The following is a 52,269-nucleotide window of genomic DNA, read 5'->3' on the forward strand; positions in this document are numbered from 1 at the left end:
TCCTCGCATGTGAGGAATCGATTTTTTATGATCTCTGACCGAGAATAGCCTCAGCTTCGGGCAACTCTTCTTTCAAAACATAGAGAGCCACACGATCATCTAAATCTTTACTGAAGCGTCGGAAAAGAAATGAGGTCTTGACACCGCGTTCCATCCGAACATGAAGTCCAGCTTGCTCCAAACGATCATGATCGCGGGTCAACTGTTTCCCTTTGTCACCAAATTCTTCACCAAGTAATACCCAACGTAGGGATTCTTTAGTCCGTAACGTCACGAGTACGATAAAATAAAGCACGAGCACGACAATTAAAATGATTCGAATCGTATTAAAGTCCATCCACTTTTCACCTCATCTTTTATGATACGTCCTTAACGGGCATAAAGTAAACGCTCAAGATAACGTGAAAAAGATTGGACCTTTAATCCTTGCTGACGATAGGCAATGTATCCATCCGGTCGAACCAAGTAAAGACCGGATTGTTTGATACCGAATTTTCGGGATAACTCGCCGCCCTGATCGACGACTCCGTCATCTTTTAGTTCCTGATGAATCGGGACAGTCTCGAATAAATCCGGATAAGAATAGGCTAATTCTTTAAAGGCTAAAAGCAACTTGGCATCAGCCTGTCGAGGAAGGAAAAGTAACAGCAAGAAATTACGATCCGCCCGTCGTAATAACAATTCATTTTTCTTGGTCCGCGGATTTACGACTTCACTGTACGGCATCGGTTCTCCGGGACGCGGAGTCAAAAGTGGAAAATGACCTTGTGTGACGAATAATCGCGAAGCGTTGTAATTACTGTTGAGTTGAGCGATTCGGTTCGTGACGTAATGATGCAATGGTGTAATCTTTAAGCTGTTGCGGATTACTTTTTCCTGAAGCGGTAGTAAAAAGGGAATATTGATCTGTAACAATTCCGTTGCTAAATTCGTTGAACGTAAAATGCCACGCGCTGCTTCACGCCGCTCGACACTGTAAGAATCGAGCAATGGGAAGCTGGCTTTAAATCGGTGGACACACCATAGCTTCCAGGCTAAATTCATGGCATCTGCAATACCGGTGTTCATTCCCTGTCCTCCAACCGGTGAATTGATGTGAGCCGCGTCACCAATCAAGTAAATCCGGTGGTGTCCAAATTTCTCGATGATTCGGTTGTGGACACGGAACATCGAGTACCAGTGAACTTTCTTTAAGGTAAAGGGTACTTTTGCCCGGTTTTCCAAAAAGTCCTCAATTGCCGCGTGATCAGTTGGGACCGCGCCATTCGTCAGGTTGCCGGTGATTCGGAATAAATTGGACTGAAGGGGAAAGGACTCGATTACCCCATGGTCGGAAAAGAAAATGTGGACTTCTTCTGAAGACAACGGCCAGTCGACTTCGATGTCGGCCAGTGCCCAGGATTCCTTAAAGGATTTTCCACTGAACGGAAGTCCGAGCTCCCGCCGAACAAAGCTGTTGGCACCATCAGCACCGATAATGAAGGAAGCATCGACGGTTTCTGTCACGTCATGTTTTCGGATGGTAGCGGACACAAATGTCGGAAATTGGGCGAAACCCGTTAATTCCGTCTCCCGTTCCACCTGATGCCCGTCTTCTTGGAGGCGGGTTTCCAAAATACGTTCCGTTTCACTTTGCGGTAACAAGGTGACGAACGGAAATGGTGTATTTAAATCGGTAAAATCCAGTTTCGCCTGCCATGCACCGTTCACATACAGGTTCCCTTGATTAATCTTGATGGCGTTCTCCATCAAGGCGTCCGCTACACCCAACCGGGCAAACAGTTCGAGTGAACGAGCCTGAATACCGATTGCTTTTGAGACGACAGATGGACCGCTTGCCCGTTCGATGATCCGAAAGGTCAGTCCATAACGAGATAAGGCAAGTGCTAATGTCAACCCGGTCGGTCCAGCACCAATGATCAATACATCTATTTTTTTCTTCACGGATAGCCCCCCTTATTTTACTTCTTAGCCGAAACTCGCTACCATTAAACTATAGACTGGACGGTGAACCGTCTGAAAGGATGAGAGCAGTGAACGAGCAATTATTTACGACAGAACGGTTGATGAGTAACTTTAGAGAATACATGCAGCAAAATGAAGCATACATGTCGAAAATCCAAGCTCTGAATGCTTATTACAAAGTGGTGGCCGGATCCATTTTGGCTGATCGAATCGCTAAAAATGCTGATTTGATCGTTCGGATGCGTCATCTAGAAGAAGCGTACCAGAAAGTGGCGCAGGAAACACGATGAAGGATGTCCAACTGGCTGATGTGAAGCGAGTGTTTGCTTCTTCGACTGAACAACTACCTAAAAATGCCGCAGCAGTATTAGTCCCTTTAATGGAACGAGATGGAGAAGTTCATCTCTTGTTTCAAGTTCGGGCGAAGACCCTTCGCTCACAACCGGGAGAAATTGCGTTTCCCGGTGGTCGGATTGATCCGGGGGAACAACCGAGAGAAGCAGCTATCCGGGAAACGAAAGAAGAATTAAATGTCACCGACTCGGACATCGAAATCATCGGTACGTTAGAACCACTCGTGACACCGAACCGTTCCATTATTTATCCGTACCTCGGCATATTGACGGCAGAAGACATCGATCCGTCGCCGATGGAAGTGGACCATATCTTTTATGTGGCTCTGGCTGACCTGCTTGCGGCGGAACCGATTCAAGGTGAAATGGAATGGCGGATTCGACCTGGTAATAAAGTACCGACGGACCGTTTGGCGAATCGTGATGCGTACGTGGACCGGACATACAAAACGGTTGAACATTTTTATGAACATGAAGAGTACTTGATTTGGGGGCTGACGGCTAAAATTTTACGGCAAATGTTACGTACGCTGACGCAATACTAGCTTTTTCATAGGTTCTTTTATATGATTAAGAATATCTGAACGTGTCAGGAGATGAAAAAGATGGAAGAAGAAGAGTTATTTGATTATATCGTCGGTGATATGGTGAAAACAAAAGAAGGATGGGTCGCAGAAGTGACGGCTGTATTGACCAATACAGTGGTCGGCGACTTGTCACATACTAAAAACTTCGAATCTCTTGGATTTGAATTCGAGAAGCAGGTCTTGATCAAGTCAGAGATTGAACTGTTAGAACGTAAAACAAAATAATCGGAAAGCCGGACAGAAGTTTCTGTCCGGTTTTTTTGAGCTTGTGAGTCATGCGTAGCAGGTTTCAGAACTGTTAAATGAGGGGAATTTTACAAAGATAATAAAGAAGACACTTTACTACATTAAGGTGCTGGAGGGATCATGTATGATTGAGTTTAAAAAAGTCGGAAAAATATATCCGGATGGTACAAAAGCAGTCCGAGACTTGAATTTCACTGTTGAACAAGGAGAGATTTTTTGTTTAATCGGACCGTCGGGATGTGGAAAAACGACGACGATGAAAATGGTCAATCGATTGATTGATCATACAGAAGGACAAATCTGGATCAATGGCGAGCCGATTATGTCAATCGATGAGCATCAATTGCGTCGTCAAATCGGTTACGTACTTCAACAAATTGCCTTATTCCCGCATATGACGATTGAAGAAAATGTCAGTGTCGTGCCTCATCTACTGAAATGGGACAAAAAGAAAGTCGAAGAACGTGTACAAACATTATTCCGGTTAACCGGATTAAATGAGAGTTTAAGAAAAAAATATCCAACAGAACTTTCAGGCGGACAGCAGCAGCGCGTGGGAGTCATGCGGGCATTGGCGGCGGAACAAGACGTGATTTTAATGGATGAACCTTTTTCAGCGTTAGATCCGATTTCGAGAGATCAGTTGCAAAATGATTTGTTGCGTTTAAATGCAGAACTCGGGAAAACCATCTTATTCGTGACGCATGACATGAATGAAGCGTTGAAACTCGGCAGTCGAATTTGTTTGATGAATGAAGGCAAGATTGTTTTGATCGGAACGAAAGAAGAGATTTTATCGAGCAATGATGAATTTGTTCAGGAATTCATGGGTAAAGTCAGGGGGACACTCTCATGACAGGCTTAGTCGAGACGTATCAAGATCGAAAAGCAGAGTTATTACAAGCACTGATTGAACATATTCAATTGTCGGTCCTTTCACTGGTGATTGCTTGTCTGATTGCCATTCCACTTGGTATTTATTTATCCCGTCATAAAAAATTCAGTGAGTGGTCAATCGGCGTCACTTCAGTCATCCAAACGATTCCATCACTTGCCCTGCTCGGTTTGATGATTCCACTTGTCGGAATCGGAACAGTTCCTTCAGTGATAGCTCTTGTTTTATATGCTCTTCTCCCCATTGTTCGGAACACGTACACCGGGTTGGCTGAAGTCGATCCATCATTGAAGGAAGCGGCACGGGCTTGCGGCATGACACCGACACAAAGTTTGCTGAAAGTAGAGCTTCCGTTAGCCTTACCCGTCATGATGGCCGGAATTCGGACGGCGATGGTCTTAATTATCGGGACAGCTACGATTGCCGCCTTGATTGGTGCTGGCGGACTCGGTTCGATCATCCTGCTTGGAATTGATCGAAATGACAACTATCTGTTGCTGTTGGGTGCGATTCCAGCCGCTTTATTGGCACTTTTGTTTGACGGATTGTTACGACAGACCGAAGTGGCAACGAAAAAACGTCAAACGGGAAGACTCGTCGTCGCGCTCGCACTAATCGCGACATTGATCATCACACCTTTCGCTCTCGGACGGACGGAACAACCGGATTTGGTGGTCGCCGGTAAGTTAGGAGTCGAACCTGAAATCCTGATGAACATGTACAAGTTAGTCATCGAAGATCAGACGGATTTAAACGTTCAAGTAAAACCGAACTTTGGTAAGACGACATTTGTCTACAAAGCATTACAATCCGGAGACATTGATTTATATCCTGAATTTACAGGAACGGTCCTTGCCAGTTTGACGAATGAAAAACCGGTTTCAAATGAAAAAGAAGCCGTTTTTAAGCAGGCACGCGATGGACTTGCTAAACAAAAGTTGGCGCTGCTTCCACCGATGAATTACAACAACACGTATGCCGTCGCTGTTCCGAAAAAAGTCGCCGACCAATACAACTTAAAAACAATTTCTGACTTACAACAAGTCGCGGATCAGTTAAAAGCTGGATTTACACTGGAGTTCAAAGATCGTCAAGACGGTTACAAAGGCATTCAAGAAACATATGGTGTTAATTTTAAAGAGGTTGTAACGATGGAACCGAAATTGCGGTATAAAGCCGTTGAGTCGGGAGACATCCAAGTCATCGATGCCTATTCGACAGATCCGGAAATCGTAAAATACAATATGGTCGTGTTAGAAGACGATCAACAGTTATTCCCGCCGTATGAAGGAGCACCTCTACTTCGACAAGAGACGTTAGAGGAGTATCCTGAAGTGGAAGAGGCATTAAAACAGTTAGACGGAAAAATTTCCGACAGTGAGATGTCGAAAATGAATGAAGCGGTCGCTTACGGTGGAAAAACCGCGAATCAAGTCGCGCGCGACTATTTACAGAAAGAAGGAATTCTTAAATGAGATTACTATTGATCAGTAACCCGACGGCAGGATCCAACCGCGGTGGTCTGTTACAAGATGTGATTGATCCACTTGCAGCTTTGTTTGATGAGATTGTTATCCGTCAAACGGCACAAGCATTGGATGCGATGCATTTTGCGGAGGAATCAGATGGATTTGACGCCCTTGTCGTCATCGGTGGGGACGGTACCGTGTTTGAGGTGATCAATGGAATAGCCAAACTGGAGACGCGTCCGATTCTCGGCATTATCCCGGGCGGTACGTGCAATGATTTTGCTCGGACGTTAGGATTGCCGATGGTGCCACGATTAGCGGCTGAAATGATTGCCACACAACAAATCGTTAAAGTGGATCTCGGACAAGTAAACGATACGTATTTCTTAAATTTCCTTGGGCTTGGTCTTGTGGCAGAAGCTTCAATCGGAATTGATACGGAAGAAAAAGCCCGTTTAGGGAAAATGGGGTATTATCTGTCGACAATCCGTTCCAGTATAGAAGCAGAACCGTTTTCGTACGATCTGGAGTTGGCGGAAGGGCAGAAAATGACCGGAGAAGCGGTCTTGATTTTGGCGGCGAACGGGGAATCGCTCGGCGGTATCGAAACCAACTTATCAGAAGGGGCTTACAATGACGGGAAGCTTGATCTTGTGATCGTCGATGAAGTGAACTTGACGACCATCCGCGACGTCATCTTGCAAAAAATGGGGCTGGCGACGGAACCTTCCTTCACACACATTCTGACGAGCGGTTTTACCTTGAAAACAGATTCTCCAAAAGTCATTGATACGGATGGAGAGAAGGCGATGCATTCGCCGATCGAGGTCAAAGTATTACCGAAGTATTTAAAAATGTACAGCGGTCGAATCGATACATTAGTATAGAATTATTTTTAACAAATCAAATTTTTTTCTGATCGAAGTCCATTATGCGGACTTCGATTTTTTAGCATAAAATTCTTTAGTTCATTACATATTCGCGGTTATGCTTTGATGCTTTAAAGAAAATGTTTGATAAAGGATGACTTCTGACTTGAATTTTTGTACAATGGAAAAGTATTTTTGAAAAGGAGGTCGAGACCATGAAAGGAAATGCATGGGCTTCGAAGGTTGGTTTTATTTTAGCAGCAGCAGGATCAGCCATCGGTTTAGGTGCGATATGGAAATTTCCGTACACAACGGGAACCAATGGGGGAGGAGCGTTTTTACTGCTCTTTTTAGCATTCACGTTATTACTTGGATTGCCGGTCTTGATTGCCGAGTTCTTGATTGGCCGGACGAGTGGGAAAACGGCTTTACAAGCATTTACGGAACTTGGTCATAAAAAATATACATTCATTGGCTGGCTCGGTGTCATCGCTTGTTTTTTACTGCTCTCATTTTACAGCGTCATCGGAGGTTGGGTCCTGATCTACATCGTTTTAGGTTTTTCGGGTAATTTAACTGCCATGAGCGGAACAGATTTAGGCGAATTATTCGCTACAGTGTCCAGTTCTCCCGGGTATGCAATTACGGGTCAGTTGATCTTCTTGATCATTACCTGTGTGATTGTCTTACGCGGAGTACAAGCCGGTATTGAAAAAATGAGTAAAATTATGATGCCGTTACTGTTTCTCTGTTTTATCATTCTTGTCATTCGTTCATTGACGCTTGAAGGCGCAGGTGCAGGTATCCGCTTCTTTATCGAACCGGATTTCTCGGCCTTGAACCGGACATCTGTCCTCAGTGCCTTGGGGCAAGCCTTCTTCTCTCTCTCATTAGGAGTATCGGCCATGCTGACATATGCTTCTTACATGAAAGAGCGGGGACAAATTAATCGGTCCGCTGCGTGGATTGTGTCACTGAACGTCGTCGTCTCTCTGCTTGCCGGCTTCGCGATTTTCCCGGCTGTATTCGCTTCAGGACTTGATCCGGCGGAAGGTCCGGCGTTATTGTTCATTGTGTTGCCGACCGTATTCAGTCAAATTCAGTTCGGTTCACTGTTTCTCGTGTTGTTTTTCCTCTTGTTTGCGTTCGCTTCCATCACATCATCGATTGCGATGCTTGAGGTTGTCGTATCCGCCATAACGGATCGAAAAGCAACAGCGACGTTTAAAGATAAAAAACGAAATACGGTAATTGCGACATTCTTGATTGCGTTGATTGGTATTCCTTCAGCACTTTCATTTGGTATAGCAAGTGAAATCACTTGGATGAACAAGACAATCTTTGATTGGATGGACTTCACTGTATCGAACATCCTGATGCCAATCGGTGCCTTATTGATTTCGTTTTTTGCCGGATTCAAGTTGGACCGGACACTAGTCGAACAGGAACTCGTCACGAGTCCTTTCATGAAGCGAATTCTTCCATTTTGGCGGTTCAGTATTTGTTATTTGAGTCCGATTGCGATTTTAATTGTCCTGATCTGGCCATTATTCGGTTCTTAATGTATTGAAAAACAAGACATAGAAAAAGCTGGTCTGTGGAATTGCAGATCAGCTTTTTTTACTTGTGAAAAATTCGGGAAATCGAACTTGAGGCGGATGTTTTCTCTTTTAGATTATGGTGAAATAAGAAATACAGAGGACTAACAATGCGCAAAAACGGGAAACTTTTTGTTATATGATTCGTAATGGTAAGATATAAGGAACCAATCGTTTAAAGGATACAGAGAATAGAATCATCAATCGAAAGAGGGGATGAGATGAAGTCGTCTACATGGTGGATAATGGGTTCCGTTGGTTTGATGTTTGTTTTTCTGCAAATTGCGGATACATTCAACTTTTCCGGTATCTTCATTGCTCTAGGTCTTTGGTTTATCTGGAGCGGATATCGTGCCAAGCCAGGAAAACGATACCGGACGGACCGGAAATCGACAGAACTTAAACGTAAAAGTGTCAAAAAGAAATTGTTATTGGATGATGAAGAGGAATTTGTCGGCAGTATCATTCTAAAACCAGAACAAGCGACACGACGGTTTGAAGAAACCGATGATTTGGAACTGCAAGTCTTACAACGGACAGTCGAAGAAGGATTCGTCAAACTTCAATCGTTTGATAAACTCATTCCTTCAATCCGCGATAGCGAAATTCGTTCCGAAATGCGCATCGTTTCCCGTGAGGCCCATATCTTATTCCAAGAATTGTTTGAAGCACCACGTGAGGTAAAAAAGGTCCGTGATTTCTTCACGTTTTACTTGGATTCTTTGTTATCGATCTCCGAGAAATTTGCGGATTTAGAGCGTCGCGGTGCACAAGTGCAAGTTGAGACGCGGGAACAATTACAATCGAATCTTAAAATGATTGCCGAGAAATTAAAGCAACAGCAATCACTTCTATTGGAAGGTGATACTGTTGATCTAGAACGTGAACTTTTAACGATTGAAAAAGTACTGGCGCAAGAAACCGAACAACGAAAACAGGAGGAGAGTTATAAACATGACCCATTCTGACAACAATAGCTGGCAACAATGGCCGGATGAAGAAACATCGACACAACCGTCGATTTCAGATCCTTCTGTCGATTTGAATCTCGCAGAAACGTCTCAGCATCGAGCAGTGCCCACCCGACCAATCGAAGAAATGATTCCAAGTGATGTTCCGACCGAACAACGGCAAAAAATCGAACGGTTGCTTCAAGTCATTGATTTAAATAAATCGGATGCTGTGATGCAATTTGGTGCACCGGTACAACGCGAGTTATCCCAATTTTCCGATCAAGTCTTAAGTGAAGTGAAAATGAAAGACGGTGGAGATGCCGGAAAACTTCTGTCGGATTTAATGCAACGTGTCCGTCAGATGGATCCGGACACATTGCAGGAAAAGAAAAGTTTTTGGTCGAATGTACCGGTCATCGGTCGTGCGAAGAAAAAAGCAGAAACGTATTTCCTGCAATATGAAAAAATGAGCGCTTACCTTGAAGAAGTCGTTCACAATCTGGACCGCTCAAAATTTGGGTTAATGAAAGATATCACGCTTTTGGATCAAATGTATCAAAAAAACAAGCGCTATTTTGAAGAATTGAACTTGTACATCGCGGCAGGTGAAACAAAGATTGCCCATGTCAGAGAACAGGAAATCGAGCCTCTTCGCATGGAAGTCGAACGGACACGTGATCAAACGCGACTTCAGGAGCTGAATGACTTGATTCAGCTGACCGATCGTTTTGAAAAGAAAATTCATGATTTAAAACTATCACGGACAATCAGTCTGCAGATGGCTCCTCAAATCCGTGTCATCCAACAGAATAATCAAATCTTGGCAGAAAAGATTGAATCAGCGGTTGTCAACACGATTCCACTTTGGAAAAACCAAGTGGTCCTCTCACTAAGTCTATCGCGGCAAAAAACAGCATTGCAGATGCAAAAAGATGTCACGAATACGACCAATCAATTGTTAGAACAAAATTCTAGACTCCTAAAAGATTCTTCAATTGAGATCGCGGAAGAAAACGAAAAGGGAATCGTTTCCGTGGAATCCTTGAAAGTAGCACATCAAAACTTAATTGAAACATTAGATGAAACGCTTCGGATTCAACAGGACGGAAAACAAAAACGACGTGATGCAGAACATGAGCTAGAACGAATGGAAAATGAGTTGAAACAAAAAGTGATTGAAGTGGCTTCTAAAAGTCGCGAATTACCAAATCGCCCTTACTAAGGAACACATTTATGTGTTCCTTAGTGGTTTATTCAAAAGGAGGTGAAGGTCGGCTTCTCCCATGACTAAAGTCACGGGTGTCCGCCGACTTAAAACTATGACAAAACAACATCAGTGGGATACGACTTGGCTTTTATTTGCTCGGATGATGGCGGATCGACACTCAAAATGTGCTTCGAAGTCTGTCGCTTGTGTCATCGTCAAAGATGAAAAACCAATTTCAATCGGAATCAACGGAACACCTAGTCAACACGTGAACTGCAATGAAATTTATTTAAAACAAGACAGTGTTCTTTATAAAGCCGCAACAGAAGGAAAACTTCATGAGCAGCCTGATGAACTGTCTGTATTACATAACGGTCAAGTGTTTCACCGATGTGATAATCAAGAAGAGCACCATGAATGGTCGAAACTGAACGAAATCCATGCTGAAATCAATGCGTTGGGAAAGCTTGCAGCAGACTCGACCAGCGCACGTCACGCGACGGCCTATGTTACGCACAGCCCATGTCATGCGTGTAGTTTAGCTTTAATTGCATCAAAAATTGATCGTGTAGTCTATTCGACTGGTTATGAATATGGTGATGGATTAAAGCTGATGCGTCAAAGTGGGATTGAAGTGCTTCATCGTCCATTAACAGAAGAATATTTTCTTGAAAGAATTTTCGATAAAGACTTGTAAACGCTTCCATCACATTGTATTATGAAATTAAGCATTGCCATGGTAATTATTCACTCTTCCATTCGGGATAACTTCAGACGAAGTTATCCCACTTTTTTTTGAAAAATGAATTGACATATTTCCAATATTCTGCAATGATGTATATAGAATATGACGAAGCGGAATGCCGCATTTTCATTAGAATAATCCATCAAGGAGCTGGAATGCCAGGTCGTTGAAAAAAAGTCCTGACTCGCTTGAGTCGGGACTTTTTGTTTTTTGTATTATCAGTGCAGAATGGCCCAAGAAGTTTGGAGGCGTTTGGCTCGAATGAGTACTTTTTGTGTAGTCGCGCCTGCTAATATGCCCATCAAACGTTGGCAGAGAATGTCTGGTTGTGTTTGATGAAGAAATAATTGTTGGATAAATCGGGAAAAGACGACATCATTGGTCGCAAGTTGCCGTTTTAATGTTGCGTGGGACATCCGATCGATTTCATCAGCGTCGAAACCCGCTCCCGGATTAAATGATGATACAATTAAAAGCTTAACAGGGATAGCGTCAAGCGATAAACCAAGTGCTTCAACTTGTCGACATGCTGAGACCATTTCTTGATAAATGAGTTGATGTAATAAACAAGGGTCCTTAAGAGCGAACGGATCATAAACGCTGACAGCTTGACGAAGTTGTTCACGTGTCACGATAGATGGTTCTGACTCTAGTTCTGAAGTTTGCACCGTATCATAACAGGTCGATAATGAAAAAATCATCCGGTAGTCCTCCTTATCATGGGAAATTTGTCTTCTCTTGTCATTTTAAATCATAAATGAAGCGCTTACAATGGATGTTTTAGCATATGCAGAAATAGAGAAGATTTGTTATCATGAAAGGCGGAGTAAATGAGAGGGGTGTTGACGATGATTCGATTATTTAAAGCCATTCCCGAGCTAGAGATGCCGGTTTACAGCGGAGAAGACTATCGACTCGAAGGAACGGAGGCGAAGACGGGATTCCTGATTTCCAACCATGTTCCTGGTGAACAGGTGGAAGAAACGTTACTCGTGGCATCAGCTGAAATTAAAACAAGCCAGACAGGTCGTGAATGGTTACAATTTACCTTCAACTCTCCGAGTGGTGCGTGTAAAGGAAAACAATGGTTGAATCAAGGAACGGCTGAAGAGGCAATGCGTCCCTATCTTGAAACAGGCATCGTTCATGTGTTTGCCAAAGTGGAAGAGTACCCGGTTGATTCAGGAAATAAATCATTGACGGTCCAGCGTGTTAAAGCCGTTCATGATCAATCTGGAACGACATTTTTACCACAAATGCCAATTGGCGAAACCGCAAGCGACTATCGGGATCAACTGATTGGGCTGATTGAAAAGATGGAGACGCCGCTCCGACAAGTAGCGCACCGCGTGTTGTCCTCGTATTGGGAAGATTTCTCGACTCGTCCGGCGGCGTTATATCATCACCATGCCTATATCGGCGGACTATTGAAGCACACGGCGTGCATGATGACGATTGGTTTTGGAATCTGTCAATCAGAACGCCCGGACTTAACACTCTTAAAATGTATTCAAGAGGCTGAGGCCGATCATAAAAATGATTTGTTTCACGCCAGTGACCGGGAAATACGACAATTTGCCTGGGATGACAGTTTTGATGCGTTGTATCAATCTGCGCGTTCGATTGCGTTGTTAAACGACCGGCCGCACCAGGATGAATTATTATTGGGCATTTTGTTGCACGATATTGGGAAAATCTTTGAATATACTCATTTGGGGGCGAGCGACGATCGTTTCTCTCGTTTGGTTCAAGCAGAAGCGGCAGATGAAAAACTGTCTGGTATTGCCTTAGATCCGAACGGTGTTCTGGTTGGACATATGCCTTACGGATGTTTTGTCCTGGAACAAGCGTTACAAAAGGAAGCCGTCCGACTGCCGGTTGATCAGTACCACCGGTTGATGCATATGATTTTATCCCATCATGGGAAAAAAGAGTGGGGATCAAGCGTTACCCCTCAGACAACAGACGCCTGGTATTTACACGCCATCGACTTACTCGATGCGCGAAAAGAAAAATGGCGGCAGTCTCAGTCAACATAAGGAGTGAACACATGTCAGCACGTATTCAAACGACCCTCGTCACCGGTTTTTTAGGGGCGGGAAAAACAACATTGTTAAACCGGATTGTGGCGAATCCGATTGAAAAAGTGGCGTTACTCGTCAACGAAGTGGGTGCGGTCAACATCGACGAAGCGCTGATTGAGCGAAGTGACGAGGAAGTCATCGAATTGACGAACGGATGTATCTGTTGTTCCATTCGAGGTGATTTGCGGGATGCTTTACTGCGAATTGCTAAAAAAAGACGCGAAGGTGAGATGGCATTTGATCGTTTAATCGTCGAAACGACAGGAATTGCAGATCCGGGTCCTATCTTACAGACATTTTACTTTGAACCGGCAGTGGAACAGCAATATCAAATATCGAGTGTCGTGACGGTCGTGGACGCCTATCAACTGGAACGACAATTGACGTTTGAAGAAAACGTCCGGCAAATCGGCTTTGCGGACACCTTGTTGTTAAACAAAACGGATTTGATTTCGGCGGACGAGGTTGCGATTGCAGCGAAACGTTTATCCGAACTGAATCCAACGGCACTGATTCTGCCGACCATCGATTCTGACACGCCGATCCAGCATTTATTCGAAACCTTTCATTTTCCGAAGCAGGAAGAAGAACGGTTGGCACGACAAACAGACGGTCTGCAGAAAGCAGCAGAGTCCTTTACAGCGTTGACGATTACAGAACAAGTTCCGCTGCACCGGCAACGCTTTGGCGCCGTGCTTCGAGAAATCCTCGAAGCATACGCGGAAGACTTATATCGTTATAAAGGAATCCTTCATTTTTCGGATACGAATCGGAAAATTATTTTGCAGGGAACAGGCATGATTTATGGAACAGCAACGCGTGGTGAATTTGAAGAACCCAAACAAACGACGTTAGTCTTCATTGGGAAGAATTTGGATGAACAAGCGATTCGAAAAGGTGTAAAGGCGGCGAGAGAACATGGTTGAACTATATTTTGACGGAGCAGTCCGTCCCTCGAATGATGATGCAGCAGTCGGGATTTTTTGCAAAAATTCCGAAGGTCAAGTCATTGAACGAACGTTTAGAATCACGGCCGAGAATAATCACGAAGCCGAATTTCAGGCATTTTTAAAAGCGGTGGAACTGGCAGAAGAACTGTTGGAGCAAGGAGAGAGTGTGTTTTCTTTCCGTACGGATTCAGAAGCTGTTTCTTTGGCGGTCGAACGCGAATTTGCCAAAAATAAACGGATTCAAATTTACTTTGATCCGGCATTTGAACGTTTTGTCCGTTTACCGCTTGCCTTCGTCAAGTGGATTCCACGGTCAGAAAATAAAGCCGATCGTGTGGCAAAAGAAGCATTAAATGAATATTGATCTCAACAGAAAAACTGATCCGGTCTCATAGACCGGATCAGTTTTTTGGTGAGGACGTCTCTTCGACAGGTTCTTCCTGTCGTTCGATTAAAATTTGATCAATCCGTCGACCGTCCAAGTCAACGACTTCAAAGCGATAGCCGTTACTTATGACATGACTTCCGCGGACTGGAAATTCGCCCAGTAGAAATAAGACGAGTCCCGCAACTGTATGATAGCTATTTTTTTCTTCACCCGGTAAGTCCGTTTTGATGCCGAGGACACGCTTTAAGTCGTCGATATGCAATAGTCCGTCGGCCAAATAGGAACCATCCGTCCGTTGCACGAGTTCCGGCTCCTCTTCCATGGTCGAGATTTCACCGACGAATGCTTCGAGAATATCAAACAAGGTAATCATTCCTAAAAATCCACCGTACTCATCCAGTACAAAAGCAATCGAGACAGTTTCCTTGCGCATCCGTTCGAGCAAGACAGTTGCTTGTAATTGTTTCGGAACAATGAGCGGTGTGTGGATCAACGATTCAATGGCAGCAATTGGTTGATCGGCAGCTAAAATTTCTTTTGCATCGATGTACCCGACAAAATGATCCAAATCACCGTGACCGACGGGAAGATTCCGGTGTTTTGCGCTGCGTAAATCAGCTAGAATCTGTTCCGGTGAATCAGTCAGATCAATCCATTCTGTCACTGTGCGCGGCTCCATTAATTCGTACGCCAGCTGATCATGAAAGGCGAATACACGCGAAACTTGTTCCGCTTCTGATGTTGCGAAGGTTCCTTCCTTTGTCCCACGGATCAATAATTGTTTCACCTCATCTTCCGTCTCGTCTTCCGTTTGAAGACGATCGAGTCCGATCATCCGAAAGATGACACTCGTTGATTTACTTAAAATGAAGATGAACGGTTTTAAGACACTTGAGAATAACCGCATGGGTTGGGCCAAAGCCATCGTGACACGTTCCGGACTGACGAGAGCAATTCGTTTTGGGACCAGTTCACCAACGACAAGTGATAAATAGGTAATGATCGTGACGACCACGATATAGCCGAGCGTGCTGGCATAAGGAGCAAGCCATTCAAAACCGGATAGCCAGTTGATCAAGGGGGCGGATAAAGCAGCGCCGCCAAACGCTCCGTTAATGATACCAATCAACGTGATACCGACTTGTACAGTCGACAGCAGATCCGTCGGACGTTCCAAAAAGTCCAGTGCGACTTGTGCTGACTTTTTTCCTGCATCGGCATGTTGTTGTAGTTTGGATTTCTTTGAAGATAATAAGGCGAGTTCTGTCATCGCAAAGACGCCATTCGCTAAAATCAACAGCAGGACAATCGTTAAATTTATCAACCACATCAAGCATTCACTCCTTTTCGATAACAAACTATTCCCCAAACTCGCCTCTATCATTCCCATTCGCGGTGGTTTCCGTTAAACTATTAAGGTATCAATAGATAAAGGGGGAAATGATCATGGAATATCGTTTAGAACGTGACACGATGGGGGAAATTCGTGTCCCAGAAGCACAGGAATGGGGAGCTCAGACACAACGGAGCTTAGAAAACTTTAAAATTGGAACAGAAAAGATGCCGATCGAAATTATTCAGGCATTTGCTGTTCTGAAAAAAGGGGCAGCTTTAGCCAATCGTGATTTAGGTGTTTTGGACCAAGAGAAAGCTGAAGTGATTGCTGAAGTATGTGATGAAATCATCGCCGGGAAGTTTGATGGTGAGTTTCCATTGGTTGTTTGGCAAACCGGGTCCGGTACTCAGTCAAACATGAACGTCAATGAAGTCGTCGCACGGGTCGCGACACGGAAACTTGCCGAACGGGGAAGTGAGCAAGTCATCCATCCGAATGACGACGTTAACAAATCGCAAAGTTCAAATGATACATATCCGACCGCGATGCATATCGCAGCAAAAACGATTGTCATTGATCAACTGTTACCGGCCATCGATGCTATCCATGCGACACTTGACGAAAAGGCAAAAGCTTTCTCAGATATTGTCAAGATTGGTCGGACCCACTTGCAGGACGCAACACCAATCACATTGGGGCAGGAAATCAGTGGATGGGTCCGGATGTTGCAATTATCGAAGAAGATGATTGAGCTGACGTTAGAGCCGCTGACGGAACTTGCCATCGGTGGAACAGCTGTCGGAACCGGCATCAATGCCCATCCGGAATTCGGAGACCGGGCAGCTGAAAAAATGAGTGAAGAGACCGGAAAATCGTTTGTCAGTGCAGAGAATAAGTTTCATGCCCTGACGAGCCACGATCAACTTGTCTTTTCCCACGGGGCAATCAAGGCGCTCGCTATGGATGCGATGAAAATCGCTAACGATGTCCGCTGGTTGGCATCAGGTCCTCGTGCTGGAATTGGCGAAATTACGATTCCAGAAAATGAACCGGGAAGTTCAATCATGCCTGGAAAAGTCAACCCGACACAAAGTGAGGCGCTGACGATGGTTGCCGCTCAAGTTCTTGGGAATGACGCAACGATTGGTTTTGCAGCAAGTCAAGGAAACTTTGAACTGAACGTCTTCAAGCCGGTCATTATGTACAACTACATTCAGTCGGTTCGTCTGCTGACTGACGCGTTGCATTCATTCAATGACCATTGTGCCATCGGGATTGAGCCGGAACGGACGGTCATTGCCGAGAACGTCGAACGCTCGTTGATGCTCGTCACCGCATTGAACCCGCACATCGGTTATGAAAATGCAGCTCGGATTGCTAAAGCTGCCCATAAAGAGGGTACTACTTTAAAAGAGGCAGCGCTTGCGACCGGATTATTGACAGAAGAGCAATACGACCAATGGATTGTTCCGGCAGATATGGTGAGTCCAAATCTAAAAGCATAATCGAAAGCGAGGGGGTTCCCTCGTTTTCTTTTCAGTCGAAAGGGTGCTTTCGGCTGTATAGAAAGAGAGGGAAGACTTGTGGAAACGAAGCAAAAGCGGATTGAAAAACAAATCGAACAAACGATTTTAATGGTTGAGCGGCTACTTCGAATGGAGTCTGTTCCCAAATCAGAACTTGTCGTGTTTTCCCAATGGTTGAAGCGTTTCAGTGGTCAAGATCAAGCAGATTTTTTTGAACGTCAAGCAGCTCGATGGATTGAAGAACTGGATGATGTAGTCGAAGAAGTGACACATGAGCAACTTCAGACGCTGCTTGCACCTGTCATTGACCATCTTTCAGAGCGGGGACGAAAAAAAGTTGTTCGAAAAGAAATGATTTTATCCGTCACGAAACGTTTTTTAGAAAACGTTCAATGGAAAAAAGCACTTGAGAATGCCCGGTATATGACTCGTTTTTTTGGTTCGATTGAGGATACACTTGAAGTCGGATATGATTTGCACGTGGATGCCATATTAGTGGACTATGAAATTGTTCGGACGACAGATGATGCTTTATTACTCAAACTAATCAAAAAAGTCGAAGGCTCATTTATTCCGCTAATCATCATCGGACCGTCCGACGCGTCTGTCCGTCAACTCTGTTATGCCTTAGGCGCAGATGATTATTGGGACGAGACCGTTCAAATCGAAGAACGGCAAATTCGCCTTAAACGTTTGCTTCGGAAATTACGTACCGTTTCTTCAACAATTTTGGTGGACGAGTTAACAGGAGCCTTCAATCGTAAATATCTTCAAAATGCATACCGGCGCCGGACGTCACGTCTTGAACGGGATAATCAGTTATTTGCCTTAGCTATCTTTGATTTGGACCATTTTAAACGGATCAATGACTTACATGGTCATCCGACAGGAGACTTGGTCTTGGCAGAATTGTCCGTTTTGGCGAAGCAAGCCATCCGTCAAGAGGATGAACTAATCCGATTTGGTGGAGAAGAGTTTATGTTATTGTTTAGCGCGGATCACCCTGAACATGCAGCGGAAATGATGGAAAAAGTCCGGGCTAGAATCGAACGGCATACATTTCCAAACGGATTGAAAATAACCGTATCGATTGGTTTGACAATCATTGATCATCCGACATTGGATGTAGAAGAAATGACTTCAGAAGCGGACGAAGCACTTTATCAGGCGAAACGAAACGGCAGGAACCAAGTAGTTGTCTATTCTGTTTCGGCAGCGAAAGAAAAAATCGAGGCATTGATCAAAATTGAAGCAAAGTCTTATCAGCAACTAATACCGCTGTCCTTACCAGATCATTCCAAGTATCAGTTTCAAGTGGTTCCTTATGAGGAAAAAAAACAAGCTCCGCTTCAATTGTGTGTCTTACCGTTGCAACAATTAGCAGCAGATAATTTTAAATTGCTAGAGGAATGGAAACAGTCCCGGGAAGGGATGATTGAAGCGATTGCGATAGCTCCGGAAGAAAATCAATTACTGGGGCAAGTATTAGAACGTGGTGTCACGGATTATTGTCTGTCACCACTTGACCGTGATCAGTTAGAAGAACAAATTCGTGAATGGATTATCCGCTTACCATAACAGGACAAAAGAGAATCCGACTTCCACATGAGGGAAGCCGGATTCTTTTTTGTTCGAACATCTGTAAATACAGTCAGTGTCTTTCAAAGCGATGAATCGAAAAGTCGAACGGGTTTTGATCGTCTTTTGGATGGATTGTTTTTTCAGCCAAGCTGAATTCTTTTGGGATGGACGGATAGTAGACATCGCCCTCAATGACAGCATCGATTTCTGTTGCATAGATCCGGCGGGTATATGGCAATGTTTGTTGAAATAGTTCACCACCACCAATTAGAAATACCTCTTCTTCCGTCTCTGCATAAGCCTCAAGTGCAGTCAGATCATGCCAAACGGTTACACCATCCGCCTGAAAGGAAGGATCGCGTGTGATGACGATATTTTCACGCCCCGGTAACGGACGCCCAATCGAAACAAATGTTTTGCGCCCCATAATGACCGGTTTTCCGTACGTCGTTTTTTTGAAATGGACCAAGTCGGCCGGCAAATGCCAAGGCATATCATTGTCACGACCAATCACACGGTTTTTCGAGTACGCAACGATATGGGAAATCATACAGCAACCACTCCCTTGATATGCGGATCAGGATCATATCCTTCAATGATGATATCGTCATAAGTGAAGTCTTCAATCCGTTCGACTTGACGTGCGAAACGAATGGTCGGCAATGGTTTAGGTGTCCGGCTTAGTTGAAGATTCACTTGGTCGAGGTGGTTGGAATAGATGTGCGCATCACCCAGCGTATGCACGAAATCACCGACTTCGAGTTGACAAACATGAGCAATCATATGGGTCAGCAAAGCATAAGAGGCAATATTGAACGGAACACCTAAAAAGACATCGGCAGACCGCTGATAGAGTTGGCAGGACAATTTGCCGTTCGCGACATAAAATTGAAACAAGAGGTGGCATGGCGGCAGTGCCATCTCTTCCAATTGACCCGGGTTCCAGGCACTGACAATCAAGCGGCGTGAATCCGGATTCGTCTTGATTTGCTCGATGACATCTGCGAGCTGATCAACCGTCGAACCGTCGGGCTTAGGAAACGAACGCCACTGGGCACCGTAGACCGGTCCAAGATTACCATCTTCGTCGGCCCACTCGTTCCAAATCCGGACGCCGTGCTCCTGTAGATATGAAATGTTGGTCTCTCCAGAGATGAACCAGATCAACTCGTGGATGATCGACTTCATATGTAATTTTTTCGTCGTCACCATTGGAAAGCCATCCTGTAACGGGAACCGCATCTGATGTCCAAAAATACTGGTTGTCCCGGTTCCCGTCCGGTCTTCTTTTTTGACACCGTTCGTTAAGATTTCGTGACAAAGCTGATGATACTGTTTCATGAAAACAATCCCCCTATAAAAGCTATCCTCCTATTGTAGCTGAATCGAGTAAGACGAATCAACCGTTGTTGGTGACAGTTGAAAGGTGGCGACGGAACAAATAACTGAATAAGCCAAACAACGGCAAGATGTCTCGCCAACCAAGTCGATTTTTTTGTCGGGTGCGTATTCGATGCAACATGAATAACTGTAAAATATAAAACATGACCAAATCGACTGTCATCGTCCGAATGAACTGATTCGTCATGAAATAGACTTGGAAAATCGACCAATCTGAACGTGCTAAAGCCAACCAAATGATGACGACAGACAAAACGGTGAGTACGGCAACGGCATAAGGGATAAATTTACGTCGTCGAAACGGCAAAAATGTTTGCCGTGGAATTGCAAGTGCCAGATATGGCATGAGGATAAAGGATCCTAATGCAAATGCGCCAAAGCTTGCCAACATCGGTGAAGGTTTCAAAAAACGTTTCTCGTCCAAAAACAGCATAAAAAAGGCTGCCGGGTAAATGCCAAGTAGTGTGAACAAACTGAGTGCCGATGTATCAAACTGACTTTGATCAAAACGTAAAAAGGAAAGGAGAAAACCGTCAGGAAAGACTCGGTTATTTCCAAATAACAAAATAAAAATAATGGCAACAGCCCAAACCAAAAACAATAAATAGCGGCGATACATGGGGTACGCCTCCTCTCTTACATCATTTTTCCTCAATCGGAAAAATTCAAACGTTAAACTATAGATCCAGTATACCGGAATCCTTGTAAGGAATAAGGAAATCTTCTTGTCCTGACTACAATATTCGTGATACGATGTCGATGAAATAAATGGAAGCGCTTTTATCGAAAAGTGCAATCGTTTGCATAAATTGTTCACAAAGGGAGTCGATCAATCATATGGAACGTAAATGGTGGCATGACAGTGTAGTATATCAAATTTATCCGCGCAGTTTTAAGGATTCCAACGGAGACGGAATCGGAGATCTTGTAGGTATCATTGAAAAATTGGATTACTTAAAAGAACTTGGAATTGATGTCATTTGGCTGAGTCCCGTCTATGACTCACCAAACGATGACAACGGATATGACATTCGGGATTATGAAGCGATCATGGACGAATTTGGAACGATGGCAGACTTTGATCGTCTGCTTGACCAGGCGCATGAGCGGGACATCAAAATTGTGATGGACCTCGTTGTCAATCATTCTTCAGACGAGCATGCCTGGTTTGCAGAGTCACGAAAAAGTAAAGACAATCCGTACCGTGACTACTACATTTGGAGAAGTGCCAATGAAGAGGGTACGTTGCCTAACAACTGGGGATCCATTTTTTCTGGACCGGCGTGGGAACTGGATGAAACGACAAACGAATATTTCTTACATTTGTTTTCCAAAAAGCAACCGGACCTTAATTGGGAAAATGAGAAACTACGCCAAGAAGTCTATCAGATGATCACACGTTGGTTGGATCGTGGCATTGACGGTTTCCGGATGGACGTCATTAACTTAATTTCGAAGACACCCGGTCTTCCGGACGCAACAATTCCTCCGGGGGCTTTATATGGGGATGGTGGACAGCATTATGTTAACGGACCAAGAATTCATGAATTTTTAAAAGAGATGAATGATGCGTCGTTTGGTCAGTATGATGTCTTAACGGTTGGAGAAATGCCGGGGGCGACAACAGAAGATGCCATTCTGTATACGGACCCAAACCGAAAAGAAGTAAACATGGTCTTTACCTTTGAACATATGGATTTGGACTCCGGTCCCGGTGGAAAATGGGACGTTCAGCCCTTTGATCTTCAAAAATTAAAAGAAAACTTCACCAAATGGCAAGTCGCCTTACATGAAAAAGGTTGGAACTCGCTGTACTGGAATAATCATGATCAGCCACGAGTCGTCAGTCGGTTTGGAAACGACACGACGTATCGCGTTGAATCCGCTAAAATGTTAGCGACACTGCTCCACTTGTTAAAAGGGACACCGTATATTTATCAAGGGGAAGAAATCGGAATGACAAACGTGGCCTTTGAATCGATTGAGGAATATGAAGATATCGAAATACGGAATATGTGGAAAGAGCGGACAGAACAAGGGGCTTCTCCGGAAGAATTGTTACGTGCCATCCATGTAAAGGGTCGTGATAATGCGAGAACGCCAATTCAATGGGACGCGACTGAGCATGGTGGTTTTACGACAGGAACACCTTGGTTGAAGGTCAATCCGAATTATCCGTCGATTAACGTCGAACAAGCATTGGCGGATTCTGATTCCATCTTCTATTATTACAAACAGTTAATCGCGTTACGCCGCCAGCATGATTTAATCGTGTACGGGGAATATGCCTTGATTTTGGAAGATGAACCACACGTCTATGCGTACACGAGAACCTACGAAAATGAAACGTGGTATGTCTATTGTTCTTTTGCAGAAGAAGAGCAGACACTGTCAGTTTCACATAAAACATCAGATCAAGTCATTGGAAATTATGCTGAACCGCCAGTGGTTGTCAACGGACAGATGCAACTCCGACCTTATGAGGCGGTTGTCTATCGGACGACAATTCAGTAACCATATAGCGGGACGATTTTAGAGGCGACAAATAAAGTAGACGTCCTCATATATCAAAAAAGACAGAAGGAACAGATTGAACATCTGCACCTTCCGTCTTTTTTGTATACATGGATTCCAATTCATTCATAAAGCATCTTTGACGATTTGTTTGATACCCCCGATGATGTATTGTTGCTCTTCTTTTGTGGTTTCGAGTCGTATCCCATATAAGCGACCGTCCGGAATTGCTTTTTCGTATAAAATCCGTCCTGCTAGCTTCAAGGGCTCTGTCCCGCGTAACAGGGAAAATTCAACTACGATTGTGGTAGACCGATCAGTAGGTAATTTGAGCGGCGTGATGATCGCAATTCCACTGGGGGAAATATTATGGATTTTCATCAATCCTGACGGCGTTCGCTGCCCTTCTTTCATCAAATGAAATTCACCGGTTATCGGCTCTACAAATTGATATCGAAAAGACTCATGACGTTTTATTTTCAAGAAACCACCTCCTAATTTCCATTATCCGTTAAAAAGTGAAAATCTTCTAGTCAGATGTGAAAAATAAGAGCAAGACGTACGGTTTAAGCTGCAGCATCTTCTGACGAAGCGGTCGGATGGATGCGTTTAGCTATATACATGAACGGTGTCGCAACCCAGGCGATGACGAATTTCGCAAGATACGTCGTCACGAAAATTTGCCACCAAATATCAAATGGCAAGCTATGGAAAGCAATCGCGCAAAATGTTAACGTATCCACCAGCTGGCTTAGTACCGTTGAACCGGTCGTACGTAGCCACAGTTTCTTTTCCCCGGTTTTTTGACGGATTTTGGAATAGATGAACACATCAAATAGTTGGGAGACGAGGTAGGCAGACAGACTTCCGAACGCAATCCAAGGAAGTAATCCAAATAACAGATGTAACGAACTCGACATGTCTTTAGCGAGTGCATCGTTAAGCGGCGTATACAATAAACTGAATTGCATCAACAACGTTGTCACAATCAAGGAGAAGAATCCCATATATACTCCTTGACGGGCAACTTTCTTTCCGTATTTTTCATTTAAGATGTCGGTCGCTAAATAACAACTACCGTAAACAACGTTTCCTAATGTAAAAACATAAGAATAAAGTTCAATTTGTTGCGTCACTTGGATATTGGCGAGGATCGTTGCGATGGCAATCCACATCATCAGACCTGTTTTTCCAAAGAGACGATAACTGAGCAATAATAATCCCATCGTAATTAAGATGGAAGGAAACCATAACCATTCATTCATTGTCATACTCCTTTCTGAATCATACAAAGAAAAATTTTACGCTTTATTTTAATCGATGTCAAAAAAAAGCCGACGCTATGTGGCGTCGACTTTTCATTAAGAGCGCTGAAGCGAATACCGTTTGCGGCGTCCCTTACTAAAATAATGCGGATGTTCTGTAAATCCGTTTGTCTTAAGAAGTCGACAAGCAATCTCTTGGTGGGGCGATGTAGGCAAGACGCGGGCACGGACTTCATACGTCTTGAGGACATCAGATTGTTGTAAAGCAAGCCGGACAGCCTTTGTTCCAAATCCCTGTCTGCTGAACGGATCAAAAATCATCAAGTCCAGTTGAAAGTAATGCCCCATCTTTAACAATAAAATCCGACCGACCAGCTGATTGTCGACAAGAATGTCAAAGTAAAAGTCTTCTGAATAACTGTGTTCCACTGAATCAAAAGCCCGTTCCGTTCCAAGCTCGTGATCGTAACCTTGAATTTCTTGACGGGATAGCCCATAAGCCTGTTCGCCATATTTTAAAAAGTGTTCGAATTCAGTCTGGTCCACGTGACGCAACGTTCGACGTTTTAAATCCATGACAGTGTCCTCCTCTGATCGCAATTCAATCTGCTCATTCATTATAGCGAGTTCTAGAAAGAAATTGCAAAAGATAGCCGGAATGGTTATATATGGAAAAAAGAACGAGGGTACATTAGAAAAAGCAAATTGTAAACGGATTGTGATTGTTTCATTTCCCGATGAATATGGTAAAGTAATGATGTAGACATATATAGGTTGGAAGGAGTTGGGAAATGTGTTCACAGAACGGGATGGAATCAAATTACGCTTGGAACAAATCGAGCGACTGTACTCGGATTTGAACCGTGAAGCAAAACAACTGACGGAACGATTACGTCAACTGGATGAACAGGGTGACGAAGTACGTCATGATCTTGCCTTGAACAAAGAAGATCGCGATCATCTGAAATCAAGTATTGACGAGACGTTACAGGCGTTGTTACAACGTACGACGGTCGATGCGAAAGTCGAACAAGAAAAACAAGAAGACTTGATTTCGAAAAAAGCACTCATCGAAGACATCGAAGGGTTATTGAAGAAAAAGAAATAAGCTGGCGCTGGCTGGCTTATTTTTTTCTGGGAGTGAATCGGTTTGGCTAAAGAAAAAGTGATAGTAACAACTTGTTTAAGACCTACGGAAAGTGTTCGGATGAAACTAAAGCAGCTGGTCGAATCAGCACAAGAATTGGATTATCAAATCGTTGACCGAAAAAAAAATAGTCTTTCCACGCTGCAGGAGCGATATCAACGATCTCTGCTCGTCGTCGATAAAAATCGTTTGGAATACTATCCGCTTCATTCGGACAGTTCATTTTTCTTTCATCCCTCGAGCGCCGTGTTCCGGATCAAACAGTTTGATGCCGACGGACACGATCCGTTGATTGCCATCGCCCAATTAAATGAAGGAATGACCGTTCTCGATTGTACGCTTGGTCTCGGTGCAGATGCGATCGTGATGAGTCACGGCGTCGGGTCAACGGGTCACGTCATCGGTCTAGAGAGCAATCCGGCGACAGCCTTAATTGTACGGGAAGGCTTGAAACAGTGGATGGAAGGATACGAACCCATTGTTTCGGCTATGCGAAACATTACGGTACAAAAAGCAGATCATCTGACGTATTTGCGACAATGCGAAGACAATGCCTTCGATGTCCTCTACTTCGATCCTATGTTTGAAAAAACAGTGTCTGAATCGATCCATCTGGATGGATTGCGCCAGTTGGCAAATTATCAGCCTTTGACGGAAGAGGTACTCGATGAAGCCAAACGGGTTGCACGAAAAAGAATTGTTTTAAAGGCTCATTTTGAAAGTGAATTATTTGAACAGTTTGGTTTTAAACGGACGATCCGCAAGTCTTCTAAGCTGCATTATGGTGTCATGGAAGTATAAAGAATCAAAAACCCCCTCTTCGCTGATTGGCGGAGAGGGGGTTTGCAATATCTGTCATTCGACGGCTTCTTTCAATTCTTCCTCCATATCGTCAAACGTATCTTGAACCGATTCAACCGGTTGTTTCGTCAAGAGACTGACGACGACAGTGAAGAGTAAGCTAGTGAAGAATCCAGGTACCATTTCATATAATGTCGTACTGAGTCCAAGTTGAACCCATAAAATAACGGTGATTGCTCCAGATAACATACCGGCAAGCGCACCTTGTTTCGTCATTCGTTTCCAATAAAGTGAAAGCAGGATGATTGGACCAAAGGCAGAACCAAAACCAGCCCAGGCATAACCGACAAGCGATAAAATAGTCGCTGACGGATTCCATGCTAAGACGGAACCGATCACGGCGATGACCAAGACAGCAATCCGTCCAGTCAAGACCAACTGTTTATCCGTCGCTTTTTTGTTGAAAAACGTTTTATAAAAATCTTCTGTCAAAGCACTTGAAGTGACAAGCAGTTGTGACGAAATCGTCGACATGATTGCGGCTAAAATGGCAGCCATCAAAAATCCTGTAATATACGGATGGAATAAGACGTCAGAGAACCGGATAAAGACGGTTTCTGGGTCGCCAAGACCGTTTCCTTGTCCTTCGAAGTAAGCAATTCCGACAAGTCCTGTCATCATGGCACCGAGAATCGAGATGAACATCCAACCAATTCCGATGCGACGTGCACTTTTCAAATCTTTGACCGAGCGAATCGCCATAAAGCGGACGATGATGTGGGGTTGTCCGAAATAGCCGAGTCCCCAAGCCAGGAATCCAATGATTCCAAGTAAAGTCGTACCTTTAAATGGATCAAATAAAGTGGGATCTAATTTTTCAGCATAGGTATAGGCGCCGTCAATTCCACCGACATCTGTCAAAGCAACAACAGGTACAAGAACAAGGGCGATGAACATGATACAACCCTGGACGAAGTCGGTCCAACTGACTGCGAGAAAACCGCCAAACAACGTGTAGGCGACGACGACCGCAATCGTCAAGAGCATACCATAGTGATAATCAAAGCCAAAGGAACTCTCGAATAACTTACCGCCTGACACGATACCAGCTGACGTGTAGAACGTGAAGAAGACGATAATGACGACTGCTGAGACGGTCCGTAAAATACGTGAATTATCTTTAAAACGATTTTCGAGAAAGTCAGGAATCGTGATTGAATCATTGGCCATCTCTGTATAGAGACGAAAACGTGGTGCAAGAATCAAGTAATTGACGTAACATCCGACAAGTAGTCCTAAAGCGAGCCATAAAGCCGACACGCCGGTCGCATACATCGCACCCGGTAATCCCATGAGCATCCAACCGCTCATGTCAGACGCTCCGGCCGATAACGCCGTTACTCCAGGTCCTAAGTCACGGCCACCTAACATGTAATCTTCTGTGTTTGTCGTTCGCTTGTACGCAATGTAGCCGATGGCAAGCATCATAACTAGATACAAGCTGATTGAAATCCATTCTTGCGTCATAACAATAAATCCTCCAATATAAACTTTTTTTGCGCTGTTCATCTATCTGTTAAAATAAGCACAATCGATTTGTTCCCCACCTTACAGGGTCTAAAACAACAAAGCAAGTCTTCACAATCTCGAAAAAAGCGGCTTCAGCCCTCATCTATCAAGGGATAGGGACGCTTTCCGTCCCTCATAAAGTTCTAATTTTCAAATGAATCTAAATGTTCGCAACGTTGGGACGAATAACCTGTTCTGCCCCAATGGATTGCGCGTTTTTTGGCGTTTTTTCAAAAAGACGAATGCACGAAATCTGCACATTCCATGCGGGTTTAGACGCTTTTTTCGTTGTACATGTCGTCGAGTAAAATCCGTGCTCGGTCCTGCATCTCGTCCGTCACATGGAGATACGTCTGCACAGTCGTCGATAAATCAGCGTGACCGAGTAACGATTGGATGCCGGGAAGTGGAAGTCCTTGTTGGATGAGCAACGTCGCATAGGTGTGTCGGAGGGTGTGCAACGTGATCGGCGGAAGGTCAGCTGCCCGGATCAACAGACGGAAATCGTTCATTGCGCGATTGGAATACAGATACTCGCCACTTGGTCCCGTGATGACGAGGTCCTGCACATTATCCGCGCCGTTCTCATGGAGCCACGATCGCTGTTCGAAACGCCACCGTTCGAGCAGTTTGCGTAATTGTTTCCCCATCGGGATGACGCGTGTGTTGCCGGACTTGAGGGACGTCCATCGCTTGACGCCGGACTGGGTCGGCATGACCGCTTGACGTTCGACATGGATTCGGCCATTTTTGAAGTCGACGTGTTCCCACCCGAGAGAGCGGGCTTCATTGCTCCGAAGTCCCGTGTGGGCGAGTAACAGGAACAACTTGGCTCTCGGCTCGAACCAGTATAGTTCCTCAAACAACTTGATCTGCTCGATCGTCCATAACTTCCGGTTGGTCTTGCGGGTGTTCTTTTGCATCTTGATCCGGATGTCCTTGTCGAACAGGTACCCGGATTCGTAGCTGTAGACGAGTAGGGCGTTGATGCTCGCTCCGATCGAGTTCCGACTGGCTGGCTTGAGGTTCCGTTCCCGGGCGTGGCGGTCGAGCCAAGCGTTGATCTCACGCCGGTTGAGCGAACTGATCTTGCGTCCTTTGAACGCTTGGGCGAACGTCGCAAGGGCATAGCGGCGTCCATATAAGGTCGACTCCTTGAGGATGCCGGCCTTCACTTCAGTATATTCGGTGATGAGGTCTTCGACGTTTTTACCCGTCTTCTTGCCGAGCGTCCCGTCCTCGTTCTTGCGGATCAACTCCGTCGCCCAGCGCTTCAGTTCCCGTTGCGTGTCCGCCGTCTTGCTTGGTTGATGCCGGTTGCCGTCCCGGTCGGTCAGGGACAGGCGAGTCCAATACTTGCCGTTGTCGAGTTTCTTGATGGTGTAGTGCATGATGTTCCTCCTTTTGCGTACATACGTTCTAATTTCGTCTGTAAGAAAAGGCACCTGAGTGCCTTCAGTTTAGCTTGATTAAGGTTTGTTCGCCAGCCTCGGTTCCGACGCCACCTGTAACGAGGATGTCATAGTCCTTTAAATTTTCCGGGACCTCGAAGGCGATGAACGATTGGACATCCAGTCCGGGATTGATTTTGTCATAAAACAAGGATTCGCCGTTGTTCGCGTAACGGGACAGCGTGTTGTCCGGGTCATACGTCGTGCCGCCGACCGTCAACTGGAACATGGAATCATCGATCGTGCGGGACTCTTTATCGTTGTTGAGCACCGTCACGTCGACCAGTATGACTTTCCCTTGTGTCTCGACGCCTTCGATGTAGGGGCGTTCCTCGCTGCCATTCACTGTGATCGACAGATTGTTGAGTTTGACTGCATCTCCGACGTTCGCGATCTTCGTGCCGTCATCCTTTGCTTCTTTTGCCCCGACCTGTTCCGTTTGGACGTCTGTCACCTCTTCGTCTTCACTGAGGACACCTAACGTTCCGCCGATGACCAACACGCCTAAAATCGCGAATAGCGTGCCTTTCCATCCCATCCCCGAACGACGATTCATCCTACTTCGTCCATTCATACCGTTCCCTCCTTTATTCCTGTACATGACATTTATGTGATACATATCCATACTCATTCTATACTAGTTAAGTTCCCGTTGGGGCGCCATTTTATGCGAATAAGGGAAAAGTATTCGACAAGGTCGGACTTATTTTGTCGAACGAATTTAGACATACGTTTGAAAATATTGTAATAGGTCTATTGTATTATTCTGCAATTTTATTTAATATGAGTAAAGGAACATAAGAATACCTGTTCGTGTATTTTGCGAACAATGAAGGGGATTGTGTCAATGGGGCTGGTAGCTATTCAAAAAAGTAATGGGAATGAAGAAAGCGTCCTGGATAAATTATTGACTCGTGATAAACCCGTCGCAATTTGTTTTACGGACAGCAAAGGAAATATCATCGCTTTTCAACTAGATGCTGAGGCGCTTGATAACAACGAGATACCGACAAGAAAAACATTGTTTAAGTAAAGACCATAAAAAAAGGACACCATCACTGGTTGTCCTTATTTTTTAATTCATTTTCATGTGCTTGAATAACGAGTTTCGTGTAATCAATGATCCGATCAAAGTCTTTTTTGCTGAGGGAAGCGATCTCTTCTTTCGATAATCCTAAAATGCGTAATATCTTATTGTCTACCATTTGTTCCATTTTATACTCATCTAACGTCGTTCTTCTGTCTTCCGTTCGACCATACATGTAATCTAACGTCGTTTCGAATAAGTCAGCTAATTCTAATACTTTTTCATGTTTCGGCATGGAAGCATTTCTTTCCCATGAGTTGTATGTTGTCGGTTTCACTTGCAACCTCTTCGCGATCGCCACTTGAGTCATGCCCGACTCCTGTCGTAACACTCGAATCCGATCTCCCATTGTCTCCATTAACTCCATCTCACTCCTATACGTTGTTTCCATATTAGAACCCACTCCCTCTATAAACACTATCCTAAAGGTGCGAGCCAATCACTGCACCTTTATTCTACATAAAAAATGGATATTTTACGAATCCAAAAAGAAAATACGAAAATAATGAATAAAACCTTTGACATACGAAAAAAATGGATATATAGTTAGGGTACAGAAACAAGCAAGGAGGTGAAAGGCATGACAGTAGTAGGGCGTGATCGTATGAAGAAACGCCGCGAGGAGATGGGTATCACACAGGTCCATATCGCACGCAAACTTGGTTACAAAACTTCGGCGACAATCAGTTTGATGGAGTCGGGTGTACAGAACATTTACGTTGGACAGGCCCTCGCAATCGCTCGAATTCTTCATACGACGGTTGAGGAACTTTTTTTTGAAGAAGAGGTACGAAATTAATGGATAAGTTCATTTATATCGTATAGAAAGGGGCGTCACAATGCAACAAGTTGTCATGTTGTCCTTTACCCCGGAACAGCTCACGACACTCATCGACGAACGAATTGCCGAAGCACTGGCAACCCAGTCGCCGAAAGTCTGGATGAGCGAGAAGGAAGCAAAGGAATACACGGGATTCTCCCAGTTCGTTCTATATAACGCACGGATGGACGGCGAACTCAAAGCGTCCAAGTGCAACCGCAGTATCCGCTATCACCGCGACGATCTCGATGCGTGGTTGATCAGCAAACAAAAATAGGTGGTGCCCCGAAACAGGGTGGCATCGAAGGAGGGAACGGCATGATCGATATTAACAATCATCACAACCAACTGATCGTTGCAGCATTAGCTGGAATGGTTGAGGACGAAGGGTTGACTCCAAGAGAAGCATTCATCCGCTTGGACGAAATCAAAAAAGACACGTACTCGGCTTTGATGGAAATTCACTCAGAAACAAAGGAGGCAAAACGATGAATCAACTCACGAAGGTATTCGAAGGAAATCAGATCCGTATCGCCGGCACAGAAAAAGCACCTTTCTTCATGGTGAAAGATGTGTGCGACGCATTGGGCTTAACAAACCCATCAAAAGTATCAGGTCGTATCCGCGATAAATATAAGGCTAACTTTTCGTTAGGGTTATCCGGAAGCAATCCAGTGTTCGTTTCGGAAGCTGGACTGTACCAAATCATCATGCGAGCGGATCAGAACGAAGTAACGGAGCGTTTCCAAGATTGGGTGTATGAAGACGTCCTCCCGTCGATTCGACAAACAGGCGGCTACCAACTCCCGCAGGAAATGCCATTCGCTGAATTGTTCCGCGCCACCGCCACATTGCTTGAACAGCAGCAGACGCAAGAAGTCGCCGTCGCTGAACTTTCGCAAGACGTCAGCTACTTGAAAAACTCAATGCGAATCAACACATCGGAAGAATATCAAATCCGGAAGTCAGTCGGCACGCAAGTCATCAAAGCACTCGGCGGCCGTGAATCAAACGCTTACCAGGACAAATCGATCCGGTCGAAAGCCTACGCTCAATTCTGGAGCGAGTTCAAGCGGCATTTCAAGATGGCCCGGTATGGAGATTTGGCGAAACGGAAACTCGACGACGCACTGGAGTTCATCACGGAATGGGCGCCGGACACGGAATTACGCCTGATGATCAAACATTCGAACCAACAACTCACGATAGAGGAGGTCACACGATGAAAGCAGGATTCGTTATCAAACAAACATTCGATGTATACAGCGACCAAGGGCATTATGTGGAAATCGGATTCCCGGACGTTGGGACGGAAGTCGAACTTGAAGAACATGTCAGCTTATCCATCGGCACAGAAATGGCACTCTTCACAGTGGAAGACCTCGAGTCACTCCGGGACGTTCTCGACGCTACGATCACGCTCAAGAAAAACATGCTCATCTAAGGAGGCATTCACATGGAAAGCACGTTTTGGTTCTTCCTCAGCATCTTCCAGTTCATCCTGTTCGTCATCTTCGCTGCCACTTGCTACATCGAACGCAACTACGGTGACTCATGGTTCTGAAACTCGGACTCGTCATCTTCATCATCGTCCTGCTGCTCAATCTCGACGAACTGGAACGGATTTACGGCAAATAAAAAAACACCCATACCGGAGGCAGGGTGCATTCATAGCTCGACACTATGAGTATACCACGCTCCGCACAAGGAGGAAACGATATGGTCACGACACACAAGATTGACCGCACACTCCCTGCGATCGTCCAGACGAAGCCTGAAATCATGGCACTGGTCGGCAAGGGTCCGGTCAAGATCGATGCGATCCACTCGGCGCTCACAGCGTCTTATCAACATCTCGCCAATGCGGCTTACCAACTCGACGCGAATCATCCGGTGCATGCCTTCCTCAAGCAGGTGCACAACGAGCTGTACGCAATCGAAACGGCCCTCGATGAGCAGAACAACCTGTTCCTCGGCGCAGAGGAATCGATTGACCCGAAGGTGGTGGCGTTATGAGTCTCCCGCAAATCGCTGAACGCTTATCAGAAGTCGCGGAGGCGCAACCGAAACTGATCGAACTCATTGAACAGCTTATCGATGCGCACAACCGATTCGGACTGAACGACAATCAGCTTGCTGAATTACAAGACTACACCAATGAAGCGATGGAGATTCTCCGGGATCTCGGACGCTAAGGAGGAAACGACGATGGATTTGAAACGATACGAAAAAGTAACTGGGCATGAAGCGCTCATCAAGTTACTCGATGGTGAACGGATATACAACCGCAAAGGAAACTATTGGACAAGAAAAGGCGAAGGAATCTTCGTGAATTATGAAGATGAAAATGGTGAGTACGAATCTACTATACCGGTAATTTGGTTCGTTGATAGCACTGTTGACTGGTACGTCAAAAAGCCGTTCGACGTCCGCGCTGAGATGTTGGCACGACCGAACGAATGGGTCGGGGTGTACAAAGATGAAAGCGAAATTTGGAACAAAGTGGGTTTCTGCACAACATATATGAATGTGAGAGAAACTAGTGACTTTGAACACGATTCTTTTGAAAAAACGTTTATTTGCTTAATAGATGATTTTAACAAGTGCATCCCGATCGAAGACGTCCCAAAGGAGGAACTATCATGACAACCCTATACCACCTATCCGATCAGAAGCAGGCCTTGCTCGACGCCCTCACGGGCTACGACCTCGAGGACATGGAAGGCGCGGACGTCATCGCGGACACCCTCGACGCACTCGACGAGGCGCTCGAAGTCAAAACGGAAAGCGTGCTCCACTTCCGGCAGAAGTTCTTGAACGATGCGGCAGCACTCAAGGCAGAGGAACAGCGCCTCGCGGCACGACGCAAAGTGTACGAGACGAAAGCGGAACGCCTGAAAACCTACGTCGATGAGTCCTTGCAGGCGCAGGGCATCCAGAAGCTCGAAACGCCACTCTACACGGTGTCCTACCGCGCCAGTACGAGCGTCGAGATCACGGACGCCGAAGCACTCCCGATCGGACTCCTGCGCACGAAGACGGTGCAAGAGCCGGACAAGACAGCCATCGGCAAGCTGCTCAAAGCAGGGGAAGCCATCGACGGCGCCCGGCTGGTGACGAAGACGAACCTACAAATCAAATAAGGAGGAACGGACATGAGTGAACAGAAGCCAATGAACCTACAGCAGAAGCTCATCGAAGTACGCAAAGCCGTACCTTATCTGCAAAAGGCAGCAAGTGGACCACAGTATCAATACGTCGGAAGTAGCCAAACGCTCTCATCCGTCATGGAGAAAATGAACGACCTTGGAATCTTGCTCAAACAGGAAATCATCTCACAACGTGTCACACAGTTCCACACGGCAAAAGGAGCGCTCCAGTTCATGACCGATGCAGATATGCGGTTCACCTGGATCAATGCAGACGACCCGACAGATCGCGAGGAAGCGTTATGGCAAGGACAAGGCGTTGACAACGGAGAGAAAGGCATCGGGAAGCTCGCTACCTACGCGGAAAAGTACTTCATCTTGAAGTCGTTCAACATCGCAACAGATAAGGATGATCCGGATTCATTCCAACAGAAGGTGGAAGCGAACAAACCAAAGGCGACAGAAGCAATGAAAGCAACAATCAGAACGCTTGTCACATCGTTATCCGGTAAGACGAATCAAACACCTTTGGAGATATTCAACGGCTACGGCATCACGGCTGATCTAACACCGGACGACGCAAAACGCATTACCGCAGAGCTACGCAAAGCTATCGAAACGCTAGAAAAAGAAGAAAACCCACGGCGCGGCGAGACAGCAGAAGAGGCGGCAATGAAAGACATTGAAATGGAGGCGAGTGGCAATGTCTAAAGGAGTCGGCATGAAGCTCATGGACGAATACGAGGAACTCGAAAGCTGTTCCCGCTGCCAACAGATGATTCCCTTCGGCGGTGACCGCGACGTGTTCGGTGAACTCGTCTGCAACGTCTGCCTCGAAGAAGAACGCGAGAACGCCCTGCAACACCAAGACTACGAAAAGAGCGTCCTTTAAGGGGCGCTCGGGAGGAGATACATCATGACACAAGAACAGCTCGAGACTTTACTGGTCAACGCTCCGAACGTCACTGGGGTCGCGTGGATCAATGAAAATAAATACGGATTCTCTCGCGAGTGTGAGTTTCACGTAAGAGGCATGCGTTACGCGATTCGATGGTTCACCAATATCTGCTATTTAATAATCGGTGAAGCGGAAGTTTTGTTCGAAGAACTCAAGGTGACGGGGACATGGCCGAACAGCTTCAAAACGAATCTTAATTTTTATCAAGATCGATACGACGGCGAACCAGGCATCGTCGCAATCATCCCGATTGAAGAATACCCAACACGAAAACAGGAGGCAACATCATGAATACATCAGCACTCACAGGCATCAACCAACGCGTCGAGGTCAAGACGACGAACGCAGGCAAGACTTGGGTCACTGGCACGATCCGTGTCCGCAACAAAATGAAGAACAACGACACTGGCAAGTACGATAGCAGCTTCTTCGATTACAAGGTCCTCGGTGCCCGCGCTGACACGTTCGCCAAGTATCACGGCACGGAAGGTGGTCCGCTCAACATCACCGGCGATCTCGTGCAAGAGAAGTGGGAATCGAACGGCGACAAACGCTCGAAGGTGGTCATCATGGTGCAAGACTTCGACCTCCCGCCATTCGACGACAGCAAGCCAGCGGCGAGCAACCAAAACAAACCGGCATCATCAAATAGCTTCGGTACAGACCCGTTCGCAGGTGGTGGCTCGATTGACCTCAGCGACTCGGATTTGCCTTTCTAAGGAGGGATTGAATGTTTCGACAAATACCAGGATATGAAGGTATCTACGAAATCGATGAAAATGCAGTTGTCCGAACGGTTGAAGGAAAGAAAACACATTCGACGAGATGTGGTATCCGCATTTGGAAACAACGTGTCTTAAAACAGAAGACCGATCGGGGCGGTTACAAACGAGTCACGCTTTATAAAGAAAAACGTAGTAAAACATGGCTCGTCCACCGGTTGATAGCCATCACCTTTTTAGAAAACCCTAACAGTTTTGAAATGGTTAATCATATCGATGGAAATCCTTCGAATAACTCAATAAGCAACTTAGAATGGTGCAACTCCAAGCACAATGTCAATCATGCATTTGATAACGGTTTGATGCCTTCGAGCAAACGAATAACCTTAAAAAATATCATTACTGGTGAAGAGTTTAGTTTCCGCTCACAAGCTTCTGCCTCTTATTTCTTAGGTAAGGGCCGCGGTTACATTGGCGACAACATCAAAAGAGGTATACGACTTGTCGATGATCACCTCATTGTTTCGAACGCTAAGGAGTGAACGGCACGTCAATAGTCAGAACCAAATACAAACCAACGATGGAAGAAATGCTCGGTACACGATAAGGAGATGGGATAAATGGCATATGAACAAGTGGAATTGGTAGTCGCCGGCGTCAGCGGAGAAATCTACATGGCACGCGTCCTCAATGATGGAATGATGAGCAACTCACGTCGAAAAGCAACAGATGACTGCCTACGAGCGACTACAGAATGGTTCATGCAGAACAAGAAAAAAATGCTTCAATTTGGGACTCACAATCCAGATATTAAAGCGACCCTTTTCTACACTAGTGACACTGAAAAGGCTAAACGTATCTTGGAAATACTGGAAGAAGAGTAAATCTATGACGAAAGGATGACACGCAATGAGCACATTCCGTATGGTTCACACCGACTTCTGGCGTGACCCGATCGTGGTGGAGGAGTTTACACCGGAAGACAAGCTGTTCTTCCTGTACCTCCTCACCAACCCGGCGACGACGCAGATCGGTATCTATCGCATCACTCGCAAACAAATGGCATACGAACTCGGATACAGCCCCGAGACGATCAACTCCTTGCTCCGACGGTTCATCGAACAGCACAAAATGATTGAGTACAACGAAGCCAATCGCGAGCTGCTGATCATCAAGTGGGGCAAGAACAGTTACAAAAAAGGTGGCAAGCCGGTCATCGATTTAGTCACGAAGGAATTGGCGGAAGTGAAGACAATTGAGTTCATCCCGAAAGCGGCCCGTTACATTCCGGTCGAGGGAGTCCGTCAAGCGTTCGAAAACTACTACAATCGGGTGAAACCGCACAGTGAAGCCAATCTTGACGAATCGTGCCACGAATCGTTAGACGAATCGTACCCCAAGAAGAAGAAGAAAGAAGAAGAAAAAGAAGTAGAAGAAGAACAAGAAATGGTATCGTCGTTGATCAAATTCATGGAACAAAACGGATACGGACTCGTGACACCTTACGTCATCGAAGAACTCCAGTACCTCGTCACCGATTACGAACCGGCATTGATCGAACAAGCCATCAAGATCGGCATCGAGAACAACGTCCGCAAACTCAACTACGTCAAGAAAGTACTCAGCAACTGGGAAACGGAAGGCATCACCTCCCTCGCTGCCTATCAAGCGAAAAAACAGGTGAAGCCGCAGGAAGCAAACAATTTCCTTTCCTTCGTGAACGGAGGGTAACCGATGACGTTTGAAGAAACGGCAATCTTGCTCAACTCGATCGTAACCTATTACCCGAACGCCCGCATCGAAAAAACGAAAGACACGGTCATCGCCTGGCATAAAGTCATGGACGACTGTGACGCACCGCAAGTGGAAGACAAGCTCCTCGCCTACGTCAAGGCGGGGAACCACTTCCCACCGACACCCGCAGACCTCTACATCAAGAAAGTGGCATGCCGACCCGAGCACGATCGGGAGAAGACGCTCGCTCACCTCAACATGATTCGCTACGAAAGCGAAACCGCAGACCGCTTGACGCCAGAACAGAAGGAGGAGGTTGACCGTGTCAAACGAGACATCGAACGTATCCTTTTTGAAAACCAACCAAACGTTTGAAGCAGAAGCAATGGTGATCGGGAGTATCTTGCAAGACGCGGATCTCCTCGCCACCTGTGTACTGGACGTATCGGACTTCCAAAATCCGAAGAATCAAATCATTTTCACGGCGCTCCGCAAGATGGAGGACGAGCAGGAACCGATTGAATTACCGTCGCTCGTCATGGCACTGGAAGACTCGCTCGACACGATCGGCTTCGATTACCTCGTCGATGCGATGGACGCCGTCATTACGACCGGCAACTTCAACTTTTACGTCGACAAGGTCCGGGAGTCCTCGAAGTCACGAGAGGCAAAGCGACTCGCGCTCGAATTTGCGGAAGAAAACCTCACAATCGATGAACTGCTGCACCAACTGACGGCACTCGAACTCGGCAAGCAAGTCGGGGAATCGCAAACGATGAAAGAAATCATGACCGACATGTTCCGCGATCTCAGCACCGAGAAGGACTTGATCACCGGGATTCGTTCCGGATTCAGTGAACTGGATTACATGCTCGACGGATTCAAGGGAGGCGAACTGATCGTCGTCGGGGCACGCCCTGCGATGGGGAAAACAGCGTTTGTCCTCAACCTCGGCAAGAACATCAGCATCGGTGGCATCGGAGTCTCACTATTCAACTACGAGATGGGCACGCTCCAAGTCGGCCGCCGGTTGTTCGCCTCCATCGCCAACATCAAGACAAAAAACCTCTCGAACGGATCTCGCATGAGTCCGGAACACTGGGAAACGTTCGCCGCACACGCCGGTTCAGCCGCCGACATGCCGATCAACATCCATAAAGCAACGGGGATGACGACACGCATGATCCGGCAAGCCATCATCCAAGACCGGAAACGCTTTGAACGGGATTACGGAACGAAAGAGCACATCGTCATGATCGATTACTTGCAACTGATTGCCAGCACGAACCCGACCGACAATCAAAACCAACGGGTGTCCGAAATTTCACGGGACCTCAAAGTCATGGCACAACAACTTGATGTGACCATCATCCTCCTGTCTCAGCTCTCACGAGGTGTAGAACAGCGGCAAGACAAGCGCCCGATGATGAGTGACCTACGGGATTCGGGAGCCGTGGAGCAGGACGCAGACGTCGTCATGATGCTGTACCGGGACGAGTACTACAATCCGGAGTCGACTGACCGGGACACGGTCGAGGTCATCGTCACCAAGCAACGCGAGGGTGCGACAGGAACGGTCAAACTCCTGTTCCAGAAAGAGTTCGGCAAGATGCTCTCGCACACAGAACCGGAGTACGTATGACGGTCAAGGAGCTGTATACGGAAGCCTTACTGGAACGAGGTCGAGCCAAACGTCAAAACGACATGATGCTCCTGCAACAAGCAGATGCCTTGATCGCTCTCATCGACGAGTTAAAAGCCCGGCAGTTTCTCACGTGGAACGACAATACGCAGAAGATACAGGATTTGCACGAACGGTTGAAACACGATCCAGCAGCTAATGAACGGACGAACGTCGCCCTCAGACAGCGCATCGAGCGGAACCGAGAACGATGGGGCGAACGGAAAAAGGAGGAGCACCGATGACGAGTGAGATCATCACCAAACAATTCAAGCGGGGCATGACGGTCGAACAGATCGCCTTGCTCCACGAGATTGAGGTCGAGCAGATAAATGAGATTGTGAAGGGCGTGGAAGTGGAGCGAACGGTCGAAAAACCGACGGGCGTCAAAGGACGAATCCCAATTGACCTCAAACGAGTCAAGAGATTGCTCGAAGACGGGTTGACCCTGCCGCAAATCGCAAAAGAACTCGATGTAAAGTACAGCACGCTGACGCTTCGTTTGAGAGGTGAAACTGAACTCAAAGAACTGGCAGCGAAAGTTCGTAAAGAAACGAGCCGAGTCCGGATGGAAGAAATGAAGGCCGCCAAGAAAGAAGTCGCCGTCACGACGGAAAGCGACGGATTCGCGGAGAACTACACGATCGCCCACATGACGAAGGAGGAAGCAGATATGACAGAAGTCATCGCAGAAGTGAAGCAGGAGACGGAAGAACGCAATGAACCGAATGACAAGTGGGTCCACTTCGTCGCCAATCAGATTGACAACGCGCGAGTCAAGACGAAGTTCGATGTCGTCCAAGAAGGCAAGAAGTTCATCAAGCGCACGGAAGTCCGGTTCGTGATCGAGGAAGTCCTATGATTCCATCGCCACGGGAACTGAAACGCCGTCGCCGCACGGCACTGATGCTTTACATGGACCATCGGCCAATCTCTTACATCGCACAACGCCTCGGGACGAGTGAACCTATCGTCGTCGAACTCTTGGCACAAGCCGGCGCGAAGAATATCCAGTACGAGGGAGCCGGCACGCCTGACCCATTACTGGAGGTACCCGCGATGCCAAAAAAGCTCAAGACGTACGAGGAGCTGCTGATCGAGAATTTGCAACTGCGCAACGAGAACTCGCGGCTACGGCGATGCGTCGAAAGCCCAGCCCTCGCTCGAAGCTGACGCCACCGATCGGCACACGGATCAGCAAACGGGCCAGAGGGGAGACGCGACGGGACAAGGTCATCGCCTCGTATAACGGTTCCGGCTGGAAGCTACTCGCAATCTACGAACAAGACTTACCCTACACGACGATGTACTCGCTCATATTCGAATACCAAGGAGGTTCGGGTCTATGAAGATGACAAAGGTCAAGCAGTTCAATCAGTTGATGGCATACCTCGATCAGTACGGCGGACGGATCGTACTCCAGCGGGGCGACCTGCAACTATCCCTCGCAAGCAAACTCGATGTCTACAACATGCGTAAAGGGACGCACCGGCAGTTGACGCATCGGGACGCGCTCAATTACTACCGGCTCGAAGGATGGACGCCGGTCATCAGCACACTGGAATGCCGGGAGACGCAGACGCGGCGCTACGTGGGGGCACCATGAAGCGGACGCACCTGCTGAGAGGCAAGACCTTATACAAAGCAGAACGGCGCAAGGACGGCACGATGGAGCGCATTTGGCAATACGGGGACTTCATCGCACACGAGTACGACGGATTAATCGAAACGGGGTGGCAAGAATGGCGCGTGCAGCACAGCAAGCAGGCAAGCAATTCGAAATGATGATCGAACAGGCAAATCAGGTGTACAAGCTGCAAGGCAAGGCGCTCGTGTTCAAGAGTGAGCCGAGTGTGAAGACAATCAGCAACGGTCGCGGGGGATTCAAGTCCCCGATCTACGCCCAGTCAAACGGACTCGATTACTTCGGGACACTCAAGGGTGGTCAGGGTGTGTTCTTCGAAGCGAAGCAGACGGCAGAAACGAGCTTTCCGCTCAAACAAATCAAGCCGCACCAAGTCGAGACGCTCCGGACGTACGATAACCTCGATACGTTAGCCTTCCTGCTCGTTCGATTCAGCAAGACGGGCAAAGTATTCCTACTGCCTCCGAAGCCTGTCATCGAAGCGTGGGACGGGTGGACGAAATACAGCAACCGGGCGAGCATTCCACTGGCAACGTTCGAAGCGCGCGGGACGGAAATCGCGGCGACGAACGGATGTGCGGTGGATTGGTTGGACGCGGTTAAACAGTAAATTTTAAGGGGTGAGAACATGGAAATTAAAAACTTTGAAAAGTTTAGAATCGGTGGCGATAAAGTGTTTGCGCAAGTGAGGGCTTTAGATCATTCGGAATACGCATTTATGATTCAAGCCAGTACCCAAATTTGTAAAAAAATACAGGTGAGGGAAAAAGAGGGTGTCATTGCAACGTTTTATTTCGAGATTGATGATATTAAAATTCCGGATTGGTGGGAAGATTCGAACTTGTTGTTTGAATCGATTAGACCGGAATAAAAGTTTGATTTTTATCCCATTATCCTGTCAATCAGCTAGATAACCAGAAAGGAGATTCCTATGCCACGCCCGGCACGCCGACCTGAGGAACAAGAATTTCGATACCTGATGCTAGAAGTCGGCTTGACACGCAAGCAGCTTGCTGTGCATTACCGCGTGTCCAACACGACGATCGATAAATGGGTCCACTTCTTTGAAATTAATTGCTACGGGCGCTGGAAACTCCGTCCGCCTGACGAGGAACTGGAAATCTTGTACGACAGATTCCACGACGAACCGGATAACCGGGACCGTATGAAGCGAAAACGTCAACTGGCTGCCGAACGTGGTGTCAGTGAGCATACGGTCACCGATTGGTTCAAACGCGTCGAAGAAGCACGCTGGAAGAAACAACTATCCCACACATAGAAGGAGTTTTGAATCCATGACCTACCAAGAACCGCAACCGCTCATCGTATCGTTCGCCACCATCCAAGACATCTGTGCCAAGCAAGTGCTACTCGACCGTAGCATCTGTGAGCCTCGCGGCATCACGCCGCACGAGTTCAAGTACGAGTTGCATACGAAACGCGAAGTCTCCCTCCTCGTCGAAGCCGGCGAGATGATCAACGAGACGAAGACGTTTAAATATTGGAGCAACAAGCGCATGGATCCGGAGAAGGTACTCGAGGAAGCAATTGACTGGCTGCACTTTTATTGCTCGCTACTGATGACCGACTACAAGCCGACGCAACACCAACACCAGTACGACCTCGCCGTCTTCGATCGGCAGACGTTTTACCGCAGCGGGGAGACACTCGATCGATTGTATCTCGAACTGTTTAAGTCTGACCGTGGGCACCGAACATTGGCGGCGTGGTCCTTGATTCTCGAACATCTTGGCTACACAGAAGAGGACATCGTCCGCATGTATGAGCTGAAAAATCACGAAAATTATAAGCGAATCTTGGAGGCATACTGATGCAGGAGCGGCTATTCGAGACACGATTGACCAAGTATCAACGCCGGGCGGCGGCGAAATGCCTGAAGGAATACTTCACCCTTCCGTCGATCATCGCAAGCAAAACGGCGATGGCGGAAGCAGCTGCGACCAAGATGACGCCGGGGTACGTGCCGAGCGAAGTCCAGACGCACCAAGCGCCAAGTAGCAAGGTCGAACGGTACACGATGGTCATGGACGAGGTCAAGTATTTGGAAACGCGGTACGACATCCTGTGCCGGATCCACGACGAAATGATTGACGACCGGCTCCGGGAGTTTTGGGAACTGGCATACGACCCACGCTTTTACCGGACGCACCAAGTCATCAAAGAGATGATGGCGATCGGCAGCAACGAACAATTTTACGGCATCAAGAACAAACTGCTCGGCATCGTGCATGAGCATTTCGGAGACGGGTACTGAGGGGCATTCGCCTCTCGGCGCTTGTCGGGATAAAAAGTAAATTTTAAGGGGTTGTGAAATATGGATGACGATTTAAAGAAGCTGATAAATAAATATAAAGGAGAATTGGCAGACACTAAGGGCTTCAATCCATGCACAAATTGTTGCGACTTAGCTTCTGCGCAAGAAAAGGAATACTGGTTAGAAAAGTTTATTGAAGACTTAGAGCTAATTGCCCAATAAAAGTTTGATTTTAGGAGGACGATCAACATGAAACAAGTATATATAGCGCGGTGTGATGCATCGAACAAAGGGAGTGAAGTAATCATGTCTAATGTGATCGTTTCTCCTAATCAACGTTTAGTTTTTCAGAGCACGAATAAGGCGTCTTATACCAATGTTGCAAGAGCAGAGTTACAAGCACTTCACAGCCTTTTAAGCCACGCAAGACGTCAGAATATCGAGCGGTTACAAGCAGTATCAGATTGTAAAACGGTTGTTGAAGTTGTCTTGTCTCCAAAGAGAAAGTTCAAAGGATCTGACGCTAAGAAGATGAACGGTCTACTTCAAAAAATCCGCGAACTCATTTTATGGTTTAAAGAAATCAAGATAATGTTTAAAAAACGCCAGCACAACGTTTACGCTGATTCGCTTTGTCATTTGAGTTGGGCGGGGATTAAGTTTTCTAAAGCAGGTGGAGAAGTCAATTTAGATAAACCAATAAAACCTTGATTTCGATGGGAGGAAGAACGATGAATAAACCTTTGTGGATGGTCTACGACAGTGAAGAGGGTCTGATCGGCATTTACGAGGATCTTGATGTCGCAACAAAAGAATACGAAAAGTGCAAAGTAGATCAAGAATTTACGGTGGCGGATGGAGTAGGGTTCGAAGGACACGAACGTGTCATCTTGGCAGAAATCAAACGAGATTATCGCGTGGTGGACACGAGAGAGCCTATCGTCGAGATGAATGACGATGGCGAGGAACACGAACCGGGCGGAACCTACGCGACTTTTGAAGAATTTGTGGCAATGACCGAGGAGGTAGAACATGGCTAAGATCGTACAGCTTGGTAAGGTCGACACGGTGCATCATCTGTTGCACCATCTACTGGACATGGCAAACGAGGGGGAGTTGGACAATCTCACCGTCGCGTTTAATCACGCCAGTGGAGACGTACACACGGCTTGGCATAACTTGGACTACGGTCAACGGCAGACGCTTGTCGCGCACCAACAGATGGACGTCGTCAAAACGATGATCGAAGAAAACTATTAATCAAGGATTTAACAGATGAACGGGGAGGCAACTCCCCACTGGAGGATACGATGCAGGATGGACGGTACGCCGCGACCTATACGCGGGATCAGGAACGGATTTTCGGTAAGTTGGACGTCGAGGGCGACGCGTTTTACTTCACCTCATGGGAGAAGCACTGGAAGCACAGCGAATACCCGCAACGGGGGCACGTCATCAGTCGTTCACGCGTCTGGGTGATGGCGAAGGATGTCGAGGTACACGGCGAGTGGGACGACGCACAGCAGGCACGTTTTGAAGCAATCCGGCGGAACATGGAACGGGAGATTGCGCAGGGGGATTTTCAGGAGAAGCTATTTTAGGAGGGGAAGACAGATGAAAAACCATATTATTTTCTTCAGTGGCGGCAAGTCTTCTTTCTCTGTCGCTGATTGGGTCAAGACGAATTACCCAGACGACAACATCTTGCTCTATTTCACGGACACGATGTGGGAAAACGATGATTTGTATCGGTTCATCTATCAGGCAGCGGATCGGATGGAACTCCCGATGTTGACACATGCCAACGGACTCAACCCGATTGAACTGATGTTTGAGAAGAAACTCGTGTATAACAGCCGCATCGGGGACTGTTCGAAACTACTCAAGATGAAAGTATCACGAGATTTTTTGAAGAAGGGCATTGAACCATCTATCGTCAAATGGCGGAACAAAGATCGTTTGAAGCAAGAGGACTTTATCACGGGCGCGACACTTTACTTTGGCATCGGATGGGATGAGGAACACCGGGCAGGACCCATCCAGAAGAACTGGCAACCATTTGACGTCGTGTTCCCGATGATTGATGAGATGATCGACAACGCGGCGACGCTCAAGAAATACGACCTGAGACAGCCTGTTTTGTACGACCTTGGGTTTACCCATAACAACTGCAACGGACGCTGTGTGAAGGCAGGGCAGGGGCACCACCGCAATCTGAAAGAAAAGATGCCGGACGAGTTCAAGAAACTGATGGAGCAGGAACATCACCTCAAGGTTTGTGTCGATGCATATCGTTACATCAAACGGATCCCGGAGGATGAACTGGACGCAGATGCACGACAAGTCATGTATGACGAGATTGACGACGCATACCGGGATTACTTCTACGGGAGAGCGGACAAACCGAAGATGTACATCTCGCCTGCCATCACAGCGGCACCGGAACTCGTGGAATTCACGCCCTATGCATTCATGAAGAAGGCGCAAGGTGGCGAGAACAAACCCTATCCATTACGCCAGTTGAACGCAGACGTCGAGTCCGAAGACACACAGATTGACCTATTCGACATCGGTGGATGCGGATGCTCGGTTGATTTTGGAGAATGGAACGAATAAAAGGGCTGTTTTAGGAGGGAAATCATGACGGTTTACGAAGTGCCGCCGAAAAAGGAACTGTACGAGCATTACATCGACGCTGGGATGTCACGGAAATGGATTGCGGATCACTACCTTGTCAGCGAGAGTGTCGTCAAGCGTTGGTTGAAGCTTCACGGATTGAAGAAGACGGGGAAAACGGACCTCGTCGCCCGTGCCATGTACACCCTGCTGTCGCATGGGTTCTCGGGAAGGGACGTCGCTGTGCTGTTCGACACGACGCACACGGCGGTGTTTAAAGCAAAGAGCGTGTATGAGAAGAAACTGAAGGAGGGAACGGAATGAAACTCACGGAAGCTTTAGAACGAATGTCGGAAGATCACAAGCGAGTGTTCAACGCGGATTACGACGGTTCCCCATTGCAATTATGGGGAGATGAAGACGGTTGTTATGTCTTTGCCTTAGAAGGATTGTTCGATGCAGGCATGCAGTGGGAATTTTTCAAACTAGACTGGGTGGAGAAAGATGGCTAAAAGTAATTTCTTGACGATCAATCTTAAAAACATACGAACCATGTTTGGTTATACGTTAAACGATATAGCGATAAAAACAGGGATAACGTTCGAACGATTGCACTACATCCAAGCGGGATTTGACTCACCTACGATGGAAGAGGTTGTTCTGCTCGCGAAAGTATTCCATGTGAAGCCGATTTACTTTTATAAAAATGATTCGCTGCATAACAAGAAGATGGTGGTTAATTCAGAACATATGTCATTCCGATTTATAGAGCGTGACTAAAAACGGGTGGGGGGAACACAATGAACGTCATTTACTCCAATCGATTAGATAGCAGACGAGGTAACGAGGAACATCGGTCGGACTTAATAATCGAAGGCAACAAGATACATTGTATCCGGGTGAAACTAATAAACGGATCGCTACGCAGTCGTCGAAAGTTAGAGGTGACGAAAACGCAAGCACGGTTGATGGCGCAACGATATTACATCGAGCAGGTAATCGAGTATTCGGAAAAAGGATTACTGCGATCACCGAAATACAAAATGAAGCTCCAAGCTCTGTATATGAGAGCGATGGACATAGAAAAGGTGGAAACGCGATGAAGATCTATGAATTTATCAGAAACCATAACGTTAAAACGGATTACGAACAGTTCACAGGTTTCGTAGTGAGCGCACCAACTGAAGAAGAAGCGAAAGCGTTAGTCGCCTATAGAATGACGAGTTACTACCAAGAACCAGAGATAACGGTGGAAGACTTTGAGGTATACGTTGTCGGTACGTCTGAAATCGAGAAGCGAATTGTCTTACAACAATACAATGCGGGGTGATCAAATGACCAAAGAAGAACTCGCTCAGTACTCAATGGAAGAACTAAATCAGATGATTGATGACGCGATTCAACGCGCGCACATTGAGTTTTTGAAACAGTTGGCACAATAAAAGGATGGGATGAAACGTCCCCTCCTTCGAGGAGTGAGGAAATGATTATAGAGGTCGGGAAAAAGTATCGATACGAAAAAGACATTACAATCAGCGGGAAAACCAAAGAATACAGACTTGATGTGACTGTTGAGAAGTATTGGGGCGGATTGACAGCTATGATCAGTATGGATGGTAAAAAAGGAACTACCCCTGTCCCGATCAGTGATCTCAAAGAATGGACGGAGGAAGAAAATGATTACTGAGTTCGGAAAAATCATGCGGAAATATCGAGTCGACCACGACATGATTATGAAAGACATGTCCGTGAAGATTGGTGTCAGTCTCTCGAAACTGTCCGGCACGGAAAACGGAAGGTACCGACTCACGAAAGATTATGTTTACAGCGTGCTTGATGCTTACCAGTTCACAGAAGATGATGTAAAACGGATCATCGCATGTTTGCCTAAAGAAGAAAAAGCGACTGAAGACAAAGTGTTAGTCGAAAAGGGTAGTATCTACACATGCAAGTCATGGAACATCCGAGTGGAAGAAGGAGAAAAGGTTATCATCACGGACGTTTCGGAAGAGGACGACCTTGTGGAGTTCAAAGTTTTGTCTAATGGTCAGTGCTGGGGTATGGGCTTATGTATGTTTCAGGGTTACTTCGTGAAATTTTAATAAAAAAGGAGCTGAAAAGAAATGAACAACGATAAGAAAATTCTACAAGAGTGTGGTTACGACGAGGAAACATTGAATAGCATGACAGAAGAAGATATGGAGTCTGAAGTGGATATTCTCTCATCAGGCGGCATGTAAAAGTTAGGCGTCCTTCGGGGCGTCTTTTTTGTCGGAATAATTTCGGGAAAAATTCGGAACAATTCGCACGTTTTGCCATGGTAAATTGGAGATGTACCAATTCACACGTTCCTCCCTTAGTCCTTGTGAATGGACACAACGGATAAGCGACGGGTCATCCATCCCTTGCATGATTCCACGTTTATCCCTTGCGAACAGCGCATGACGCAGCCACACACATAGCAAAGACTTCCGAGTCGTCTCAGTCGGGCGGAGTGGTCGTGCGTTGTTTGCAGGATAGAAAGTAAAAGGAGACATCAGACGCCCTAACCGGCGTCTTTTTTTATGCCTTGCAACGAGCCGATGGGGATAGGCCTAGTCGGTTCGTTGGAGAGCATAAGAGAGAGGGGGTGGTGCAGATGGCTAAACCGAAATATGAGCCGTGGTTAGAAGGTGATGGGTTGGACAAGATTGAAACGTGGTCGAAGGCAGGGCTTACGATTAGCGACATCGCTCAGAACATGGGCATAGGAGAGCGGACGTTATATGAATGGATGAATCTCCATCCGCAGATTTCGCAGTCCTTAAAACGAGGCAAGGCGGTCGCAGATGAAATCGTTCAGAATGCGCTGTTTAACAGCGCGATTGGCTTCCATTACGACGAGGAAAGCCTGACCAACGATGGACGGGTCGTCGAGTTGAAGAAATACGCGAAGCCGAACACCACTGCCCAAATCTTTTGGCTGAAGAATCGGAAGAGTGAATGGAATGACAAGCAAGAGATGGACGTCAACGTACGGACGGTGATTGTGGATGACATTACCGACGAGGATTAACACCAATGTCCGCTCGATGAAGGAGATTGTCGGCGGTGGCTATGGCAAGGCGTGGAACTACCGGGGGCGTTATCTTGCCATCAAAGGTGGCCGGGGGAGTAAGAAGTCCAAAACGATGGCGCTCCGGTGGATGAAGATGCTGAAACAGTATGAGAGCGCCAACCTTCTCGTCATCCGGCAGGTGTTCAAGGATTTACGGGACAGCGCCTTTGCTGATTTGGAATGGGCAGCGCATCAACTCGACGTCCATAACGAATGGCATTTCAAAGTGTCGCCGCTCGAGATCGTCAACGTCATCACCGGGCAGAAAATCCTGTTCCGCGGTCTCGATAAACCGATGAGCGTCACGTCCATCACCGTCACCAAGGGTCAACTGTGTTGGTGTTGGATGGAGGAAGCCTATCAGATTCACTCAGAGGATGCTTTCGACAAGATTGACATGTCGATACGGGGACGGACCGACGTCTTCAAACAGATTGTCGTCACCTTGAACCCGTGGAATGACAAGCATTGGATCAAGCGGCGCTTTTTTGACGTGGAGGACGAGGATATCCTTGCCATGACGACGACGTACCAATGCAACGAGTTCTTGGACGAGGCGGATTTAAAGCTGTTCCGCTGGATGAAGGAGAACCGACCGCGGCGTTATCGTATCGAGGGAGAAGGGCACTGGGGCATCTCGGAAGGCGTCATCTTCGATAACTGGCGCGTGGAAGAGTTCAATCACCAGGACATCGCCAAGATCCCGGACATCAAATCGGCGTTCGGTATCGACTTTGGGTACACGGCTGACCCGACGGCATTTATCTCGGCACTCGTCGATATGAAAGCCAAGCGTCTCTATATCTTTGACGAGCATTCGGAACAAGGGATGCTGACCAGTGAGATTGCGGACATGGTCAAACGCAAAGGGTATGCCAAGGAGATGATCGTCGCGGACGGGCAGGAGAAACGGTTGATTGAGGAACTCAGACGGTCGGGCATCTCCCGCATTGTCGCCGCTCGCAAGCTACCGCACAGCATCATCGCCGGTATTCAGTTCTTGCAGGACTTCGAAATCATCGTGCATCCAACGTGCCATGAGGTTCAGGTCGAATTTGAGAACTATGTATGGAAGAAAGATAAGGTCAGCGATAAACAAATCAACGAGCCTATCGACGAGTACAATCACTTGATTGATGCGCTCCGTTACGCCGTTGAATACCTCCACGTTGATATTAAGAAGCGGCGTGAGGGACGGAAATTACTTTACTAAGGTGGTGAATCAATGAGAAGTCAACTGATGAAAGCGAATGCGAAGACGCTGCCTGTTACGAAAGCGGACGAAATCTTTAAATATGGCGACGACGGCGTCCAGTGGATCTCCGCTCCATACCAAAAACAATCCCTCCGCTATGTGGTGGAACAATCGACGGTCCTGCAACAGGTCATCGAAGCCTATAAGCAGAACATCGTCGGTTTCGGGTTCCGCCCGAAGTACATCGAAGAAGGCGAAGAAACGGATCAGCGTAAGGCGGAATGGAACGCGCTGACTGAGGTACTGGACTGGATGGCATTCGATAAGACACCCGTCGAGGAATTCGAACAGGCGATTGAAGACCGCGAGACGGTTGGGGAATCGTTCATGGAAGTGCTTCGGGATGCAAAGAACAATGTCATCGAGGTGGTCCGCGTCGAACCAGACACAATGGAGATCAGCAAGCCGGGTTATCCGGTTGAGGTCACGATTGAGCGGCGAGGGGTTAAGAAGACCGCGTACCGCAAGTTCCGTAAGTTCCGTTTAGGCAAAGTATTCTTCCGGGAGTTCGGAGATCCACGCTATATGGATGCTGAGACAGGCGAGTACAAGCCAGAACCACCTGCCAAGCCGGCAACGGAGATCATTCATGACAAGATTGGTCCCGGGCATTACGGGGCACCGCGTTGGATTGGGCATGTCCCGTCCCTTACGGGCGCTCGCAAGGCGGAGGAACTGAACTGGCGCTACTTCGACCAAGGGCGACATACGCCAATGGCAATTACCGTCACAGGCGGCCAACTGACTCCAGAAGCGGAAACGGCGCTTGCTTCGTATACCCAAGCGGTCGGGAATGAGGAGTTGCAGCATAAAATCCTCGTCCTCGAAGCGGAAACGACATCGAATGGACTTGATGACAAAAACGTCGCGAAGGTGGAAATCAAATCACTTGCGGACATGCTCCAGAAAGACGCCCTGTTCCTCGATTACGACGATAAGACGCGGGACAAGATCCTGAGTGCTTTCCGCTTACCGCCGGTCTACATCGGGCTGTCAAACGACTACAACCGGGCAACGGTCGAAGCGGCCAAAGAATTAGCCGAGGAGCAAGTGTTCCAGCCGGAACGCAACAAGATAGAGAACCTGTTCAATCGACGCCTGTTGCCAAGCTACGGCTACAAATACGTCGAGGTCGAACTGGGTGCACCGGAAATCGTCGATGGGGAACTAATCACGAAGGTTATCGCTGAGACGAAAGAACACCTCACGACGAATGAGATCCGTACCATCGTGTCACCGATGTTCGGGGTGCCGCTGAAGATGCTCCAAGGTGACGAATACGACCTGCCGCAACAGAACGCACCACAAGACCCGCTCGCTGTCATGGCAGATGCACAGGGGAAAGCCCTTGCCAAAGCAGAGAACGGGCAACTGGCGTTCGTTTTGAAGGATGTACGCGATAGTCTCGACGAGCTGAACGATGTCGTCGGTGGTTGGAAGGGTGAGGACGATGTGTGACATCTCCTTCATCACGAAAGCGGACGACGATGAACTGCGGGGCTTGCTGAAAGACTTCCCGGAAGTCGAGTACCTGATTGAACGGATCAACGGATTGGAAGCCCTCTTAGCCAAGCTCCTGCGGGAGCATCGGAAAGATTACATCAAGGCAATTGAACTGTTTTACGCCGAAGTCGGGCAGACGATGGGCTTTGCGTTTCAAATGGGCTTACCGGGCGTTCTCGCATCCGTCACGATGGCGCCTGCCGTGTCCCTGGCCCTGATGCCGCATTTGCAGGAGGTGGCTCCTCACATTGCCGCTACGACGATGGCGCGGATTGACAAGGACGTCGTGTTCAGTGCGATCAGTCCGAGCCGTATCCGCTTCATGCAGGCGTACAGTGATGAGTTGGGGAAAGTCCTCGACCAGAACACCGCCAACAAGGTGACGAAAGTCATCGCCAGTACGTTGGAACAGCGTGGGAGTGTCCATGACGTCATCCAAGCGCTCAAAGATGAACCGGATTTCGACCGGGCACGCGCACGACGGGTTGCCATCACGGAAACGCTGACGGCTGCCAGTGTCGGGGATGATGAAGCCTACCGGCAATCACCCGCTGTCATCGGTGTCGAGTGGTTACACAGCGGAGGACGCAAGAACAAGCCCCGTCCGTCGCACGTCGCATTGAGCGGCACGCAGAAGGGGCTGAATGAGTTCTTTGACGTTGAGGGTGAGATCGCGAAGTATCCGCGGGACACCTCATTGTCTGCCAAGCAACGGATCAACTGCCATTGCACGACGGTTCCGGTCGTCGATCAGAATATCTTAGGTTTATCTGTTGAGGAAAAGAACGCCATCCGACAGGGAGCCATTGATCAATTTGAATAGGAGG

78 protein-coding genes are annotated in these 52,269 nt (G+C 46.8%); 64 read left to right on the top strand and 14 right to left on the bottom strand.

Annotated features, from left to right (window positions below; all coding sequences use genetic code 11):
* Nucleotides 1-25: 25 nt before the first annotated feature.
* Nucleotides 26-337, bottom strand: a complete 312-nt coding sequence (locus ACHA8N_RS11045; RefSeq protein WP_147510970.1) for a hypothetical protein — start codon at nt 335-337, stop codon at nt 26-28.
* Between the two features lie 32 nt (nt 338-369).
* Nucleotides 370-1,944: an FAD-dependent monooxygenase gene (locus tag ACHA8N_RS11050; RefSeq protein WP_147510971.1), complete on the bottom strand. Its 1,575-nt coding sequence runs from the start codon at nt 1,942-1,944 to the stop codon at nt 370-372.
* An 80-nt stretch (nt 1,945-2,024) separates the two neighbouring features.
* Between ACHA8N_RS11050 and yvfG the strand changes: the two genes are divergently transcribed.
* The 10 genes from yvfG to ACHA8N_RS11100 all read left to right on the top strand — a co-directional run bounded on the left by yvfG (nt 2,025) and on the right by ACHA8N_RS11100 (nt 10,839).
* Entirely contained in the window at nt 2,025-2,255 is a 231-nt protein-coding gene (yvfG, locus tag ACHA8N_RS11055) for a protein YvfG (protein WP_393965750.1), read from the top strand.
* Nucleotides 2,252-2,863 (top strand): NUDIX hydrolase, encoded by a 612-nt coding sequence (locus tag ACHA8N_RS11060; RefSeq protein ID WP_147510973.1) that lies wholly within the window; start codon nt 2,252-2,254, stop codon nt 2,861-2,863. Before yvfG ends, ACHA8N_RS11060 begins: the two co-directional genes overlap by 4 nt.
* 60 nt (nt 2,864-2,923) lie before the next feature.
* Complete coding sequence (locus ACHA8N_RS11065) at nt 2,924-3,130, top strand: hypothetical protein (RefSeq protein ID WP_012370627.1); 207 nt, start codon at nt 2,924-2,926, stop codon at nt 3,128-3,130.
* Nucleotides 3,131-3,275: 145 nt separating this feature from the next.
* Entirely contained in the window at nt 3,276-4,007 is a 732-nt protein-coding gene (locus ACHA8N_RS11070) for an ABC transporter ATP-binding protein (RefSeq protein ID WP_393965751.1), read from the top strand.
* A complete protein-coding gene (locus ACHA8N_RS11075) occupies nt 4,004-5,521 on the top strand; it encodes an ABC transporter permease/substrate-binding protein (protein WP_393965752.1) in 1,518 nt (505 codons plus the stop codon). Before ACHA8N_RS11070 ends, ACHA8N_RS11075 begins: the two co-directional genes overlap by 4 nt.
* Nucleotides 5,518-6,402 carry a diacylglycerol/lipid kinase family protein gene (locus tag ACHA8N_RS11080; RefSeq protein ID WP_393965753.1) on the top strand — a complete coding sequence of 295 codons (885 nt, stop codon included), beginning with the start codon at nt 5,518-5,520 and terminating at the stop codon, nt 6,400-6,402. The genes ACHA8N_RS11075 and ACHA8N_RS11080 overlap by 4 nt, the downstream gene beginning before the upstream one ends.
* Before the next feature lie 197 nt (nt 6,403-6,599).
* Nucleotides 6,600-7,946, top strand: a complete 1,347-nt coding sequence (locus tag ACHA8N_RS11085; RefSeq protein WP_393965754.1) for a sodium-dependent transporter — start codon at nt 6,600-6,602, stop codon at nt 7,944-7,946.
* A 257-nt stretch (nt 7,947-8,203) separates the two neighbouring features.
* Nucleotides 8,204-8,950, top strand: coding sequence for a 5-bromo-4-chloroindolyl phosphate hydrolysis family protein (locus tag ACHA8N_RS11090; RefSeq protein WP_147510978.1), 747 nt, complete (start codon nt 8,204-8,206; stop codon nt 8,948-8,950).
* The gene (locus ACHA8N_RS11095) at nt 8,937-10,157 is read left to right on the top strand and encodes a toxic anion resistance protein (RefSeq protein WP_147510979.1); all 1,221 of its coding nucleotides are present in this window, start codon (nt 8,937-8,939) and stop codon (nt 10,155-10,157) included. Before ACHA8N_RS11090 ends, ACHA8N_RS11095 begins: the two co-directional genes overlap by 14 nt.
* A 97-nt stretch (nt 10,158-10,254) precedes the next feature.
* Nucleotides 10,255-10,839 carry a deoxycytidylate deaminase gene (locus ACHA8N_RS11100; RefSeq protein WP_147511485.1) on the top strand — a complete coding sequence of 195 codons (585 nt, stop codon included), beginning with the start codon at nt 10,255-10,257 and terminating at the stop codon, nt 10,837-10,839.
* 266 nt (nt 10,840-11,105) lie between these two features.
* On the opposite strand, the gene ACHA8N_RS11105 is transcribed toward ACHA8N_RS11100, so the two are convergent.
* Nucleotides 11,106-11,588 carry a hypothetical protein gene (locus ACHA8N_RS11105; protein ID WP_147510980.1) on the bottom strand — a complete coding sequence of 161 codons (483 nt, stop codon included), beginning with the start codon at nt 11,586-11,588 and terminating at the stop codon, nt 11,106-11,108.
* Nucleotides 11,589-11,735: 147 nt separating this feature from the next.
* Here ACHA8N_RS11105 and ACHA8N_RS11110 point away from each other — a divergent pair, with 147 nt between their 5' ends.
* From ACHA8N_RS11110 to ACHA8N_RS11120, 3 genes are read left to right on the top strand one after another with little or no spacing between them, the layout of a single operon-like run.
* Nucleotides 11,736-12,926: an HD domain-containing protein gene (locus tag ACHA8N_RS11110; protein ID WP_167498330.1), complete on the top strand. Its 1,191-nt coding sequence runs from the start codon at nt 11,736-11,738 to the stop codon at nt 12,924-12,926.
* Between the two features lie 11 nt (nt 12,927-12,937).
* Nucleotides 12,938-13,897 carry a CobW family GTP-binding protein gene (locus ACHA8N_RS11115; RefSeq protein ID WP_393965755.1) on the top strand — a complete coding sequence of 320 codons (960 nt, stop codon included), beginning with the start codon at nt 12,938-12,940 and terminating at the stop codon, nt 13,895-13,897.
* Complete coding sequence (locus tag ACHA8N_RS11120; protein ID WP_147510983.1) at nt 13,890-14,285, top strand: ribonuclease HI family protein; 396 nt, start codon at nt 13,890-13,892, stop codon at nt 14,283-14,285. The genes ACHA8N_RS11115 and ACHA8N_RS11120 overlap by 8 nt, the downstream gene beginning before the upstream one ends.
* Before the next feature lie 37 nt (nt 14,286-14,322).
* Here the strand turns inward: ACHA8N_RS11120 and ACHA8N_RS11125 are convergent, their stop codons facing one another.
* Complete coding sequence (locus ACHA8N_RS11125; protein ID WP_393965756.1) at nt 14,323-15,639, bottom strand: hemolysin family protein; 1,317 nt, start codon at nt 15,637-15,639, stop codon at nt 14,323-14,325.
* Nucleotides 15,640-15,755: 116 nt separating this feature from the next.
* Between ACHA8N_RS11125 and fumC the strand changes: the two genes are divergently transcribed.
* The gene (gene fumC / locus ACHA8N_RS11130) at nt 15,756-17,150 is read left to right on the top strand and encodes a class II fumarate hydratase (protein WP_147510985.1); all 1,395 of its coding nucleotides are present in this window, start codon (nt 15,756-15,758) and stop codon (nt 17,148-17,150) included.
* A gap of 78 nt (nt 17,151-17,228) precedes the next feature.
* Nucleotides 17,229-18,749: a diguanylate cyclase gene (locus ACHA8N_RS11135; RefSeq protein ID WP_393965757.1), complete on the top strand. Its 1,521-nt coding sequence runs from the start codon at nt 17,229-17,231 to the stop codon at nt 18,747-18,749.
* A 73-nt stretch (nt 18,750-18,822) separates the two neighbouring features.
* Here ACHA8N_RS11135 and ACHA8N_RS11140 read toward each other — a convergent pair whose 3' ends face one another.
* Genes ACHA8N_RS11140 through ACHA8N_RS11150 form a run of 3 tightly spaced genes read right to left on the bottom strand, consistent with a single transcriptional unit; the run spans nt 18,823 to nt 20,772 of the window.
* Entirely contained in the window at nt 18,823-19,302 is a 480-nt protein-coding gene (locus ACHA8N_RS11140) for a dihydrofolate reductase (RefSeq protein ID WP_393965758.1), read from the bottom strand.
* On the bottom strand, nt 19,299-20,093 hold the full coding sequence (locus ACHA8N_RS11145) for a thymidylate synthase (RefSeq protein ID WP_147510988.1): 795 nt from the start codon (nt 20,091-20,093) through the stop codon (nt 19,299-19,301). Before ACHA8N_RS11145 ends, ACHA8N_RS11140 begins: the two co-directional genes overlap by 4 nt.
* A gap of 58 nt (nt 20,094-20,151) precedes the next feature.
* Nucleotides 20,152-20,772, bottom strand: coding sequence for a hypothetical protein (locus ACHA8N_RS11150; RefSeq protein WP_393965759.1), 621 nt, complete (start codon nt 20,770-20,772; stop codon nt 20,152-20,154).
* Nucleotides 20,773-20,990: 218 nt separating this feature from the next.
* Between ACHA8N_RS11150 and ACHA8N_RS11155 the strand changes: the two genes are divergently transcribed.
* Nucleotides 20,991-22,667, top strand: a complete 1,677-nt coding sequence (locus ACHA8N_RS11155; RefSeq protein WP_147510990.1) for a glycoside hydrolase family 13 protein — start codon at nt 20,991-20,993, stop codon at nt 22,665-22,667.
* A 126-nt stretch (nt 22,668-22,793) separates the two neighbouring features.
* Here the strand turns inward: ACHA8N_RS11155 and ACHA8N_RS11160 are convergent, their stop codons facing one another.
* The 3 genes from ACHA8N_RS11160 to ACHA8N_RS11170 all read right to left on the bottom strand — a co-directional run bounded on the left by ACHA8N_RS11160 (nt 22,794) and on the right by ACHA8N_RS11170 (nt 24,508).
* Nucleotides 22,794-23,081, bottom strand: a complete 288-nt coding sequence (locus tag ACHA8N_RS11160; RefSeq protein ID WP_393965860.1) for a PilZ domain-containing protein — start codon at nt 23,079-23,081, stop codon at nt 22,794-22,796.
* A gap of 152 nt (nt 23,082-23,233) precedes the next feature.
* The gene (locus ACHA8N_RS11165; protein WP_147510992.1) at nt 23,234-23,932 is read right to left on the bottom strand and encodes a queuosine precursor transporter; all 699 of its coding nucleotides are present in this window, start codon (nt 23,930-23,932) and stop codon (nt 23,234-23,236) included.
* A 96-nt stretch (nt 23,933-24,028) separates the two neighbouring features.
* On the bottom strand, nt 24,029-24,508 hold the full coding sequence (locus ACHA8N_RS11170) for a GNAT family N-acetyltransferase (protein ID WP_393965760.1): 480 nt from the start codon (nt 24,506-24,508) through the stop codon (nt 24,029-24,031).
* Between the two features lie 217 nt (nt 24,509-24,725).
* Between ACHA8N_RS11170 and ACHA8N_RS11175 the strand changes: the two genes are divergently transcribed.
* Nucleotides 24,726-25,040 carry a hypothetical protein gene (locus ACHA8N_RS11175; protein ID WP_012370605.1) on the top strand — a complete coding sequence of 105 codons (315 nt, stop codon included), beginning with the start codon at nt 24,726-24,728 and terminating at the stop codon, nt 25,038-25,040.
* A gap of 99 nt (nt 25,041-25,139) precedes the next feature.
* Nucleotides 25,140-25,880, top strand: a complete 741-nt coding sequence (locus ACHA8N_RS11180; protein ID WP_393965761.1) for a class I SAM-dependent methyltransferase — start codon at nt 25,140-25,142, stop codon at nt 25,878-25,880.
* A 54-nt stretch (nt 25,881-25,934) separates the two neighbouring features.
* Here the strand turns inward: ACHA8N_RS11180 and putP are convergent, their stop codons facing one another.
* The 3 genes from putP to ACHA8N_RS11195 form a co-directional block, all read right to left on the bottom strand.
* Complete coding sequence (putP, locus tag ACHA8N_RS11185) at nt 25,935-27,407, bottom strand: sodium/proline symporter PutP (RefSeq protein WP_393965762.1); 1,473 nt, start codon at nt 27,405-27,407, stop codon at nt 25,935-25,937.
* A 314-nt stretch (nt 27,408-27,721) separates the two neighbouring features.
* A complete protein-coding gene (locus ACHA8N_RS11190; RefSeq protein ID WP_393965763.1) occupies nt 27,722-28,840 on the bottom strand; it encodes a tyrosine-type recombinase/integrase in 1,119 nt (372 codons plus the stop codon).
* Nucleotides 28,841-28,904: 64 nt separating this feature from the next.
* Nucleotides 28,905-29,474, bottom strand: a complete 570-nt coding sequence (locus ACHA8N_RS11195) for a DUF4352 domain-containing protein (protein ID WP_393965764.1) — start codon at nt 29,472-29,474, stop codon at nt 28,905-28,907.
* 273 nt (nt 29,475-29,747) lie between these two features.
* On the opposite strand from ACHA8N_RS11195, the gene ACHA8N_RS11200 reads away from it, so the two are divergent.
* A complete protein-coding gene (locus ACHA8N_RS11200) occupies nt 29,748-29,933 on the top strand; it encodes a hypothetical protein (protein ID WP_393965765.1) in 186 nt (61 codons plus the stop codon).
* Between the two features lie 22 nt (nt 29,934-29,955).
* Here ACHA8N_RS11200 and ACHA8N_RS11205 read toward each other — a convergent pair whose 3' ends face one another.
* Nucleotides 29,956-30,378: a helix-turn-helix domain-containing protein gene (locus ACHA8N_RS11205; protein ID WP_393965766.1), complete on the bottom strand. Its 423-nt coding sequence runs from the start codon at nt 30,376-30,378 to the stop codon at nt 29,956-29,958.
* A 189-nt stretch (nt 30,379-30,567) separates the two neighbouring features.
* Between ACHA8N_RS11205 and ACHA8N_RS11210 the strand changes: the two genes are divergently transcribed.
* The 45 genes from ACHA8N_RS11210 to ACHA8N_RS11430 all read left to right on the top strand — a co-directional run bounded on the left by ACHA8N_RS11210 (nt 30,568) and on the right by ACHA8N_RS11430 (nt 52,265).
* Nucleotides 30,568-30,786: a helix-turn-helix transcriptional regulator gene (locus ACHA8N_RS11210; RefSeq protein WP_393965767.1), complete on the top strand. Its 219-nt coding sequence runs from the start codon at nt 30,568-30,570 to the stop codon at nt 30,784-30,786.
* Between the two features lie 40 nt (nt 30,787-30,826).
* Nucleotides 30,827-31,084, top strand: coding sequence for a helix-turn-helix domain-containing protein (locus ACHA8N_RS11215; protein ID WP_393965768.1), 258 nt, complete (start codon nt 30,827-30,829; stop codon nt 31,082-31,084).
* 41 nt (nt 31,085-31,125) lie between these two features.
* On the top strand, nt 31,126-31,299 hold the full coding sequence (locus ACHA8N_RS11220; RefSeq protein WP_393965769.1) for a hypothetical protein: 174 nt from the start codon (nt 31,126-31,128) through the stop codon (nt 31,297-31,299).
* Nucleotides 31,296-32,033 carry an ORF6C domain-containing protein gene (locus ACHA8N_RS11225; RefSeq protein WP_393965770.1) on the top strand — a complete coding sequence of 246 codons (738 nt, stop codon included), beginning with the start codon at nt 31,296-31,298 and terminating at the stop codon, nt 32,031-32,033. The genes ACHA8N_RS11220 and ACHA8N_RS11225 overlap by 4 nt, the downstream gene beginning before the upstream one ends.
* Nucleotides 32,030-32,251, top strand: a complete 222-nt coding sequence (locus ACHA8N_RS11230) for a hypothetical protein (protein ID WP_393965771.1) — start codon at nt 32,030-32,032, stop codon at nt 32,249-32,251. The genes ACHA8N_RS11225 and ACHA8N_RS11230 overlap by 4 nt, the downstream gene beginning before the upstream one ends.
* A 239-nt stretch (nt 32,252-32,490) precedes the next feature.
* Complete coding sequence (locus tag ACHA8N_RS11235) at nt 32,491-32,823, top strand: hypothetical protein (RefSeq protein ID WP_393965772.1); 333 nt, start codon at nt 32,491-32,493, stop codon at nt 32,821-32,823.
* Nucleotides 32,820-33,002 carry a hypothetical protein gene (locus ACHA8N_RS11240; RefSeq protein ID WP_393965773.1) on the top strand — a complete coding sequence of 61 codons (183 nt, stop codon included), beginning with the start codon at nt 32,820-32,822 and terminating at the stop codon, nt 33,000-33,002. The genes ACHA8N_RS11235 and ACHA8N_RS11240 overlap by 4 nt, the downstream gene beginning before the upstream one ends.
* A 13-nt stretch (nt 33,003-33,015) precedes the next feature.
* Nucleotides 33,016-33,453: a hypothetical protein gene (locus ACHA8N_RS11245; RefSeq protein WP_393965774.1), complete on the top strand. Its 438-nt coding sequence runs from the start codon at nt 33,016-33,018 to the stop codon at nt 33,451-33,453.
* A complete protein-coding gene (locus ACHA8N_RS11250) occupies nt 33,450-33,950 on the top strand; it encodes a siphovirus Gp157 family protein (RefSeq protein WP_393965775.1) in 501 nt (166 codons plus the stop codon). Before ACHA8N_RS11245 ends, ACHA8N_RS11250 begins: the two co-directional genes overlap by 4 nt.
* Before the next feature lie 12 nt (nt 33,951-33,962).
* Nucleotides 33,963-34,667: an ERF family protein gene (locus ACHA8N_RS11255; protein ID WP_393965776.1), complete on the top strand. Its 705-nt coding sequence runs from the start codon at nt 33,963-33,965 to the stop codon at nt 34,665-34,667.
* A complete protein-coding gene (locus ACHA8N_RS11260) occupies nt 34,660-34,848 on the top strand; it encodes a hypothetical protein (protein WP_393965777.1) in 189 nt (62 codons plus the stop codon). Before ACHA8N_RS11255 ends, ACHA8N_RS11260 begins: the two co-directional genes overlap by 8 nt.
* A 24-nt stretch (nt 34,849-34,872) precedes the next feature.
* Nucleotides 34,873-35,205: a hypothetical protein gene (locus ACHA8N_RS11265; protein ID WP_393965778.1), complete on the top strand. Its 333-nt coding sequence runs from the start codon at nt 34,873-34,875 to the stop codon at nt 35,203-35,205.
* Nucleotides 35,202-35,633, top strand: a complete 432-nt coding sequence (locus ACHA8N_RS11270; protein WP_393965779.1) for a single-stranded DNA-binding protein — start codon at nt 35,202-35,204, stop codon at nt 35,631-35,633. Before ACHA8N_RS11265 ends, ACHA8N_RS11270 begins: the two co-directional genes overlap by 4 nt.
* An 11-nt stretch (nt 35,634-35,644) precedes the next feature.
* Nucleotides 35,645-36,178: an NUMOD4 domain-containing protein gene (locus ACHA8N_RS11275; protein WP_393965780.1), complete on the top strand. Its 534-nt coding sequence runs from the start codon at nt 35,645-35,647 to the stop codon at nt 36,176-36,178.
* Between the two features lie 78 nt (nt 36,179-36,256).
* Nucleotides 36,257-36,520, top strand: coding sequence for a DUF7446 family protein (locus tag ACHA8N_RS11280; protein ID WP_393965781.1), 264 nt, complete (start codon nt 36,257-36,259; stop codon nt 36,518-36,520).
* Between the two features lie 25 nt (nt 36,521-36,545).
* A complete protein-coding gene (locus tag ACHA8N_RS11285) occupies nt 36,546-37,367 on the top strand; it encodes a DnaD domain protein (RefSeq protein ID WP_393965782.1) in 822 nt (273 codons plus the stop codon).
* Nucleotides 37,368-37,370: 3 nt separating this feature from the next.
* Nucleotides 37,371-37,745 carry a hypothetical protein gene (locus tag ACHA8N_RS11290; RefSeq protein ID WP_393965783.1) on the top strand — a complete coding sequence of 125 codons (375 nt, stop codon included), beginning with the start codon at nt 37,371-37,373 and terminating at the stop codon, nt 37,743-37,745.
* Nucleotides 37,693-39,012, top strand: coding sequence for a replicative DNA helicase (locus ACHA8N_RS11295; protein WP_393965784.1), 1,320 nt, complete (start codon nt 37,693-37,695; stop codon nt 39,010-39,012). Before ACHA8N_RS11290 ends, ACHA8N_RS11295 begins: the two co-directional genes overlap by 53 nt.
* Nucleotides 39,009-39,296, top strand: coding sequence for a hypothetical protein (locus tag ACHA8N_RS11300; RefSeq protein ID WP_393965785.1), 288 nt, complete (start codon nt 39,009-39,011; stop codon nt 39,294-39,296). The genes ACHA8N_RS11295 and ACHA8N_RS11300 overlap by 4 nt, the downstream gene beginning before the upstream one ends.
* Nucleotides 39,293-39,913 carry a hypothetical protein gene (locus tag ACHA8N_RS11305; protein ID WP_393965786.1) on the top strand — a complete coding sequence of 207 codons (621 nt, stop codon included), beginning with the start codon at nt 39,293-39,295 and terminating at the stop codon, nt 39,911-39,913. Before ACHA8N_RS11300 ends, ACHA8N_RS11305 begins: the two co-directional genes overlap by 4 nt.
* A complete protein-coding gene (locus tag ACHA8N_RS11310; protein ID WP_393965787.1) occupies nt 39,910-40,224 on the top strand; it encodes a hypothetical protein in 315 nt (104 codons plus the stop codon). Before ACHA8N_RS11305 ends, ACHA8N_RS11310 begins: the two co-directional genes overlap by 4 nt.
* On the top strand, nt 40,191-40,400 hold the full coding sequence (locus ACHA8N_RS11315) for a hypothetical protein (protein WP_393965788.1): 210 nt from the start codon (nt 40,191-40,193) through the stop codon (nt 40,398-40,400). The genes ACHA8N_RS11310 and ACHA8N_RS11315 overlap by 34 nt, the downstream gene beginning before the upstream one ends.
* Nucleotides 40,397-40,657: a hypothetical protein gene (locus tag ACHA8N_RS11320; RefSeq protein ID WP_393965789.1), complete on the top strand. Its 261-nt coding sequence runs from the start codon at nt 40,397-40,399 to the stop codon at nt 40,655-40,657. Before ACHA8N_RS11315 ends, ACHA8N_RS11320 begins: the two co-directional genes overlap by 4 nt.
* Complete coding sequence (locus tag ACHA8N_RS11325) at nt 40,654-40,836, top strand: hypothetical protein (protein WP_393965790.1); 183 nt, start codon at nt 40,654-40,656, stop codon at nt 40,834-40,836. The genes ACHA8N_RS11320 and ACHA8N_RS11325 overlap by 4 nt, the downstream gene beginning before the upstream one ends.
* Nucleotides 40,794-41,306, top strand: coding sequence for a Holliday junction resolvase RecU (locus ACHA8N_RS11330; protein WP_393965791.1), 513 nt, complete (start codon nt 40,794-40,796; stop codon nt 41,304-41,306). The genes ACHA8N_RS11325 and ACHA8N_RS11330 overlap by 43 nt, the downstream gene beginning before the upstream one ends.
* Before the next feature lie 18 nt (nt 41,307-41,324).
* The gene (locus tag ACHA8N_RS11335) at nt 41,325-41,567 is read left to right on the top strand and encodes a hypothetical protein (protein WP_393965792.1); all 243 of its coding nucleotides are present in this window, start codon (nt 41,325-41,327) and stop codon (nt 41,565-41,567) included.
* Nucleotides 41,568-41,627: 60 nt separating this feature from the next.
* Nucleotides 41,628-41,975: a hypothetical protein gene (locus ACHA8N_RS11340; protein ID WP_393965793.1), complete on the top strand. Its 348-nt coding sequence runs from the start codon at nt 41,628-41,630 to the stop codon at nt 41,973-41,975.
* Nucleotides 41,976-41,991: 16 nt separating this feature from the next.
* Complete coding sequence (locus ACHA8N_RS11345) at nt 41,992-42,528, top strand: dUTP diphosphatase (protein ID WP_393965794.1); 537 nt, start codon at nt 41,992-41,994, stop codon at nt 42,526-42,528.
* Nucleotides 42,528-42,971 carry a hypothetical protein gene (locus ACHA8N_RS11350; RefSeq protein ID WP_393965795.1) on the top strand — a complete coding sequence of 148 codons (444 nt, stop codon included), beginning with the start codon at nt 42,528-42,530 and terminating at the stop codon, nt 42,969-42,971. The genes ACHA8N_RS11345 and ACHA8N_RS11350 overlap by 1 nt, the downstream gene beginning before the upstream one ends.
* Before the next feature lie 60 nt (nt 42,972-43,031).
* Complete coding sequence (locus ACHA8N_RS11355; protein ID WP_393965796.1) at nt 43,032-43,193, top strand: hypothetical protein; 162 nt, start codon at nt 43,032-43,034, stop codon at nt 43,191-43,193.
* Nucleotides 43,194-43,220: 27 nt separating this feature from the next.
* Nucleotides 43,221-43,682 (top strand): reverse transcriptase-like protein, encoded by a 462-nt coding sequence (locus tag ACHA8N_RS11360; RefSeq protein ID WP_393965797.1) that lies wholly within the window; start codon nt 43,221-43,223, stop codon nt 43,680-43,682.
* Between the two features lie 20 nt (nt 43,683-43,702).
* Nucleotides 43,703-44,011 carry a hypothetical protein gene (locus ACHA8N_RS11365; protein WP_393965798.1) on the top strand — a complete coding sequence of 103 codons (309 nt, stop codon included), beginning with the start codon at nt 43,703-43,705 and terminating at the stop codon, nt 44,009-44,011.
* Nucleotides 44,004-44,231: a hypothetical protein gene (locus ACHA8N_RS11370; protein ID WP_393965799.1), complete on the top strand. Its 228-nt coding sequence runs from the start codon at nt 44,004-44,006 to the stop codon at nt 44,229-44,231. Before ACHA8N_RS11365 ends, ACHA8N_RS11370 begins: the two co-directional genes overlap by 8 nt.
* A 50-nt stretch (nt 44,232-44,281) precedes the next feature.
* On the top strand, nt 44,282-44,572 hold the full coding sequence (locus ACHA8N_RS11375) for a hypothetical protein (protein WP_393965800.1): 291 nt from the start codon (nt 44,282-44,284) through the stop codon (nt 44,570-44,572).
* 13 nt (nt 44,573-44,585) lie between these two features.
* Nucleotides 44,586-45,587 (top strand): hypothetical protein, encoded by a 1,002-nt coding sequence (locus tag ACHA8N_RS11380; protein ID WP_393965801.1) that lies wholly within the window; start codon nt 44,586-44,588, stop codon nt 45,585-45,587.
* Between the two features lie 24 nt (nt 45,588-45,611).
* Nucleotides 45,612-45,911 carry a hypothetical protein gene (locus tag ACHA8N_RS11385; RefSeq protein ID WP_393965802.1) on the top strand — a complete coding sequence of 100 codons (300 nt, stop codon included), beginning with the start codon at nt 45,612-45,614 and terminating at the stop codon, nt 45,909-45,911.
* Nucleotides 45,908-46,099, top strand: a complete 192-nt coding sequence (locus tag ACHA8N_RS11390; protein WP_393965803.1) for a hypothetical protein — start codon at nt 45,908-45,910, stop codon at nt 46,097-46,099. The genes ACHA8N_RS11385 and ACHA8N_RS11390 overlap by 4 nt, the downstream gene beginning before the upstream one ends.
* Nucleotides 46,092-46,367, top strand: coding sequence for a helix-turn-helix domain-containing protein (locus ACHA8N_RS11395; protein ID WP_393965804.1), 276 nt, complete (start codon nt 46,092-46,094; stop codon nt 46,365-46,367). Before ACHA8N_RS11390 ends, ACHA8N_RS11395 begins: the two co-directional genes overlap by 8 nt.
* A gap of 319 nt (nt 46,368-46,686) precedes the next feature.
* Nucleotides 46,687-46,917: a hypothetical protein gene (locus tag ACHA8N_RS11400; RefSeq protein WP_393965805.1), complete on the top strand. Its 231-nt coding sequence runs from the start codon at nt 46,687-46,689 to the stop codon at nt 46,915-46,917.
* A 153-nt stretch (nt 46,918-47,070) separates the two neighbouring features.
* Nucleotides 47,071-47,274 carry a hypothetical protein gene (locus ACHA8N_RS11405; RefSeq protein ID WP_393965806.1) on the top strand — a complete coding sequence of 68 codons (204 nt, stop codon included), beginning with the start codon at nt 47,071-47,073 and terminating at the stop codon, nt 47,272-47,274.
* Nucleotides 47,264-47,689, top strand: a complete 426-nt coding sequence (locus ACHA8N_RS11410) for a helix-turn-helix domain-containing protein (protein WP_393965807.1) — start codon at nt 47,264-47,266, stop codon at nt 47,687-47,689. The genes ACHA8N_RS11405 and ACHA8N_RS11410 overlap by 11 nt, the downstream gene beginning before the upstream one ends.
* A 536-nt stretch (nt 47,690-48,225) precedes the next feature.
* Nucleotides 48,226-48,642, top strand: a complete 417-nt coding sequence (locus ACHA8N_RS11415; protein WP_393965808.1) for a helix-turn-helix domain-containing protein — start codon at nt 48,226-48,228, stop codon at nt 48,640-48,642.
* Nucleotides 48,620-49,897, top strand: coding sequence for a PBSX family phage terminase large subunit (locus tag ACHA8N_RS11420; RefSeq protein ID WP_393965809.1), 1,278 nt, complete (start codon nt 48,620-48,622; stop codon nt 49,895-49,897). Before ACHA8N_RS11415 ends, ACHA8N_RS11420 begins: the two co-directional genes overlap by 23 nt.
* Nucleotides 49,898-49,909: 12 nt before the next feature.
* On the top strand, nt 49,910-51,397 hold the full coding sequence (locus tag ACHA8N_RS11425; protein WP_393965810.1) for a phage portal protein: 1,488 nt from the start codon (nt 49,910-49,912) through the stop codon (nt 51,395-51,397).
* Nucleotides 51,390-52,265 carry a phage minor head protein gene (locus tag ACHA8N_RS11430; protein ID WP_393965861.1) on the top strand — a complete coding sequence of 292 codons (876 nt, stop codon included), beginning with the start codon at nt 51,390-51,392 and terminating at the stop codon, nt 52,263-52,265. Before ACHA8N_RS11425 ends, ACHA8N_RS11430 begins: the two co-directional genes overlap by 8 nt.
* Nucleotides 52,266-52,269 lie beyond the last annotated feature (4 nt).

The sequence above is a fragment of the Exiguobacterium sp. S22-S28 genome (assembly GCF_043359615.1).
In the GTDB taxonomy this organism is placed as follows: domain Bacteria; phylum Bacillota; class Bacilli; order Exiguobacteriales; family Exiguobacteriaceae; genus Exiguobacterium_A.

Bases quoted from the DNA above. Each gene is read 5' to 3' on its own strand.
- ACHA8N_RS11045 (WP_147510970.1), bottom strand. From the start codon at position 337: ATGGACTTTAATACGATTCGAATCATTTTAATTGTCGTGCTCGTGCTT.
- yvfG (WP_393965750.1), top strand. From the start codon at position 2,025: ATGAGAGCAGTGAACGAGCAATTATTTACGACAGAACGGTTGATGAGT.
- ACHA8N_RS11060 (WP_147510973.1), top strand. From the start codon at position 2,252: ATGAAGGATGTCCAACTGGCTGATGTGAAGCGAGTGTTTGCTTCTTCG.
- ACHA8N_RS11065 (WP_012370627.1), top strand. From the start codon at position 2,924: ATGGAAGAAGAAGAGTTATTTGATTATATCGTCGGTGATATGGTGAAA.
- ACHA8N_RS11070 (WP_393965751.1), top strand. From the start codon at position 3,276: ATGATTGAGTTTAAAAAAGTCGGAAAAATATATCCGGATGGTACAAAA.
- ACHA8N_RS11075 (WP_393965752.1), top strand. From the start codon at position 4,004: ATGACAGGCTTAGTCGAGACGTATCAAGATCGAAAAGCAGAGTTATTA.
- ACHA8N_RS11080 (WP_393965753.1), top strand. From the start codon at position 5,518: ATGAGATTACTATTGATCAGTAACCCGACGGCAGGATCCAACCGCGGT.
- ACHA8N_RS11085 (WP_393965754.1), top strand. From the start codon at position 6,600: ATGAAAGGAAATGCATGGGCTTCGAAGGTTGGTTTTATTTTAGCAGCA.
- ACHA8N_RS11090 (WP_147510978.1), top strand. From the start codon at position 8,204: ATGAAGTCGTCTACATGGTGGATAATGGGTTCCGTTGGTTTGATGTTT.
- ACHA8N_RS11095 (WP_147510979.1), top strand. From the start codon at position 8,937: ATGACCCATTCTGACAACAATAGCTGGCAACAATGGCCGGATGAAGAA.
- ACHA8N_RS11100 (WP_147511485.1), top strand. From the start codon at position 10,255: ATGACAAAACAACATCAGTGGGATACGACTTGGCTTTTATTTGCTCGG.
- ACHA8N_RS11105 (WP_147510980.1), bottom strand. From the start codon at position 11,588: ATGATTTTTTCATTATCGACCTGTTATGATACGGTGCAAACTTCAGAA.
- ACHA8N_RS11110 (WP_167498330.1), top strand. From the start codon at position 11,736: ATGATTCGATTATTTAAAGCCATTCCCGAGCTAGAGATGCCGGTTTAC.
- ACHA8N_RS11115 (WP_393965755.1), top strand. From the start codon at position 12,938: ATGTCAGCACGTATTCAAACGACCCTCGTCACCGGTTTTTTAGGGGCG.
- ACHA8N_RS11120 (WP_147510983.1), top strand. From the start codon at position 13,890: ATGGTTGAACTATATTTTGACGGAGCAGTCCGTCCCTCGAATGATGAT.
- ACHA8N_RS11125 (WP_393965756.1), bottom strand. From the start codon at position 15,639: ATGTGGTTGATAAATTTAACGATTGTCCTGCTGTTGATTTTAGCGAAT.
- fumC (WP_147510985.1), top strand. From the start codon at position 15,756: ATGGAATATCGTTTAGAACGTGACACGATGGGGGAAATTCGTGTCCCA.
- ACHA8N_RS11140 (WP_393965758.1), bottom strand. From the start codon at position 19,302: ATGATTTCCCATATCGTTGCGTACTCGAAAAACCGTGTGATTGGTCGT.
- ACHA8N_RS11145 (WP_147510988.1), bottom strand. From the start codon at position 20,093: ATGAAACAGTATCATCAGCTTTGTCACGAAATCTTAACGAACGGTGTC.
- ACHA8N_RS11150 (WP_393965759.1), bottom strand. From the start codon at position 20,772: ATGTATCGCCGCTATTTATTGTTTTTGGTTTGGGCTGTTGCCATTATT.
- ACHA8N_RS11155 (WP_147510990.1), top strand. From the start codon at position 20,991: ATGGAACGTAAATGGTGGCATGACAGTGTAGTATATCAAATTTATCCG.
- ACHA8N_RS11160 (WP_393965860.1), bottom strand. From the start codon at position 23,081: ATGAAAGAAGGGCAGCGAACGCCGTCAGGATTGATGAAAATCCATAAT.
- ACHA8N_RS11165 (WP_147510992.1), bottom strand. From the start codon at position 23,932: ATGAATGAATGGTTATGGTTTCCTTCCATCTTAATTACGATGGGATTA.
- ACHA8N_RS11170 (WP_393965760.1), bottom strand. From the start codon at position 24,508: ATGGATTTAAAACGTCGAACGTTGCGTCACGTGGACCAGACTGAATTC.
- ACHA8N_RS11180 (WP_393965761.1), top strand. From the start codon at position 25,140: ATGAAACTAAAGCAGCTGGTCGAATCAGCACAAGAATTGGATTATCAA.
- putP (WP_393965762.1), bottom strand. From the start codon at position 27,407: ATGACGCAAGAATGGATTTCAATCAGCTTGTATCTAGTTATGATGCTT.
- ACHA8N_RS11190 (WP_393965763.1), bottom strand. From the start codon at position 28,840: ATGCACTACACCATCAAGAAACTCGACAACGGCAAGTATTGGACTCGC.
- ACHA8N_RS11195 (WP_393965764.1), bottom strand. From the start codon at position 29,474: ATGAATGGACGAAGTAGGATGAATCGTCGTTCGGGGATGGGATGGAAA.
- ACHA8N_RS11200 (WP_393965765.1), top strand. From the start codon at position 29,748: ATGGGGCTGGTAGCTATTCAAAAAAGTAATGGGAATGAAGAAAGCGTC.
- ACHA8N_RS11205 (WP_393965766.1), bottom strand. From the start codon at position 30,378: ATGGAAACAACGTATAGGAGTGAGATGGAGTTAATGGAGACAATGGGA.
- ACHA8N_RS11210 (WP_393965767.1), top strand. From the start codon at position 30,568: ATGACAGTAGTAGGGCGTGATCGTATGAAGAAACGCCGCGAGGAGATG.
- ACHA8N_RS11215 (WP_393965768.1), top strand. From the start codon at position 30,827: ATGCAACAAGTTGTCATGTTGTCCTTTACCCCGGAACAGCTCACGACA.
- ACHA8N_RS11220 (WP_393965769.1), top strand. From the start codon at position 31,126: ATGATCGATATTAACAATCATCACAACCAACTGATCGTTGCAGCATTA.
- ACHA8N_RS11225 (WP_393965770.1), top strand. From the start codon at position 31,296: ATGAATCAACTCACGAAGGTATTCGAAGGAAATCAGATCCGTATCGCC.
- ACHA8N_RS11230 (WP_393965771.1), top strand. From the start codon at position 32,030: ATGAAAGCAGGATTCGTTATCAAACAAACATTCGATGTATACAGCGAC.
- ACHA8N_RS11235 (WP_393965772.1), top strand. From the start codon at position 32,491: ATGAGTATACCACGCTCCGCACAAGGAGGAAACGATATGGTCACGACA.
- ACHA8N_RS11240 (WP_393965773.1), top strand. From the start codon at position 32,820: ATGAGTCTCCCGCAAATCGCTGAACGCTTATCAGAAGTCGCGGAGGCG.
- ACHA8N_RS11245 (WP_393965774.1), top strand. From the start codon at position 33,016: ATGGATTTGAAACGATACGAAAAAGTAACTGGGCATGAAGCGCTCATC.
- ACHA8N_RS11250 (WP_393965775.1), top strand. From the start codon at position 33,450: ATGACAACCCTATACCACCTATCCGATCAGAAGCAGGCCTTGCTCGAC.
- ACHA8N_RS11255 (WP_393965776.1), top strand. From the start codon at position 33,963: ATGAGTGAACAGAAGCCAATGAACCTACAGCAGAAGCTCATCGAAGTA.
- ACHA8N_RS11260 (WP_393965777.1), top strand. From the start codon at position 34,660: ATGTCTAAAGGAGTCGGCATGAAGCTCATGGACGAATACGAGGAACTC.
- ACHA8N_RS11265 (WP_393965778.1), top strand. From the start codon at position 34,873: ATGACACAAGAACAGCTCGAGACTTTACTGGTCAACGCTCCGAACGTC.
- ACHA8N_RS11270 (WP_393965779.1), top strand. From the start codon at position 35,202: ATGAATACATCAGCACTCACAGGCATCAACCAACGCGTCGAGGTCAAG.
- ACHA8N_RS11275 (WP_393965780.1), top strand. From the start codon at position 35,645: ATGTTTCGACAAATACCAGGATATGAAGGTATCTACGAAATCGATGAA.
- ACHA8N_RS11280 (WP_393965781.1), top strand. From the start codon at position 36,257: ATGGCATATGAACAAGTGGAATTGGTAGTCGCCGGCGTCAGCGGAGAA.
- ACHA8N_RS11285 (WP_393965782.1), top strand. From the start codon at position 36,546: ATGAGCACATTCCGTATGGTTCACACCGACTTCTGGCGTGACCCGATC.
- ACHA8N_RS11290 (WP_393965783.1), top strand. From the start codon at position 37,371: ATGACGTTTGAAGAAACGGCAATCTTGCTCAACTCGATCGTAACCTAT.
- ACHA8N_RS11300 (WP_393965785.1), top strand. From the start codon at position 39,009: ATGACGGTCAAGGAGCTGTATACGGAAGCCTTACTGGAACGAGGTCGA.
- ACHA8N_RS11305 (WP_393965786.1), top strand. From the start codon at position 39,293: ATGACGAGTGAGATCATCACCAAACAATTCAAGCGGGGCATGACGGTC.
- ACHA8N_RS11310 (WP_393965787.1), top strand. From the start codon at position 39,910: ATGATTCCATCGCCACGGGAACTGAAACGCCGTCGCCGCACGGCACTG.
- ACHA8N_RS11315 (WP_393965788.1), top strand. From the start codon at position 40,191: ATGCGTCGAAAGCCCAGCCCTCGCTCGAAGCTGACGCCACCGATCGGC.
- ACHA8N_RS11320 (WP_393965789.1), top strand. From the start codon at position 40,397: ATGAAGATGACAAAGGTCAAGCAGTTCAATCAGTTGATGGCATACCTC.
- ACHA8N_RS11325 (WP_393965790.1), top strand. From the start codon at position 40,654: ATGAAGCGGACGCACCTGCTGAGAGGCAAGACCTTATACAAAGCAGAA.
- ACHA8N_RS11330 (WP_393965791.1), top strand. From the start codon at position 40,794: ATGGCGCGTGCAGCACAGCAAGCAGGCAAGCAATTCGAAATGATGATC.
- ACHA8N_RS11335 (WP_393965792.1), top strand. From the start codon at position 41,325: ATGGAAATTAAAAACTTTGAAAAGTTTAGAATCGGTGGCGATAAAGTG.
- ACHA8N_RS11340 (WP_393965793.1), top strand. From the start codon at position 41,628: ATGCCACGCCCGGCACGCCGACCTGAGGAACAAGAATTTCGATACCTG.
- ACHA8N_RS11345 (WP_393965794.1), top strand. From the start codon at position 41,992: ATGACCTACCAAGAACCGCAACCGCTCATCGTATCGTTCGCCACCATC.
- ACHA8N_RS11350 (WP_393965795.1), top strand. From the start codon at position 42,528: ATGCAGGAGCGGCTATTCGAGACACGATTGACCAAGTATCAACGCCGG.
- ACHA8N_RS11355 (WP_393965796.1), top strand. From the start codon at position 43,032: ATGGATGACGATTTAAAGAAGCTGATAAATAAATATAAAGGAGAATTG.
- ACHA8N_RS11360 (WP_393965797.1), top strand. From the start codon at position 43,221: ATGAAACAAGTATATATAGCGCGGTGTGATGCATCGAACAAAGGGAGT.
- ACHA8N_RS11365 (WP_393965798.1), top strand. From the start codon at position 43,703: ATGAATAAACCTTTGTGGATGGTCTACGACAGTGAAGAGGGTCTGATC.
- ACHA8N_RS11370 (WP_393965799.1), top strand. From the start codon at position 44,004: ATGGCTAAGATCGTACAGCTTGGTAAGGTCGACACGGTGCATCATCTG.
- ACHA8N_RS11375 (WP_393965800.1), top strand. From the start codon at position 44,282: ATGCAGGATGGACGGTACGCCGCGACCTATACGCGGGATCAGGAACGG.
- ACHA8N_RS11380 (WP_393965801.1), top strand. From the start codon at position 44,586: ATGAAAAACCATATTATTTTCTTCAGTGGCGGCAAGTCTTCTTTCTCT.
- ACHA8N_RS11385 (WP_393965802.1), top strand. From the start codon at position 45,612: ATGACGGTTTACGAAGTGCCGCCGAAAAAGGAACTGTACGAGCATTAC.
- ACHA8N_RS11390 (WP_393965803.1), top strand. From the start codon at position 45,908: ATGAAACTCACGGAAGCTTTAGAACGAATGTCGGAAGATCACAAGCGA.
- ACHA8N_RS11395 (WP_393965804.1), top strand. From the start codon at position 46,092: ATGGCTAAAAGTAATTTCTTGACGATCAATCTTAAAAACATACGAACC.
- ACHA8N_RS11400 (WP_393965805.1), top strand. From the start codon at position 46,687: ATGAAGATCTATGAATTTATCAGAAACCATAACGTTAAAACGGATTAC.
- ACHA8N_RS11405 (WP_393965806.1), top strand. From the start codon at position 47,071: ATGATTATAGAGGTCGGGAAAAAGTATCGATACGAAAAAGACATTACA.
- ACHA8N_RS11410 (WP_393965807.1), top strand. From the start codon at position 47,264: ATGATTACTGAGTTCGGAAAAATCATGCGGAAATATCGAGTCGACCAC.
- ACHA8N_RS11415 (WP_393965808.1), top strand. From the start codon at position 48,226: ATGGCTAAACCGAAATATGAGCCGTGGTTAGAAGGTGATGGGTTGGAC.
- ACHA8N_RS11420 (WP_393965809.1), top strand. From the start codon at position 48,620: ATGACATTACCGACGAGGATTAACACCAATGTCCGCTCGATGAAGGAG.
- ACHA8N_RS11425 (WP_393965810.1), top strand. From the start codon at position 49,910: ATGAGAAGTCAACTGATGAAAGCGAATGCGAAGACGCTGCCTGTTACG.
- ACHA8N_RS11430 (WP_393965861.1), top strand. From the start codon at position 51,390: ATGTGTGACATCTCCTTCATCACGAAAGCGGACGACGATGAACTGCGG.